Raw genomic sequence first — 57,671 nt, 5'->3', positions numbered from 1 at the left:
TGGCTGGCGTATCCGCCGTTGTCGGGGCTTGAATACAGTCCCACCGTGGGCGTGGACTACTACATCTGGGCGCTGCAGCTATCGGGCCTGGGCACCACGCTGAGCGGCATCAACTTCATCGTCACCATCATGAAGATGCGCACGCCCGGCATGACCCTGATGAAGATGCCGGTGTTCAGCTGGACCGCGCTGATCACCAACATCCTGATCGTGGCGGCGTTCCCGGTGCTGACGGTGACGCTGGCGCTGCTGACCGCCGACCGCTATCTGGACATGCACTTCTTCACCAACACCCTGGGCGGCAACCCCATGATGTACGTGAACCTGATCTGGATCTGGGGCCATCCCGAGGTCTACATCCTGGTGCTGCCGTGCTTCGGCGCGTACTCGGAAATCGTGGCCACGTTCTCGAAGAAGCCGCTGTTCGGCTACACCTCGATGGTCTATGCCACCGCGGCGATCGGCGTGCTGTCGTTCCTGGTGTGGCTGCACCACTTCTTCACCATGGGTTCGGGCGCGAACGTCAATGCCTTCTTCGGCATCATGACGATGATCATCTCGGTGCCCACCGGCGTGAAGCTGTTCAACTGGTTGTTCACCATGTATCGCGGCCGCGTGGAAATGAGCGTGCCGATGCTGTGGACGATCGGCTTCATGATCACCTTCGTGGTCGGCGGCGTCACCGGCGTGCTGATGGCGGTGCCGGCGGCGGACTTCGTGCTGCACAACAGCCTGTTCCTGATCGCGCACTTCCACAACGTCATCATCGGCGGCGTGGTGTTCGGCTGCATGGCGGCGATCAACTACTGGTTCCCCAAGGCGTTCGGCTTCCGCCTCAACGAGCGCTGGGGCAAGGCCTCGTTCTGGTGCTGGCTGGTCGGTTTCTACCTGGCCTTCATTCCGCTGTACATCCTTGGCCTCAAGGGCATGACGCGCCGCATGAACCACTACGCCAATCCGGAGTGGCAGCCGTACCTGGTGGTGGCCCTGGTGGGTGCGGTGGTCATTGCCATGGGCATCTTCTTCACCGTGCTGCAGTTCTACGTCAGCGTGCGTGACCGCAAGAAGCTCACCGATCCCAGCGGCGACCCATGGGGTGGCCGCACCCTGGAATGGTCCATCAGTTCCCCGGCACCGTTCTACAACTTCGCCCTGCTGCCGCAGGTGCGAGAACTCGATCAGTTCTGGGAAGACAAACAAAACGGAGTCGCCTACGTGCAGCCTGCCAAGTACGAAGACATTCACATGCCCCGCAACACCGGCGTCGGTGTGGTCATGGGCGCGTTCGGTGCGGCCCTGGGCTTCGCCCTGGTGTGGCATATCTGGTGGCTGGCGGGCGTTGGCCTGCTGGGCATGATCGGTGCGTTCATCGCCCGCGCCTACGACCGTGACGTCGATTACTGGGTGCCGGCGGCCGAGGTCGAGCGGATCGAGCGTTCGCGCCACGCGCAGTTGCAGCAGTTCCAGACCACGCAGGTGGCCCCGGTGGCGGCTCCCTCGCGCCAGAAGGTGGCTTAACCCATGAGCAGTACCGCACTAAGCGCCCATCACGGCGCGCTCGACGGCGTCTCCCACGGCGGGGACGCCCACCATCACGACGACGGATCCAAGACCCTGCTGGGGTTCTGGATCTACCTGATGAGCGACTGCCTGATCTTCTCGGGCCTGTTCGCCACCTTCGCCGTGCTGGCCAACGCCACCGCGGGCGGCCCGACCGGCAAAGAGCTGTTCGAGCTGCCCTACGTGCTGGGCGAGACCATGCTGCTGCTGGTCTCCTCGGTCACCTTCGGCATGGCCATGCTGAACATGCATGCCGGCCACAGGGGCAAAGTGATTGCCTGGCTGGCGGTGACGTTCCTGTTCGGCGCCGGCTTCATCGGCATGGAGGTCTACGAGTTCGCCCACCTGGTCCATGAGGGGGCGGGCCCCAGCCACAGCGCGTTCCTGTCGTCGTACTTCACCCTGGTCGGCACCCACGGCCTGCACGTGACCTGCGGCCTGATCTGGCTGGTGGTGATGATGGACCAGATGCGCCGCTTCGGGCTGACCGACGCCACCCGTCGCCGCCTGTCGTGCCTGAGCCTGTTCTGGCACTTCCTGGATATCGTCTGGATCTGCGTGTTCACCTTTGTCTACCTGCGGGGGGCCATCTGATGGCAGGCAGCAACCATTCCCATGACGTGGCCCATCACGAGGCCGCCCACGCCGACCACGGCAGCACCAAGTCCTACCTGATCGGCTTTGCCCTGTCGGTGGTGCTTACCCTGGCCTCGTTCGGCGTGGTCATGAGCGGCGCCGTGCCGCATGACCTGATGATGCCGGGCATCGTGGTGTTCGGCGTGGCCCAGCTGGTGGTGCAACTGGTGTGCTTCCTGCACATGGGCACCTCGCCGGCCCAGCGCGGCAACCTCGCCATCATGCTGTTCACCGTGCTGATCCTGGCCATCGTGGTGGTCGGCTCGCTGTGGGTATTGCACAACATGAACGAGAACATGATGCATCCGCTGCCGCGCATGATGCCGGTGGAGTAAGCCGGTTCTCGGGCTCTACGGCAAAGGCGCCTTCGGGCGCCTTTGTTTTGCGCGTGGTCTGCGAGGTTCGAGCTGTAGCCCCTGTCCCCCTATGGCCGTCATTCCGGCGAGGGAGAGGGATTGGGCGTGGCGGGGAGGCGCAGGCTCAATCTTGAACGAGTCAGTCATCTGGGCCACTCCAGCCCTCGCGGCCGGACCGTTCTTCCTCTAAAATGCCGATTTCCAGCACGGCTGCATCCCATGACCCCCCTGATTTTCGTCACCGGCGGTGTGGTGTCCTCGCTTGGCAAGGGCATCGCCGCGGCGTCGCTGGCTTCCATCCTGGAAGCGCGTGGCCTCTCGGTCACCATGATGAAGCTGGATCCCTATATCAACGTGGATCCCGGCACCATGAGTCCCTTCCAGCACGGCGAGGTCTATGTGACCGACGACGGCGCCGAGACCGATCTCGACCTCGGCCACTATGAGCGCTTCGTCAATACCCGCCTCACCGGCAAGAACTCCATCACCACCGGCAAGATCTACGAGTCGGTGATCCGCAAGGAGCGCCGCGGCGATTACCTCGGTGCCACCGTGCAGGTGATTCCGCACATCACCGACGAGATCAAGCACTGCATCCACGAGGCCACCCGCGGCTTCGACGTGGCGCTGGTGGAAATCGGCGGCACGGTGGGCGACATCGAGTCGCTGCCGTTCCTGGAGGCCATCCGCCAGCTGCGCATCGAGCATGGCCCGGAGAAGGTGCTGTTCATGCACCTGACCCTGGTGCCGTATATCAAGGCCGCCGGCGAGATCAAGACCAAGCCCACCCAGCATTCGGTGAAGGAGCTGCGCTCCATCGGTATCCAGCCGGACGTGCTGCTGTGCCGCTGCGAGCAGCCGCTGCCGGAAGGCGAGCGCCGCAAGATCGCGCTGTTCACCAACGTGCCCGAGAACGCGGTGATCAGCGCCGCCGACGTGGACATCATTTACAAGCAGCCGCTGTGGCTGCACAAGCAGGGCCTCGATGACATCGTGGTCCGCAAGCTGGGCCTGGACGCCGGCCCGGCCGACCTGTCCGGCTGGCAGCGCACCGTGGACGCGGTGGAGCATCCGAAGGACGAGATCACCGTCGCCATCGTCGGCAAGTACGTCGAGCACAAGGACGCCTACAAGTCCCTGGGCGAAGCGCTGCGCCATGGCGGCATCAAGCAGCTGACCCGGGTCAATCTCAACTGGGTCGATTCCGAGCAGGTGGAAGCCGAGGGCGCCGCCAAGGTGCTGGGCGGCGCCGACGCCATCCTGGTGCCGGGCGGCTTCGGCAAGCGCGGCTTCGAGGGCAAGGTGCTGGCCGCCAGGTACGCCCGCGAGCATGGCGTGCCGTACTTCGGCATCTGCTACGGCATGCACGCGGCGGTGGTGGATTTCGCCCGCAACGTGGCTGGTCTCACTGAGGCTGATTCCAGCGAGAACGACCGCAACACGCCCGATCCGGTGATCGCCCTGATCACCGAGTGGACCACCGCCACGGGCGAAGTGGAGCAGCGCAGCGAACGCTCGGACCTGGGCGGCACCATGCGCCTGGGTTCGCAGGAGTGCCGCCTCAAGGCTGGCACCCTGGCGCGCGAGATGTACGGCCAGGACGTGGTGCGCGAGCGCCATCGTCACCGCTACGAGTTCAACAACCGCTACCGTCAGCCGTTCGAGGACCTGGGCCTGGTGATCTCCGGCAAGTCGATGGACGACCTGCTGGTGGAGATCGTCGAGCTGCCGCAGCAGAAGCACCCGTGGTTCCTCGCCTGCCAGGCGCATCCGGAGTTCACCTCCACCCCGCGTGACGGCCACCCGCTGTTCATCGGTTTCGTCCGTGCCGCCCGCGAGTTCAAGGCGGTGCGCGAGGGTGAGCGCCTGGCCAAGGAGTCCGTGGCATGAACGTTTTCCACGTCCCTGTGACTGGGGCCCGGCCGATCCATGGCCGGGATCGCACCGCCTCGTCATTCCCGCGCAAGCGGGAATCCAGTGACTTTATCGTTCCGATGGTGCGCTCATGAGGCTGTGCGGTTTCGAGGTTGGCCTGGACCAGCCGCTGTTCCTGATCGCCGGCCCCTGCGTGGTCGAATCCGAACAGCTGCAGATGGATACCGCCGGCAAGCTCAAGGAAATCACCGGCAAGCTCGGCATCCACTTCATCTTCAAGTCCAGCTTCGACAAGGCCAACCGCTCCTCCGGCAACAGCTTCCGCGGTCCCGGCCTGGAAGCGGGGCTGAAGATCCTGGCCGAAGTGAAGCGCCAGCTCGGCGTGCCGGTGCTCACCGATGTGCACGAATACACGCCGATGAACGAAGTGGCTGCCGTGGTGGACGTGCTGCAGACGCCGGCGTTCCTGTGCCGCCAGACCGACTTCATCCAGAACGTGGCGCGCGCCGGCAAGCCGGTGAACATCAAGAAGGGCCAGTTCCTCGCGCCGTGGGACATGAAGAACGTGGTCGACAAGGCCAAGGCCGTCGGCAACGACGACATCCTGGTGTGCGAGCGCGGCGCCAGCTTCGGCTACAACAACCTCGTCTCGGACATGCGCTCGCTCAGCGTGATGCGCGACACCGGTTGCCCGGTGGTGTTCGACGCCACCCATTCGGTGCAGCTGCCGGGCGGGCAGGGCACCAGCTCGGGCGGCCAGCGCGAATTCGTGCCGGTGCTGGCGCGCGCGGCGGTGGCCGTGGGCGTGTCCGGCCTGTTCGCCGAGACGCATCCCGATCCGGCCAAGGCGCTCAGCGACGGCCCCAACGCCTGGCCGCTGGACAAGATGGAGGCGCTGCTGGAAACCTTGCTCGAACTGGACCAGGTCACCAAGCGTCATACTTTCCTGGAACACACGCTCTGAGCCGCCGTGGGGGAGGCGATTGAAGCGAATCCCCCGCGCGTCAGGCAGGATGTTCTTCCCCGCTTCAGTCACCTCATCAAGCTACGGAAACCATGAGCACCGACATCACCCGCATCCACGCCCGTGAAATCCTCGATTCCCGCGGTAACCCCACGCTCGAAGCAGAAGTGACCCTGGCCGGCGGCGGCTTCGGCCGCGCGGCGGTGCCGAGCGGCGCGTCCACCGGTTCGCGCGAGGCGGTGGAGCTGCGCGACGGCGACAAGTCGCGCTACCTGGGCAAGGGCGTGAAGAACGCGGTGGGCAACGTCAACGGTGCCATCGCTTCCGCGCTCAAGGGCTTCGATGCCGCCAACCAGGGCGGCCTGGACGCCAAGCTGATCAACCTCGACGGCACCCCTAACAAGGGCAAGCTGGGCGCCAACGCCATCCTCGGCGTGTCGCTGGCCGCCGCGCACGCGGTGGCCGCGCAGAACCGCCAGCCGCTGTGGCGGTACCTGGCTTCCATCAACGGCACCACCGGCAAGCCGGGCGCGCTGCCGGTGCCGATGATGAACATCATCAACGGCGGCGCCCATGCCGACAACAACGTCGACGTGCAGGAGTTCATGGTGCTGCCGGTCGGCCTGCCGACCTTCGCCGAAGCGCTGCGCGCCGGCACCGAGATCTTCCACGCGCTCAAGAGCGTGCTCAAGGGCAAGGGCCTCAACACCGCCGTGGGCGATGAAGGCGGCTTCGCGCCCGACCTGCGCTCCAACATCGAAGCGCTGGACACCATCCTGGAAGCGATCAATAAGACCGGCTACAAGGTCGGCGGCGAGATCCTGCTGGGCCTGGACGTGGCCAGTTCGGAGTTCTTCAAGGACGGCAAGTACGATTTGGAAGGCGAGGGCAAGGTCTATACCCCCGCCCAGTTCGTCGACCTGCTGGCCAGCTGGTCCAGGCAGTACCCCATCGTCACCATCGAAGACGGCATGGCCGAAGGCGACTGGGACGGCTGGAAGCTGCTCACCGACGCCATCGGCAAGAACGTGCAGCTGGTGGGCGACGACCTGTTCGTCACCAACCCGAGCATCTTCAAGGAAGGCATCGACAAGCACATCGCCAATGCCATCCTGATCAAGGTGAATCAGATTGGCACGCTGTCCGAGACGCTGGAAGCCATCGCCATGGCCGATGCGGCCAAGTACGCGGCGATCGTGTCGCATCGCTCGGGCGAAACGGAAGACACCACCATCGCCGATATCGCCGTGGCCACCACCGCCACCCAGATCAAGACCGGTTCGCTGTGCCGCACCGATCGCGTGGCCAAGTACAACCAGCTGCTGCGCATCGAAGAGGCGCTGGGCGCCGAGGCGCGCTACGCCGGTCGCCATGCGTTCCCCAACCTGGCCAGCCTGCCGGGCTGAGACGGAGCCGGTCGCGCATGTTGCGTTGGGTCGCCCTGATTCTGGTGCTGGTCTTGATCGCTCTGCAGATGAAACTGTGGAACGGCAATGGTGGCGTGCATGAGGTGGAAACCCTGCGCGCCGCTGTGAAGAAGCAGGGTGAGGACAACGACAAGCTGCTCCAGCGCAACCAGGCGCTGGGCGCCGACGTGGACGACCTCAAGCACGGTGAGCAGGCCGTGGAAGCGCGTGCGCGCGCCGAACTCGGCCTGATCAAGCCGGGCGAAACGTTCTACCAGGTGGTCGAAAAGCCGGGTGCCAGCCAGGCACCCGCGTCGGCCGCATCCACGGGCAGCCAATAACCATGGCGGCCTTGTGGTGTGTGGTGCCGGCGGCGGGGCGCGGCACCCGGGTCGGTGGTGATCTTCCCAAGCAATACCTGCCCCTGGCGGGGCGCCCGCTGATCCTGCATACGCTGGAGCGGCTGGCCGCGCATCCGCTGATCGCCGGCCTGATGGTCGTGCTGGGCGGCAAGGACGAGCACTGGCCCGGCATCGGGCAGCTCGCGGACAAGCCGGTGCTTACCACCCTTGGTGGCGCCGAGCGTTGCGATTCGGTGCTGGCGGGCCTGCGTGCCTTGCCGGCCGAGGTGGCGGACGAGGCTTTCGTGCTGGTGCATGACGCGGCGCGTCCCTGCGTGCGTCAGGCCGATATTGCCCGGCTGATCGAACGGGCCGTGCCAGCCGGTGGCGGTTTGCTCGGTGCGCCGTTGCGCGACACGCTCAAGCGCGCCGGCAGCGATGGCCGCAGCCACACTACCGAACCGCGCGACCATCGCTGGCGTGCCTTCACGCCGCAGATGTTCCGGCGCGGTGAGCTTTCCGCGGCCCTGCTGGCGGCTGCTGTCGCCGGCGTCACGGTAAGCGACGAAGCGATGGCGATGGAACATGCCGGATTTGCGCCATTGCTGGTCGAGGGCGCGGAAGACAATATCAAGGTGACCACGGCGGCCGATTTCGCGTTGGCCGAATTCCTGTTGCCAAGAACGACATAAGGAAAACCCCATGATGCGGATTGGCCAGGGCTTCGACGTCCACACCTTCGGTGAAGGCGACCACGTGATGCTCGGTGGCGTACGCGTGCCGCACAGCCGCGGCCTGGTGGCCCATTCCGATGGCGACGTGGTGATCCACGCCCTGTGCGATGCGATTTTCGGCGCGCTGGCGCTGGGCGATATCGGCCGGCATTTTCCGCCCACGCAAGAGCAGTGGCGCAATGCCAATAGCCGCATCTTCCTGCAGCATGCCGCCAAACTGATGCGCGAGCAGGGTTACGCGCTGGGCAACGCCGATGTCACGGTGATCTGCGAGGCGCCCAAGGTGGGGCCGCATGCGCAGGCCATGCGCGAGGCGGTCGCCGACGCACTGGGCTGTGAGATCGGCTGCATCAGCATCAAGGCCACCACCACCGAAAAGCTGGGTTTCACCGGCCGTGGCGAGGGCATTGCCGCGCAAGCCTGTGTCCTGCTCGTGCTTACCTGATCGAGGTCATCTTCGTTTTCTCGGCATCGCCACGGTGCCGCTGATGTAATGCATCGGGCAGGGCAAAACGCACTGCCGCTTTTCCGTTTTCTTCAAGCCGGTCGCGCCGGTGGAGTCCCATGTCCGATCTCGAACTGCCTTACGCCTATGGCAACCCGCCCCTCGCCGCCGTGCTGCGCAGCGCGCCGGAGGACTTCCAGGTAGAGGAAATCCTCGGTTACGACGCCGATGGCGAAGGCGAGCATGCGTTGCTGTGGGTGGAGAAGCGCGGCTCCAATACCGACTGGGTGGCCAAGGAGCTGGCGCGTTTCGCCGAAGTACCGCCGTTGAACGTGGGCTACGCGGGCCTGAAGGATCGCCACGCCGTGACCCGGCAGACCTTCTCCGTGCAGCTGGCCGGCAAGCCCGATCCGGATTGGTCGGCGTTTCCGCATGCCGAGGTGAAGGTGCTGGCGGCCACGCGGCACAAGCGCAAGCTCAAGCGCGGCGCGCTGCGTGGCAACCGCTTCGTGCTGGTGCTGCGCCAGGTGCAAGGCGATCGCGTGGTCGCCGAACAGGTGTTGCAGCAGATCGCCCAGCGCGGCGTGCCCAACTACTTCGGCGAGCAGCGCTTCGGCCGCGAGGGCGGCAACGTGGCGCAGGCGCGGGCGATGTTCGCGGGTCGCCGGGTGGATCGCGACAAGCGCCATTTCCTGCTCTCCGCCGCGCGCTCGCATATCTTCAACGCGGTGCTGGCCGCGCGCGTGGAGCAGGGCGTGTGGGACAGCCCGATGGAGGGCGAGATCTGGTCGCTGGCCGGTTCGCGTTCGTGGTTCGGCCCCGAGCCGTTCGACGCCACTTTGTCCGAACGCCTGGCGCGCGGCGACATCCATCCTTCCGGTCCGCTGTGGGGGCGCGGCGAAACGCCCGCCCAGGCCGATGCACGCGCTTTGGAAGATGCCATCGCCGCCGCCAATGCCGATCTGGCCGAGGGCCTGGTGGCGGCCAAGATGGATCAGGAGCGCCGCCCGCTGCGCATGATTCCGCAAAACCTCGCCTGGCGTTGGCTGGGCGACGATGCGCTGGAGTTGAGCTTCGAGCTGCAGGCGGGCGCGTACGCGACGACGGTGGTAAGGGAGCTGGCCACCACGGCCTAGCGGCCCAGCTTCCTCTCCCCTCCGGGGAGAGGATTGAGGTGAGGGGCGGGTGCTCGCGGAATGGCTTCTACAAAGCTTGTCGCAAGATTGTCCCCTCGCCCCCGCCCTCTCCCCGGAGGGGAGAGGGCGCTAAGAGCTAGGCCTTGAGCAACACCACGACCGCCCCCGTCCCACCCTGCATTGGCCGTGCCGACGCAAATGCCACCACATCATCGCGTCGACGCAGCATGCGATCGGTGAGTGCCTTGAGCACCGGCCCGGCCGCGCGCGAGCGCAGGCCCTTGCCGTGCACGATGCGTACGCAGCGAAAGCCACGTCGCCGCGCTTCGGCCAGGAAATCCACGATGGTGGCCTGCGCGGCGGCGGCATTCATCTGGTGCAGGTCGATATCGTCCTGGATGCTGAACTGGCCGCGCTTGAGCTGGCGCAGCAGCTTGGGCGGATAGCCGTCGCGCAGATAGCTCAGTTCTTCGCCCACCTCGATCAGGCCGGGGTCGAAGGCCATATCGAGCAGTTCGCCGGGCACGGCGGCCTCGTCGGCTTCGAACATGCGCGGCTCGGGTTCGGGCTTGGGCATGGCGGGTGCGGGTTCCACCGGTTCGAACGGTCGAACGTCGCCGATGGCTTCGCGAAACAGCCGGGCGTCGTCGTCGGTGATCTGGGCGGGAGGACGGTGTTTCATGGTTGCATCGTAATGCAGCCGCAGCGGGTTGGTGCCGTGCTGGCGCGAGCGTCGCACTGCTGCGTGCGCCGGCCCGGGCGGATGGGTTGGGCACTGCTCGCCGGATGTGAAACCGGTGCTCCGGTCCGGTAGACTTCAGGCTTCATACGATGCGCTTCGGCTCTTGCGGAGCCGTCGCCGCGATGGGCTTTGAACGGATCATCATGCGAGTTCTGGTAAGCAACGACGATGGCGTGGATGCACCGGGCATCCGCGTGCTCGCCGAGCGCCTTGGCGCGGTCGGCCAGGTGACAGTGGTGGCGCCCGATCGCGACCGTTCCGGCGCCAGCAATTCGCTGACCCTGGATGCGCCGATCCGCGCGTTGCGCATGGACAACGGCTATTACCGCGTCGCCGGCACGCCCACCGACTGCGTGCACCTGGCCTTGGCCGGCATGCTCGACCATGAGCCGGATATCGTGGTGTCGGGCATCAACAATTCCGCCAACCTGGGCGACGACGTGATCTATTCCGGCACGGTGTCGGCGGCGATGGAGGGGCGTTTCCTCGGCCTGCCCGCCATCGCGGTATCGCTGGTCAGCAAGGACCACAACGGCGTGCACTACCACGCGGCGGCCAATGCCGTGGTGTTGTTGATGCAGCGCCTGCTGGTCGATCCGCTGCCGGCCGATACTATTCTCAACGTCAACGTGCCCGATCTGCCATGGGAAGACATCCGCGGCTTCGAGGTCACCCGCCTGGGCAAGCGTCATCGCTCGGCGCCTTGCATCAAGCAGACCGACCCGCGCGGCAAGACCATCTGGTGGATCGGCCCCGCGGGCGACGTGGACGATGCCGGCCCGGGCACCGATTTCAACGCCGTGCGCCGTGGCTTTGTATCGGTGACGCCGATCCATGTGGACCTGACGCGCTTCCAGGCGCTGGAAAAGGTCAGCAGCTGGGTGGGCGCGCTGAACGAAGGCGTGTCGGGGCACAAGCCGGCCGACGAGGCCGCGTGAGGTGAACGTGCATCCATTGCCGCCATCCGCACTGAAAGGCGAGGGCATGACCTCGCAGCGCGCGCGCGATCGCCTGGCCACCAAGCTCAAGGAAGAGGGCATCCGCGACCAGCGCGTGATCGACGTGATCCGCAATACGCCGCGCCATCACTTCATCGACCAGGCGCTGCATTCGCGCGCCTACGAAAACACCGCGCTGCCCATCGGCCATGGCCAGACCATCTCGCAACCGTGGGTGGTGGCGCGCATGACCGAGGCGCTGCTGGAGTTCGGCGTACCGCAGAAGGTGCTGGAGATCGGCACCGGCTCGGGCTACCAGGCGGTGGTGCTGGCGCAACTGGTGCCGCAGGTCTACACGGTGGAGCGCATCGAGGAACTGCTGCGCCAGGCACGTCGCCGCTTCCGCCAGCTAGGTCTTTCCAACATCCGTTCGCGCCATGACGACGGCAAGCTGGGGTGGCCCGACGAGGCGCCGTTCGACGCCATCATTCTCACGGCGGCCGGCGATGCGATTCCGCATGCCGTGCTCGACCAGCTCAGCCCCACCGGCGTGCTGGTGGCGCCGGTCGGCTCGCCCAGCAACCAGATGCTGATCCGCATGCGTGGCGACGGGCAGGGCGACTTTATCCAGGAGGAGCTGGCCGCGGTCAGTTTCGTACCGCTGCTAGGTGGCATCGGTTGATGCCACAGGGAAACTGCTGAATGCGTCTTTTTGGATCGCTGTACGCGCGGGCACTCACGTGGGCGCGCGACCCCAGGGCGGTGTACTACCTGTGTGGGTTGAGCTTCGTCGAGGCGTTCATCTTCCCCATCATGCCGGAAGTGATGCTGGCGCCGATGATGCTCGGCAAGCGTCACAAGGCGTTCTTCTACGCCAACATCAGCCTGTTGTTCTCGCTGCTCGGCTCGCTGGTGGGCTACGCGCTGGGCCACTGGGCGTTCCATGCATTGTCGCCGCTGCTCGACACCCTGCACCTGCTGGCGCCGATCGAGACGGGCGTGGAAAACCTGCGTCAGCAGATGAACCAGCATTGGCTGGGCCTGATGGTGGTATTGGCGCTGGCGGCGTTGCAGCCGGTGGTGCCGATGAAGTTCGTCACCTGGGCGGCGGGCATCGTGGGCGTGCCGGTGATTCCGTTTCTGGTTTGCATGGCCGTGGGCCGCGGCAAGCGCGTGTGGCTGCTGGCCTTGCTGATCCGCCTGTTTGGCGAGCGCGCGGAGCGCCTACTGCACAAGCATATCGAGCGTATCGGCTGGGCGGCGCTGGTGATTCTGGCGGGGTTGCTGGTGTGGTGGATCTGGTTGCGCTGAACGCCGGCCGGCGTGCTGACGAACCGGCAGGGATGGATTGCATGAAAAACCCGCTACGCCTCGTTATGCTGGCACCCATGAATGGATATCTCCGGTCATTCGCGCTGACCTCCGCCATCCTGGTTCTGGCCGCCTGCGCCGGGAACCGTCGAACCGTTGTCGTCGAGCCGGCCAGTGGCAATGCCGGCTCGCATGGCGTGGCGCCGGCCCGGGTGCCGCCGGGCGGTACCTATAAGGTCAACAAGGGCGACACGCTGTACTCCATCGCGTTCCGCAACGGCGTGGATTTCCGCGACCTGGCCAGCTGGAACAATATCGCCGCGCCGTACACCATCTGGCCGGGCCAGGAACTGAAGCTGGCGCCCGCCAACGGCAAGGCGCCGGTCCCCGCACCCGTGCATATCACCGGCGCGGTGGTGTCGACCGCACCGAAGCCGGTCGCGCCAGCGCCGGCTCACGCAGCACCGCCCAGCCCGCTGGAGTCGGGCTTTGAGCCGGTTACCGCTACAAGTGCTACTGCTACGGCTGCGTCGACGCCTGCGCCCGCTGCCAGCACGACGCCGGTGGTGCCGGTAGCCGGTGCACCGGCGGCCACGGCCAGCAACACGCCGCCGCCGGCGCCGGTGGCTCCCGCCGCGCCGGGCGCCACCCGCAGCAACGGAGGGGTGACCTGGCGCTGGCCGGCCGATGGCAGCCTGATCAAGCGCTTCCAGTCGGGTGATGCCATCCCCGGTATCGAGATTGCCGGCAAGACCGGTGACCCGGTACGCGCGGCCGCCGATGGCGTGGTCGTTTACAGCGGCAATGGCCTGGTGGGCTATGGCGAGCTGGTCATCGTCAAGCACAACGACAGCTTCCTGTCGGCCTATGGCCACAACAGCAAGCGACTGGTGAAGGAAGGCCAGCGTGTCAGCGCTGGCCAGCAGATCGCCGAAATGGGTGCTACCGGCGCGTCGCGCGACGAGTTGCAGTTCCAGATCCGCAAGGACGGCAATCCGGTCGACCCGCTGGGCTATCTGCCGTCGCGTTGACGCTGCGTCTTTGGCAGGAGCGCACCCTGTGCGCGACAAGCCTACGGAGCGGTGACGTCGTAACGCCACGGTCGCGCACGAGGTGCGCCCCTACCGGGTTAGGCGGGGAGGATAAATGCCGCCACCACGCGTCGATTCTCGGCCGCCAGCAGGTCATAGGTACGGGCGGCGGCGGCGTTGTCCATCACCTCGATACCGATGCCCTTGCGCAGCAGGCCGGCCATGAAAGCGGGGTCGGGGAACACCTGGCGCTCGCCGGTGCCCAGGATGACCAGTTCCGGTTTCAGCTCAAGAATGGCGTCGACGTGGCTGGCATCCAGCTCGCCGGACGCGGTGACCGGCCAGTTTTCCACCGCGCGGTCCGGCGCCAGCAGGAAGCTGACGGTGAAGTCGCGATCCACCACGGTGACGCTGCGGGCACCCACGCGGCGCACGAACAGATAGTTATCCGGGCGGTCGAGCGAAAGGTCCATCAGCGTGTCCCTTAGCGGGGCAGGGCGAGCTTGGGCTCGTCCTCGTTGCGGCGGAACAGCACCACGATATGGCCGATTTCCTGCACGTTTTCCGACTGGGTGCCACCGGCGAGGAAATCGATCTGAGCCTGGCGCTCTTCCTTGTCGCCACCGGAAAGCTTCACTTTCACCAGTTCGTGGTGGGTCAGGGCGAGGTCGAGTTCCTTGAGCACGGCGTCGGTCGCACCCTTGGCGCCCAGCAGGATGACAGGGTGGAGATCGTGGGCGAGGCTGCGCAGATAACGGCGCTGCGAGGGGGAAAGAGCCATGCGTTCAGTCTCGGATTCGCGGCAATGAGACTGCTAAGGGTATCATGCAGGTCACTTCCCCCGTATCCATGGCTGTCGCCGATCATGTCCCGCAGCAAAAGTAGTTCCCGCTGGCTGCGGGAACACTTCGATGATGTTTATGTGAAGAAGGCCCAGGCCGAAGGGCTGCGGTCGCGTGCCGTGTTCAAGCTGGAGGAACTGGTGGACCGCGACCGCCTGCTCAAGCCGGGCATGCGGGTGGTCGACCTGGGCGCCGCGCCGGGCGGCTGGTCGCAGCTGGTCCGGCAGCGTTTGGGTGATACTGGCACCGTGGTGGCGCTGGATATCCTGCCCATGCAGGGTATCGGCGGGGTGGACTTCCTGCAGGGCGATTTCCGCGAGGAGTCGGTGTTACGCGAGCTGGAAGGCCGGCTGGACGGCAATAAGGTCGATCTTGTGCTGTCCGATATGGCCCCCAATATGAGTGGCGTAGCCCTGGCCGATCAGATCCGCGCGATGGATCTGGCCGATCTGGCGCTGGACTTCAGCCGCCAATGGCTTAAACCGGGCGGGTCATTCCTGATCAAGCTGTTTCAGGGGACCGGCTTTGACGAATACATTCGCAGGTTGCGCGCGGACTTCACCCGCGTGACCATGCGTAAACCTAAGGCCTCACGCGCACGTTCGCGTGAGGTGTATGCATTGGCCGTGGGTCGCAAGGCCAACGGCGGGCAATCGGGCGAGAACCGTGCATGAATGAAATGGCGAAAAACCTGCTGCTCTGGCTGATCATCGCAGTCGTACTGCTGACGGTGTTCCAGAGCTTCAATCCGCATGGCGCATCCTCCTCGGATCTGCCCTACAGCACCTTTGTGCAGAGCGTGGACAACGGCAATGTGGCCTCGGCCAACATCAGCGCCGACCAGCCCGCCAGCATCAGCGGCAAGCTGAAGGATGGCAGCACCTTCCGCACCGTCGCCCCCGTCCTGGGCTGGTCCACCAACTCGGTGGTCAAGCAGATGCAGGACAAGGGCGTGGAAGTGCGCCAGGAGCCCTCCAACAACGGCTTCTCGCTGCTGGGCCTGCTGCTCAACTGGTTGCCCATCATCCTGATCGTCGGCGTGTTCATCTGGTTCATGCGCCAGATGCAGGCCGGTGCCGGTGGCCGCGGCGCCATGAGCTTCGGCCGCTCGCGCGCCAAGCTGCAGGGCGAGGACCAGATCAAGGTCAACTTCACCGATGTCGCCGGCTGCGATGAGGCGAAGGAAGAAGTCGGCGAGCTGGTCGAGTTCCTGCGCGACCCGGGCAAGTTCCAGAAGCTGGGCGGCAAGATTCCCCGTGGCGTGCTGATGGTGGGCCCGCCGGGTACCGGCAAGACCCTGCTGGCCAAGGCCATCGCGGGCGAGGCCAAGGTGCCGTTCTTCTCGATCTCGGGCTCCGACTTCGTCGAAATGTTCGTGGGCGTCGGCGCCAGCCGCGTGCGCGACATGTTCGAACAGGCCAAGAAGCACGCGCCGTGCATCATCTTCATCGACGAAATCGACGCCGTCGGCCGCCATCGTGGCGCCGGCCTGGGCGGCGGTCATGATGAGCGCGAGCAGACCCTGAACCAGTTGCTGGTCGAGATGGACGGTTTCGAGGGCACCGAAGGTGTCATCGTCATCGCCGCGACCAACCGCCCCGACGTGCTCGATCCGGCGCTGCTGCGTCCGGGCCGCTTCGACCGCCAGGTGGTGGTGGGCCTGCCCGACGTGAAGGGCCGCGAACAGATCCTCAAGGTGCATCTGCGCAAGGTGCCGACCGCCGCTGACGTCGATCCCATGACCATTGCGCGCGGTACCCCGGGCTTCTCCGGCGCGGACCTGGCCAACCTGGTCAACGAGGCCGCGCTGTTCGCCGCGCGCGAGAACGCGCGTGACGTGCGCATGAGCCATCTCGACAAGGCGCGCGACAAGATCCTGATGGGCACCGAGCGCCGCTCGATGGCCATGAGCGAGGACGAGAAGAAGCTCACCGCATATCACGAGGCCGGTCACGCCATCGTGGGTCGCCTGGTGCCGGAACACGACCCGGTCTACAAGGTCACCATCATTCCGCGTGGTCGCGCCCTGGGCGTCACCATGTACCTGCCGGAAGGCGACAAGTACAGCATGAACCGCGTGGCCATCGAGTCGCAGCTATGCTCGTTGTACGGCGGCCGCGTGGCCGAGGCGCTGATCTTCGGCGAGGACAAGGTCACCACCGGTGCGTCCAACGACATCGAGCGCGCCACCAAGATGGCGCGCAACATGGCCACCAAGTGGGGCCTGTCCGACACGCTCGGCCCAGTGACCTACGGCGAGGAAGAGGATGAGGTATTCCTGGGCCGCGCGGTGACGCAGCACAAGAACGTCTCCAACGAGACCGCGCGCAAGATCGATGAGGAAGTGCGTGCCATCCTGGATCGCGCCTATGCGCGCACCAAGCAGCTGCTGACCGACAACATCGACAAGCTGCACGTGATGGCCGATGCGCTGCTGCAGTACGAGACCATCGACGCGCACCAGATCGACGACATCATGAACGGTCGCGTGCCGGGGCCGCCGGCAGATTGGTCCAAGACCGCCAGCACCGGCCCCACGCCACCGCCGCCGCCGCCGCGTGGCGATGCAGGCGCCAAGGTGGGCGATCCGGCGATTCAGAGTCGCATGTCCGATCGTTGATCGACCTCGATGCATGCAAGAAAGGGCGGCCACGTGCCGCCTTTTCTTTGGATACGTATGCGCGCGCTGTCGATCCACTCGCGGCGAAAAAGTTTGCGCGAAGGTATAGCCGAATGACGAACAGACGGCTAAAATGACCGGCCCAGGTGATGCGTTTTCATCGTCGAACGTGAAGATTCTTCAACGGCGATGAAAAAAAACTGAAAAAAAGAGTTGACGCATCGCTCTCGAATCTGAATAATTCCGCTTCTCGCTTCGGCGCTTTCCACTTCGGTGGTTAAGCGACAAGGCAAAAGTTAAAAACGCGCCCGTAGCTCAGTTGGATAGAGTACCAGGCTACGAACTTGGTGGTCGGGAGTTCGAATCTCTCCGGGCGCGCCATTTGAAGCAAGCTGTGATGTTCACATCATGACTTGTGCCGCAAGGCAGTGAATCGCCAAGCGGACCGGACGAAAGTTGAAGTTCGGTGTGCTTTGATACGGATTGACTAGGCTAGGCGTCACCCGTAGCATTTCTAAGCTTCAGCACGCTTCGGCGGTTGAGGGTTCGAAATCGGGGTATAGCTCAGCCTGGTAGAGCGCCAGCTTTGGGAGCTGGATGTCGGGGGTTCGAATCCCTCTGCCCCGACCATGCAGATGCTATGCACCGTGTGCACAAGCGCCTGTAGCTCAACCGGATAGAGCATCGGCCTTCTAAGCCGACGGTTGCAGGTTCGATTCCTGTCGGGCGCGCCAATTCAGGTTTTATGGTGGGCGTAGCTCAGTTGGTTAGAGTACCGGATTGTGATTCCGGTTGTCGTGGGTTCGAATCCCATCGTCCACCCCAATTTGTTGGTTGTTACAATTCGTTTTATGGGCCGTTAGCTCAGTTGGTAGAGCAGTTGACTCTTAATCAATTGGTCGAAAGTTCGAATCTTTCACGGCCCACCAATCGGAAAAGGCACTTAGGGAAACCTAGGTGCCTTTTCTTTTGGCCACTGGAAAATATTCGAAAAATTCGCCTGCTTTTCCGGCGCGAAAAAAAGCGCCCGCAGGCGCCTCTTACGTGGTATTGCGCGATTGATTTGTGCCTACTTCTTACGCCTCTGCATGGGCTGCACGATCCCTCCCTGGGCGGATGGATATCCTGAGCGGGTCATTGCATGTATCGGTAATCCCCCCATTTTTCATGGGGATCAGAAGTAGAAACTAGGCGGCCATGGCCAGCCGCTGTTTTGGCGTAAATCCGCCCAGGGCCATGTTTGGGCGGTCGTGATTGTAGGTCCACATCCAATCGGTCGCGAAACGCTGCATGTGATCCAAGTCTTCCCAGTGGTACTGCGACAGCCATTCGTATCGCACGGTCCGGTTAAATCGCTCGGCATAGGCATTTTGCTGGGGCTTGCCCGGCTGGATGTAATCGAGCCTGATCCCGTACTGCCGGGCCCACTCGGTGATGGCCGCACTCAGGTATTCAGGGCCGTTGTCGCACCGAATCGCTGTCGGCCGGCCACGCCAACCGATGATCTGCCGCAACGCACGGATCACCCGCTCCGACGGCAACGAGAAATCGATCTCGATGCCAAGCGCTTCGCGGTTGAAGTCGTCGATCACATTGAACAACCGAATGCTGCGCCCATCGGCCAGTGGGTCGTGCATGAAGTCCATTGACTAGACCTGGTTGACGCCAGACGGTACGGCCAGCGGCTCTGGAACCTGCCTGACCAACCGCTTGCGCGGCTTGATCCGCAGGTTCAACTCCAGCTCGCGATAGATTCGGTACACACGCTTGTGATTCCAGCCGAAGCCCTTCACGTTACGCAGGTACAAGAAGCACAGCCCGAATCCCCAGTTCCGGTGGTTGTCGGTCAGACGCAACAGTCAGTTCGCAACCTCATCGTTCTCGACCTTCCGTCGGCCAGCATACCGATAGCAAGCCTAGCTGATTCCGAACGCCTCGCACGCCAGCCGGATCGATGGGCACCGGCTAACCACCGCTCGCATGGCCATCTCACGTCGGCAAGATGGCCTCAGTCTTTTTTTGCGAGTGCCTCTGCAACGATCTCAGCCTTGATCTTCTCCTCGACGTACATCTTGCGCAGCCGTGCATTCTCGGCCTCCAGCTCCTTCATCCGCGCAATCAGCGACACGTCCATGCCGCCGTACTTCGAACGCCACTTGTAGAACGTCGCCGTGCTGATCCCCAGCTCTCGGCAAAGATCCGGTACCGCCAGCCCTGCCTCAACGCGCTTCAGTGCGTCCATGATCTGGCTGTCCGTGAATCTCGACTTCTTCATTCCGTAGAACTCCCTCAACGAGAAAATTCTACTTCTGATCCCACCGTTTTTTCGGGGGGATTACCGCCAGCTGCAACCGCCTCAGGTGAGGCCGCCGTTCCAGATACCAATCGTAAGGATCGCGGGATGTATTACGGCTGCGCGACATCCGGCGAAAAGCAAGGACCCCGGAGGGAGCCCTTGCTTTTTAGAACATCCAGCAGTCCTGAATCAGCCAGGCGGGTAATACCCATAAAAGACCAGCACGGTTCCGCCATCGGCAGCGAACTGTGCGACGAAATCCGAAATGCTAGGCCCGGCGGGCGGCGGGAACGCGTTGCCGCCATCGCTGTCGGTCTCTACGCCCTGGTCTACAAGATCGTTGAACGAAGTCACCGGAAGATGGGTGACCACAAAGTAATGGTCGGTGATGGACCAGGCGCCATTGGGCTTGGTATTCCGTCGTTCGATCTGGATTTCATCGCCCACGCTGACCTGATGACCGTTGCTGGCAGCCAGCGCAGAGCCGTTGTAAAGCGAAATTGCCGACTGCACGTAGCTGAGCAGCGCCGGAGTCTGTCCCGACACTGCACAGGTAGAACATTGCAGGAAGACACCAGTTGTCTGATCCGACTTCGGGGGGGGCGCAGCGTCGGCCTGGCTGAACAAGCAAGCCGCCATCATCGCCGAAAGTGCAAAAATTCCACGCTTAGCTTTCATGCTCTTTCCTTTGTCCATGAGTACGCGACAGCCTGTCGCGCTGATGTAAGTAGCGAAGGGAGTGTGAAGTGTTCGTCAACCTTCACTGCGTGGTCGCCCTGCATGATTCCCGGGGTGGCATGCTTCTATTGCAGTTGACCCTTGTCCTGGAATTTGTAGTGATTGAAGGTCATCGGGTCACCCAATGGCGCTTCCGGCTTGGATGGATTGTGCGGTCACGCTTCGGCCCCGTATTGTTCGCAGGCACCCTTCACCCTGCCATACGCGGTTACTGCCCCACAAAGCAGATCTTCGCGCGTCCTGAGATAGCGCATCACATGCGATTTGACTTTGTCGAAGTTCTGGCAGCGGTATGAGCCAAGATTCGACGGGTTGTGATAGAGCAGCACTTTCCAATAGTCACCGCAGCGCACCAGCTGACAGATATACTTCTTTTCTTAGGTGAGCCGGAAAGGTAGTAGGTTTCCGCAGGCGTTCAATCGTTGCGCCTCGTAGACGATGTCCGTGGCGGCAGGCGCACGCTGGACTTGTCTCACTCCAAGCGACAGCCCGGATTGGTTGAACCATCGACAAACAGCCGCCAATGCTTTATGCCAACAATTCGCTCAACGCGAATACCGACCCGAGTGATTTCGACCTGATGGGGCGTTATTTCTGGGCGCGTGTGACCGTCAAGTTCTAACGCCGACTGCTTGCGAAGCACGCCAGGCTGCGCAGGTTCTCGCGCAGCCTGGCTTTATCGCCGACGGATCCGGGTTTCGCCGAAGCTTCAAGTTTGATGAGGGGGCATCGGGCATTCAACCCAATCGGCAGGTGGTGCGTTGTTCCTGTGGCGTTGCTGATTTTTCGGCGTGAGCATTGCGAGGAGTCGGCAGCGGGCGCGTTGGATCCATGGCCAGGTGGCCATGGCGGGCTCCGATGTTGGCGCTGGCCGGCTCTTGTCTCGGCGAGTCTGGCGGGGCGTCGGATGGTTTTCCGCACGAGGTGCTGCGTGCATGGACAGGCATCCAACCTTGCACAGCTTGGCCGAACAGGCGTCGCATTGGCCTGTTGTTGGCAGCGTGCTGCGTGCAGGCTACGAACATCGGTTCTTCGCCCACGATTCGACGTTGCAGAACTTGTATCGCGGCGTCTTTTCCAGCTTTGCCGAAGCGCAGGCCAGCATTCCGCCGACGCTGGTGCAGGGCTATGACAATGCGGCCTCGGCCGCGTTCTATCGTGAGCGCACGCGGCGCGTCTTCCTCAACGACTATCCGATGATGTGGTGGCTCTCGCGCTTGTTCGCGGAGGGCTGCGTTTCCGTGTTCGATCTGGGCGGGCATATCGGTATCGCGTATTACGCATATCAGCGTTATTTCCATTTCCCCGATGCCATGCGTTGGCTGGTGATGGATGTGCCGGCCGTCAATGCGGCCGGTGAGGAATGGGCGGCGAGGAATGATCCCGCCAGGCATTTGCGCTTCACGCCGCGACGCGAGGATGCCAGTGGCATGGATGTGCTGTTTGCTGCCGGGGCGCTGCAGTACCTGGACTATACGTTGGCCGGGTTGCTTGCCTCGCTTGAGCGGCCGCCGGCCCATCTGCTGCTCAATTCGGTGCCGATCCATTTGAGCGCGTCGTACTTCACCGTACAGAACACCGGGGTGTCGTGCTGTCCCTATCGAGTGACTGCCGAGCGCGAATTCCTCGATGGGTTGCGGGCCTTGGGTTATACGATGCGCGATCGCTGGGAGAACACGGATCGCCAGTGCGATATCCCGTTCTATCCCTCGCACTCCCTCGATCGCTATTTCGGCTTTTACTTCAGTAGCCACGGCTGAGGTCGCATTGCCGGCCGGAGTCGGGGCGGTGGCCTATCGGCCAAATGGTCTAAAACCCTGGTAACAGCCAAGGCCGCACTTTTCACCCCGAAGCGTCGATGTGTCTTTCCATCGTCCTGGCTAGGCCCTTTGGCCGCTGGCGAGGGTTGTCCTGCATGGTGAATCGTGTGCGCCGGTTGGCGTCGACGCTGCGGATTTCACCGCGCATGTGCGGCAAGTTCTATTCCCTATGGCTTTGTCAAGCCAGTTTTTGGATTGGATATACTCAATCGTGACTTAGTTCACATTTTCAATCAGGGGAACCGCCATGAAGAACTTCCGTTTTCTTCTCGTGCTGTGCGTTGCTCTGCTGTTGGCGGCGTGCGCCACGGGGCGTGGTTCCACCGAAGCACCCAAGATTGATCCCGGCGCACAGGCGGTCACCAGCTATCGCATCGGTGTCGACGACCAGTTGCAGATTACGGTTTGGCATAACCCGGACTTGAGCGTAAGCGTGCCGGTGCGCCCGGACGGCAAGATCACGGTGCCGCTGATTGGCGACGTGATGGCCGGCGGCAAGACGCCGGAGGAAGTGGCCGGGGAGATCAAGGACAAGCTGCAGTCGTACGTGCGTGACCCGCAGGTGGCGGTGATCCTCACGGAGCTGCGCAGCCATGAGTACCTGTCGCGGGTGCGCGTGACCGGTGCGGTGCGTACACCGATATCCATTCCTTATCGCCAGGGCATGACCGTGCTGGACGCGGTGCTGGCGGCAGGCGGAACCACGGAATTTGCGGCGCCCGATCGCACCGAGCTGTATCGCAAGGGCAGCGATGGCACCACCACGCCGTACTCAGTGCGGCTGGACAAAGTGCTGCAGCAAGGGGACCTGGCGACCAACTATCCGGTGCAACCGGGCGATGTGGTCACCGTGCCACTGCGGGTTTTCTGATGTCCGGCATGGTCCAGGGAGAACGGACGAGGGGAAGGCTATGAATGGGGAACTCACACCTTTTGCCAGCCTGCTGCCCGCCTTGGTGAGCGAGGCTCGCCGTCGCCGGCTGACGATGGGGATCATCTTTGCGCTTATCGCGCTCGCCGCGCTGGTAACGGGGCTGTTGTGGCCGAAGAAGTACGAGGCATCCACCACCATCCTGGCGCAGGAGAGCAGCATCATCTCGCCCTTGATGGAGGGCGCGGCGGCGGCCACCGCCAACAAGAACCGCGCAAGCATCGCGCGCGACGTGATTTTCAGCCGCAAGGTGATGGGCGAGATCCTGGTCGCGGGCGGCTGGATGGCCACCCATCCCACGCCGGTGGAGCAGGACCGTCTCATCGAAGGCATCAAGTCACGTACCAAGGTGCTGACCGAGCACGACAACCTCATCACGATCAGCTATTTCGACACCGACCCGAAGCGCACCTATGAGGTGACGCGCCAGTTCGCCCAGCTATTCATCAGCGAGAGCCTGGCGTCCAAGCAGCGCGAGAGCCGCGAGGCCTACGAGTTCATCAACAGCCAGGTCGAGGCTTACCGGGCCAAGCTTACCGACGCGGAGGACAAGCTCAAGGCTTATCGCGATGCCAATGACGATGCGCGCCCCGGCAGCGAGGCCGATACCAACGCGCGCATCAGCCAGCTGCGCAGCCAGATCGAAACGGCGCGCATGGACCTGATGGAGCGGCGCTCGCAGGAGGGCTCACTGGCGTCGCAATTGACCGGTGAATCCGAAGTGAGCACCGTGCAGACCGCGGACGGCATCTACCAGAGCCAGCTGGCCGACCTGCAATCGCAACTGGACAAGCTGCTGCTCACCTATACCGACGAATACCCCGACGTGGTCCGCATCCGGCACCAGATGCAGGATGTGCGGCAGCAGATGGCGCAGGCGGACCAGCGCAAGGACGCGGCGCAGGCGGCCGGATCGCCGACGGCGCTCGATGGCGCGGTGCGTTTCAATCCCGCCTACGAGCAGATCAAGACCCAGCTTTCCTCGACGCGGGCGAGCACGGCGGCTGCCGCGGCGCGGCTGAGCGCGAGCGAAGCCATGCTGCAGACGGAACTGCAGCGCAGCGCCCGCATCGCCAACTCGGAAAACGTCACGGCCGAGCTGACGCGCGACTACAACGTCAATCGCGACGTCTACCAGGACCTGCTCAAGCGCCGCGAGAACGCCCGCGTTTCGATGAATCTGGACGCCGAGCAGCGCGGCCTTACCTTCCTGGTGCAAAACCCAGCAGTGATGCCGCTGGCGCCATCGGGGCTGCGTTTCATGCACTTCAGCGTGGCTGGCATCGCGCTGGCGCTGGCGGTTCCCGTGGGGCTGTTGTTCGGACTGGTGAAGCTTGATCCGCGCGTGCGTTCGGTGGAGCGGCTGGAACAGGCGACGGGCCTTGCCGTGTTGGCCGCCATACCGTTTTACCCGACGCCCGACGATCGCCGCCGTGAGCGGCTGCACAACATGTTCCTGTTGATCACGGTGGCGGGCATCGCCGCGGTCTACCTGGCCATGTTCTGGCTGAGGTTGAAGCAATGAACATGAAGGACGAGAACGACAGCGGACTGCAGGGCAGCATCGAGGACGTGCTCGAGGAGGCGGCCAAGAACCTGCAGCATCACGCCGTGACCGGCCACTCGATTGCCCGCATGAACGAAGGGGCGGGGGAGCTGGTGCCATTGCAGCTGGAGGAACGCCGGCTGATCCATCGCGAAGAGTCGGTGCGTCGGCAGTCCGATGCATTCCGCGAGATCCGCACGCGTCTGCTTGGCATTGCCGGGCAACAGAATTTCATCACGCTGGTGGTATCGGTAAGCCCGCGCTCCGGTGGCAGCTTCGTCACGCGCAATCTGGCGGCGGCGTTCGCCTTCGACGAGTCCAAGACCAGCCTACTGATCGACTGCAACCTGCGTTATCCGAGCCAGCACAAGGCATTGAGCGTCGAGCCGCTGGCGGGTGGATTGATCGACTTCCTCGAACAGCCGGCGCTCGGCATCGAACCGGTGCTTTATCGCACCGGCATACCGCGGTTGCGGCTGATTCCCGCGGGCAGGGCGCGCGAGAACAGCGGCGAGTATTTCTCCTCGTTCCGCATGAGCACGATGCTCGACTCGCTGCGCTGCCGTTACCCCGATCGCTACCTGTTCCTGGACGGCCCCGCGATCAAGGGCTCGCCGGATGCGCGCATCCTGTCCGATCTCGCTGATTTCGTGGTGGTGGTGGCGGGCTACGGGCGCGACACGCCGGCGGCGATCAACCAAGCGGTAACGAATTTCGATCCGGAGAAGATGGCCGGGGTGGTGTTCAATCATCTGCCCTGAGTGAGCGATTCCTGCTGCGACCAATCCATTGGGGGAAGGAACATGGCGGTACGCACTACACTCGCTCGCTCGATAGCCCTTGCGCTGGCCGCCGTTTCCGGGAGCGCATGGGCGGGGCAGTTCGACTACTCGCTTTACACCACGATCGAGCACAGCGACAACACGGCGCTTACCACCACCGATCCGATCAGCACGAACGTGCTGGAGCCGGGCGTGAACTTCGCCTATACCCAGCAGGGTTCCACGCTGCAGGCCAATGTCACCGGCAACATCGAATACCGGGATTACTCCGGCAGCACCTTCGACAACCAGACGCTGGCGGAGATAGCCGGCCAGATGAACTGGACGGTGATTCCGAAGCGGCTGGATTTCACCGTGCAGGACTACGCCGGCGTGGAACCGGTCAACTCCCTGGCCGCCAATGCGCCGAACAACCAGCAGCAGACCAACGTGATCGCCCTGGGGCCCACGCTGCACTTCCGGGTTGGCGACGGAATGACCGGCGAGGTGGACCTTCACTACATCAACAGCTATGCATCCAAGGTCACCGAGTTCAATTCATCGCGTGGCGATGCCGCCTTCCGGATATTCCGCGACCTTAGCCCCACCGACCAGTTGTCCGGGAACATCGACGTCGAGCATGTCGATTTCAACAACACCAGCGTGGCCGGCTCCAATTACACCAGCTATCAGGCCTACGCCCGCTACACCAGCCGGCTGGAACAGATCGATATCGATACCGCGCTGGGATGGTCGGACATCGATTTCACCCAGGGAGCGTCGCAGTCCTCTCCGCTGGCGCGGGTGACCATCGGCTGGCGCCTGTCGCCGCGCAACACTCTTACCTTGAACGGCGACTATCAATACGCGGACGCCACGCAGGACATGCTGCAGCCGACCAACGTGAACGTCGGCGGCGAGCTGGTGCCCTTGCAGCCGCTGACCGAGGCCATCGACACCACGCGTGGTGGCATCAGCGTCGGCAACGTCATCATCAGCTCGGACATCTACAAAGAGCGGCAGATGGAGCTGACCTATAGCTATCGCGACGAGCGCTTCAGTTTTTCGCTGGCGCCGTCCTACAGCAAGCTCGACTACGTCAACCAGACCACGTTCAACCAGACCGACAAGGGCGTGGGCACGACCGTCGACTACAAGCTGACCCCCACCATGACCGTGTCGGCGTTCGCGACGGGCGGGCGGCTGGATTACGAGACGATCAACCGCCACGACAAGGCCTATCGCTACGGCACCGCGTTCTCCCAGCAGCTGACGTCGCATTGGAGCTGGAGCGCGTCGTTCGTACGGCAGATCCAGGCCAGCGACGCGGTGGGACAGTCCTATCACGAGAACGAGGTCTTCCTGACCCTGGTGTACAAGCGATGACGCGGTTTGAGAGCGAACTGCCTTTCTTCTTCGGTCAAGACGGTGAGCTGTTTGGGATCTACCACGCGGCGGCCGGGGCGGCCGCCAAGGCCGTGCTGTTGTGCGCGCCGCTGGGGCAGGACCACATCCGTTGCCATCGGCTTTATCGACAGCTCGCCAGCGCCTTGGCCGCCGCAGGCATCCCGGTGTTGCGCTTCGACTACTACGGGTGCGGCGACTCGGCCGGCGCCAGTGATGAAGTGGATTGGGATCGTTGCCTGGACGACATCGCCACGGCGGCGGCCGAACTGCGCTCGCGCAGCAGCGTTGATCGCGTGTCCGCCTTCGGTGCGCGGCTGGGGGCGAACCTCGCCCTCGCTGCCGCGCCATCCGCCCAACTGACGGACCTGGTGGCGTGGGATCCGGTGATGGATGGCAGCGCCTACGTCGCCACGCTCGATGCCTTGCAGGACGCCTTGCGTCGCGACACGCATCGCTTCATCCGCCCCCGTGCGGCCTCGGCGGCGGAAGGGCAGTGGCTGGGTTTTGCCGTGAACCCCGGGTTGCGCCAGCGCATTGCCAGCCTGCGCGCGGAACGGCTGACGGCGCCTTCGTTGCTGATTGACTCGCTGGGCGAGGCGTCGCCGGACTGGCACGAGTGGGTGCCAGACCCGGCAAGGTTGCATCGCCTGCGGCCGGACACGCCTTGGGACGAACTGTCGCGGATCGAGACGGCCATTCTTTCCCACCCGCTGGTGCAGACGGTGGTCGCCCATCTGCGGGAGCGCGCATATGCGTGAGCAGGCCTTCCGTTTTGGGCGCGCGCGGCATCTGGTCGGCATTGCCGGCCTGCCGCCCACGGCGCCGGGGGCGGTCGGTGTGATCGTGCTCAACGCGGGGCTGGTGCATCGCATCGGGCCGTTTCGCCTGCATGTGGACATGACCCGCCGGCTCAATGAACTGGGCTATCCGACGCTGCGCTTCGATCAATCGACCATCGGCGACAGCGGTGCCAGTGGAGAATCGCAGACACGCGTGCAGCAGGTGTGCGCCGACGTGGACGATGCGATGGCGTTGTTGCACCAGCATGCCGCCTGTTCGCGCTTCGTGCTGGTGGGGTTGTGCTCGGGCGCGCAGAACGCGCACACCGTCGCATGCGGCGAGCATAGTCACGAAAAGCTCGATGGCGTGGTGTTCCTCGACGGCTATGCCTACCGCACCTTCGGCTTCAGGCTGCGTCATTACCTGCCGCGCCTGTTCAACGCAAAGCGTTGGTGGCGATGGTTGGTGCGCAAGTCGCGGGAGGTCGGTGGCGGAGGCAACGAACCGGTGTTCGGCGTCGCGCCGCTACCGCAGGACGTGGTTCGGGTGGACTTGAAGGGGATGCTCGATCGCGGCCTGAAGTTATGTCTTGTCTACAGCGGCGGCATCAACATGGACTTCAACCATGCGCGCCAGTTCCGCGAGTGTTTCGGCAGCCTCATGAATCGGCCCGCCGTAAGCACGCGCTATATCGAGGAAACCGACCACACCTATGTGCTTGTCGACGATCGTCGGCATCTGATCGAGCATATCGAGGCGTGGCTCCAGCGCAATTTCCCCATTGCCCACGCAGGTGCTTCGTCATGAACGGTGTCCTGGTCAGCGGCGGCGCCGGTTATATCGGCAGCCATGTCGTGCAACAGTTGGCGGCACGCGGCGAGCGCGTGGTGGTGATCGACAACCTTTCTTCCGGGTTTGCCGAGGCGGTGCATGATGCCGAGCTGGTGGTCGGCAATGTCGGTGACCGCGAGCTTGTCGCGCGTGTGATCGCCCATCATCGGGTGGATACGGTGCTGCATTTTGCGGCGCATACCGTAGTGCCCGAATCGGTGAGCGACCCGGTGAAGTACTACGGCAACAACACCTGCAACACCTGCAACCTGCTGGGGTGTTGCGCCGAGGCCGGGGTGGCGCACTTCATCTTTTCGTCCACGGCGGCGGTCTACGGCCTGACCGATAGCGGCATTGCCGACGAGGACACGCCTACGCGGCCATTCAACCCGTACGGCATGTCCAAGCTGATGTCCGAGAACATACTGCGCGATGTCAGCGCCGCCAGCGGGTTGCGGCATGTGATCCTGCGCTACTTCAACGTGGCCGGCTGCGATCCCGCCGGGCGCATCGGCCATTCGGCGCCGCATGCCACGCTGCTGATCAAGGCGGCCTGCGAGCACGCCGCGGGCAGGCGCGACAGCCTGTGCATCTACGGTACCGACTACGACACGCCGGACGGCACCGGCATTCGCGACTACATCCATGTGGAAGACCTGGCCGCGGCGCATCTGCGCGCGCTGGACCATCTGCGCCGCGGCGGCCCGTCGCTGACGCTCAATTGCGGGTACGGGCATGGTTACAGCGTGCGCGAGGTGATCGACGCGGTGACGCGCGTGAGCGGGCGGCCGCTCAACATCATCGAGCGGCCCCGGCGCGTCGGCGACCTGCCCATGCTGATCGCACGCAGCGCGAAGCTGCAGGACGTGCTCGACTGGCACCCGCGCTACGACGATCTCGACTTCATCGTGCGTACGGCCTTCCATTGGGAACAGAAGCTCGCGCGGCAGCTCGATCATGTCAGTTAGGCCCGGGCCCGTGTTGCGCGCCTGCTCGATCGGCATCCTCCTGCTGCTGGGTCTTGCGGGTGTTGCCGTCGCCGCCAGGCATCAGGCGGGGCAGGCGACCCCAGCGAGCAGCACGAGTGTCGCGGGCAAGCATGGCGCGGATATCGGGCCCATCGCATCGGACATCGTGCCGGACCAGCGCATCGTCCTGCATCGCAATGGCGGCAGCGGGTCGCCGGTGCTGGCATCGGTGGGCATCCCGTTTCCGCCGGGAATGCTGACGGATCCCCAGCGGTTGCGCATCCTCGACGCGAAGGGCAACGAAGTGGCCTCGGTGGCCAAGGTGACGTTGCGCTGGTACGCCAAGGACAACAGCATCCGCGCCGTGCGGGTGCAGTTTCACGCGCCGTTGGCGACGGATCAGGAGACGTACTACTTCGCCATCGGCAAGCCACGGCAGCAGGACATCGCCGGCTGGCCCTACGAGGCCGGCCTGGTCGACGGCCCGCAGGGCCTGCGTGTGCCGATGGTGCTGGGCACGCTGACACCGGCCTGGTTGTGCGCTTCGCTGATTGCCGGGCCGCAGCAGCCCGCGACGCCCAACGAGCCGTATGCGAAGTACGTGTCGCGCCAGTTCGAATGGGCCAGCAAGTTGCCGGTGGACGATTTCTCGGCCTGGCTGTTCGACCGCCCGAGCACGCTGTTCAAGGCGTACCTGCGTACGGGGCGTTTCGATTACCTGCAGGCGGCCGATCTCAGCTATCGCTTCTACATGAAGAACATCAAGCGCGAAGGCCTGCCGATGGATCCGTTCTGCGGTGGCGGCTGGGCCTTCAGTGGCAAGCCGTGCGACACCAAGTACGTCTATGTGGAACCGATCCTGCTTGCCGTGGCGCTTACCGGCAATGACGAAAGCCATGACCTCGCCACCGTCGGCAAGATGGTGACGCTGTGGGAGAACGGCGGCTGGAGCGGACGGCCGGGTCCGTATGCCCATCCGTCGGAGTTCTTCACCGAACGCCAGGCCGGCCTGGGCCTGCTGGAAACCGTAAGCGCGTATGAGCTCACCGGGCAGCCGCACTATCTCTCGTTGATCAACCAGCGCGTGGGCTGGCTCTACGATCACCAGCGCAAGAATCCCGATGGCCTGGGCGACGATGGCTCCTGGCGCAGCAGCTGGCAGAAGCACGAAGGGGACACCTGGGACCCCGCCACCGACGTGCGCGGCAATTCGCCGTGGATGAGCGAGAACATCGTCGATGGGCTGTGGCATGCCTGGCTGGTAACGGGCGACAAGCGCATCCCGCAGATGATCACGTCCTATGGTCGCTACCTGGAGAATTACGGCTGGATCGATCCCAAGGTGCTTGCCCAGTTTCACGATTGGCGTTTTCCGTGCTCGGGGCCCAATGGATTGATCGCCTGGTACTGGTCGTCCGCACACGTTCCCGTCAAGGCGCTTGCCGATATCGAGGATTCCGATGGCTGGTATAGCGATGCGCACAACGTGGAGCTGGGATTGCCAGTGGCCGCCGCCTATTACTTCGAGCAGGACCCGGCGCAGAGTGCCGCCCTCAAGCGTCGCATGGAGGCGCTGACTTCGTCCTACAACACCGATTGCGCCGCCGAGGGCGGAACATTGCGCCGATTCAACTGGAACAACCTGGGTAGTGGCGTGGTGCAGTGGCTGATCCGCCAGCCGCCGGGCAGCGGCGCCGCCGTGCCGGCCGACATGCAGGCCAAACAGTGACGCCCATGACACGAACGCGTCGCGCTGCCCCTCTGCCGCACGGTGTCCTGCGATGAACCAGCGGCTTGCCGTACTGCGCAGCGTCACCATCGTTTCGGTGGCCACCTATATCGAATATGCGCTGGGTCTGGTGCTCAGCGTGTGGATCGCGCGCGCGCTCGGTCCCGAGGATTTCGGCCGTTATGCCTTCACCGTGTGGCTGTGTCGCTGGCTGATCGTGTGCAGCAACCATGCCCTGACCACCTCGTCGATGAAGTTCATCGCCGAGGCCGACGGTGCGGGCAGGGAGGATATCGCCTCGCATATCTCCGCCCAGCTCAACCGGACCCAGCACATCAGCGTCGCCGTCGTGGTGGGCCTGTTCGGGCTCACGGCGCTGATCATGCAGCCCACCGAGTGGCGCCTGTTCCTCGGCCCGATCATCGTGCTGTCCATCCTGGCGGTGGCGGCCAGGGCGAACTACGCGATGCTGGTGGCCATTGCCAAGGGGCAGGAGCACTTCGAGCCCGAGGCCATCGCCACCGTGCTAACCGGTGTGCTCAGCGTCGGCCTGGTGATCGCCGCCACGCTCGCGCATGCGGACCTGCTGGCGTTCATCGGGATCTATACGATCTCCTCGCTGACGCTCAACCTGATCGGCCGCATTGCCTATCGTCGCTACTGTCGTCCTTTCGCGGTGGGTCCCATACCCGCGGACGTCAGCCAACGCCTGCGTCGTCACCTATGGCTGACGGCCGCACTCGTGCTGCTGCTCTCGCTCAAGAGCGGGACGGTGGAAATGTTCCTGCTCAACACCTTCTCCACCTCGACGGCCGTGGGTTTCTTCTCCATCGCCTCCACCCTGACGCGTGGCGCGGTCGAGCTGTTCTCGGTGGGGCTGACCGCCACGCTGCTGCCCTATATGGCCAAGGCCTATGGGCAGCGCGGCCAGGCGCACGCGGCGCGTTTTCTCGCCGAGGCCACGCGCTTCTACTGGGCGGCGGGCATCGCCATTGCCGGTATCGGCCTGGTGACCACGCCGGACATCGTCACCCTGATGTATGGTCACCGTTACACCGATGCCATTCCCGCCATCGAGGTTACCCTGGTGCTGGCCGGCCTGCTGTTGATCGGCAACGGCATCGTGGCTTTCCAGACCGTGGTCGACCGCCAGGATGACCGCATCCGCATCGGCGTCTACTCGTTGATGGCCAACGTGGTGGTGGGCATCTGCCTGATCCCGCACTACGGTTTGCTGGGTGCGGTGATCACGTATGGCTGCACGCGCATCTTCGAGTGGATGGTGGCCGTTTATTTGTTGCGCCGGGTCACCAAGGAAGGCATTCCGTGGTTGCCGATGTTGCGCTTGTTTGTCGTTGGCGTGATTGCCACGGCGGTTGCCTGGCTGGTGCTGGAGGTGGTGCCCGGGCGCTATGCGTTTATCCCGAGTGCGATTGCCTTCCTGTGTGTGTATGTGCCGGCGGGCGTGCTGGTGCGTTATTGGACGGATGATGACTTTGCGCTGTTGAACGCCATTGCGGGGAGGTTGGGGGCGCCGGGGCGGTTGTTCATCCGTTGGTTGAGGGTGTTGAGGGTGATGGCGGCGGTGTGAGTTTTCGAGTTTGGGTTGTCGTTCCGGCGGAAGCAGGATAAGCACGAAGCGCGCTTTTGCTCGTCATTCCCGCGAAAGCGGGGGGCCGGTGACTTTCGCCTTTGTTGGCGTGGTCGCCAGGGTGCCGCTTACGCAGCGGGCGTTTCGATCGTCTGCCGACGCTCGAGTCACTTTTCTTTTGCTGGCCCAAAAGAAAAGTAACCCAAAGAAAATGGCCTGAAGGGCTGGCAGCATAACGTTGGGAAAAGCCCGAGCGCTTGAGGTACTTCGCTGCGGGACAACCTCCGCCGCTACACAGCGGCTAGGCCATAACGCTGCGCAACGCGCCACCGCGCTGAGGACTTAAAGCGGCGCGCCTTATCTCCCTCTCCCCTGCGGGGAGAGGGTTGGGGTGAGGGGACAATCTAGCCTCAGTGGCGGTTATAACCATAGATACCGCCACCTTCAGGAGCTATAGCAACCCTCAACGTTGCCACACCAGCCTTAAGCCCTCTTCGCTATGGCGCGTTGCGCAGCGCTACGGTGTCACCGCTGTGTAGCGGCGAAGGCATCCCGCAACGAGGCCCCAGAGGCCGTTCCGGCTGGTATGCCTCGCAACGCTACGAGCCTTGGCCTTTCAGGCCATTTCTCCGGGTTACTTCTCTTGACTCCGGGCATCCTGCCCTTCGCATGCGCTCCTGCGCATGCGTGGGCCGGCAAAGAGAAATGACTCGGCCTCCGGCAGGAGGTCGAAACGCCCGCCGCGTAAGCGGCACCCTGGCGACCACGCCACACCCCTGAAACCAACCACCTCAATGCCGCTTCCTAACCGCCTCCCAGGCGTAGTGACACATATACCGCGAAGCCGCGATGCGTCCCAACTGCTCGATATCGCGATAGATCCGCCACTGCCAGCGCGCCGCCCGCAACTTGTCCGAAGACAGCGAGCCACTTCGCGTCAGGTACCAGGCCAGCGCGCCGTCATGGGGCACGCACGTGGCGCTGCCGGCACGGCGCAGCATCTCCAGCCAGAACACATAATCCTCGTGTCCCACGGCGCGAAAGCGGCCGTCACCCAGGCTCCGGTGGTAGATGCCGGTGAGGTTGCCGATGTGGTTGCTCTTGAGCAATTGATCGTGCGACACCCTTGCCGGAGGGCGTACGTGCGACAGCACGTGGCCTGCCTCGTCCACGCGATCGTAGGGGGCGTAGCCGATGCGGGCGCCGGTCTGCGCCATGTGGGCGAGCTGCAGTTCCAGTTTGCGCGGATGCCACCAGTCGTCGCTGTCGAGGAAGGCGATATGGCTGCCGCGGGCCGCTTCGATGCCGGTGTTGCGCGCGACGGCTACGCCGGCATTCGTCGTGAGGCGGATCACCCGCAGGCGCGCATCGACCCGCGCCAGCGAATCGAGCAGCAAGGGAGTGTCGTCGCTGGAGCCGTCGTCCACCACGATGAGTTCGAGGGTGGGATAACTCTGCGTGAGCACCGAGGCGATGGAGTGGCCCACGGTGGGCGCCGCGTTGTACGCGGGCATGATCACGCTGATCAGGGCGTCGCTCATCCTAGCGACCCCGCATCACGTTTGCGCGCAATGAAGTCGATCGAAGTGACGCACAGGCGTTCCGGCGGAATATGGGAAAACTGCGGGTGGACGCGCAAGGCGGCCAGCTGCCGCAGCCGGGTTTCGCGCGGGCATTCGGTGCTCATCACGATCTCGAAGCCGGCCGACTGGGCGCGTTCGGTGAATTCGAAGGCGCGCAGGCGGTTCTGGTAGAGGAAGGCGTTGTCCCAGCGGCGCCACTGCGTATCGGAATACTGCAGATAGTTGAGCTGGTTGATGCTGGGGTCGATGTAGGCGTAGTGATCGCCGCAGTTGACCGAGTGGAACATGATGCCGTCCGGGGCGAGGATGCGCATGGCCTCGTTGAAGATGCCGTCCACGGTGTCGGGATGCACGTGTTCAAGCACGCTGTTGGAGAACACGCAGTCGATCTGGCGCGGACCCAGCGGGGTCTGCGTGGCGTCGACCGGGGCATCGTAGGTGACCACGCCGTCGGTGGCGGCATGCACGTCGATATGTCCGACGAGGCGTTCCACCAGCTTCCGCTGCCGTTCGCGCACGTCGTCTTCGCTCACGCCGCAGGCGTTGGCGATCATGTGGATGAAACGGCCGAGGCTGGCGGCGCAGGCACGCGCCAACTCGGGCTTGAGGTGGCGATTGAGGTCCACCGTGATCACGCTGCGCGCCCCGCCCAGATAGCAGGCGAACGGAAAGGTGGGGTACCAGCCGCTGCCGATCTCGAACAGGCGCGCGCCGGCGATCGGCCGGCCGGCGTCGCGCAGATGTCCGGCCATCAGCCGCCAGTCGTCCATCTTGATGTCGAATTCGCGGTCGAACTGGCGCAGGCCGCCGAAGCGGCGCTGCAACAGGTAATGCGCGTGTTCGCCACCGGGCACCTGGCCCAGCACCTTTTGCAGCATGCCCTTGGCGCGCCAATGCATGGCCTACCCCTCCACGCCCGCGCGCTGCTCGGCGGATCGGGACGCGGATTCATGCGACGCGGAACGCCATGGTGCCCGCGCCAGTCCGGGCGGTGGCGGCAGCTCGTAGTCGCGGAAGCGCGATGGATCACCGCGGTGCCCGGCCTCGGCGGCCTTCACGATGTTGTACAGCTCGCGTGCCGTCACGTAGTGCAGGACATGGTGGGCGCCATCGTTGTAATGCTGTTCCAGGTATTCGTACATTTCATGGGCGGGAGCGCCGAGCAGGGTGTCCATGTCGCGCTCCTGCGTACCGTGGGTGTGGATCTTGATGAACACCCAATCCGGCCGGCCTTCGACATGGATGGCGGTACGCACCCAGGCATCGATGCGGTCGCGAGTGGGCGGGCAGGAGCGCCGCACGTCGGCGTTCTCGATGCGCGGGATCACGCCGTAGCGACGGCTGTGCCAGTTCAGCCCGAGCGGCCCCTGCACGATCATCAGGTCGCCACAGGCCTGGCCGCCCGCGCGAACCGGCACGCCGGTATCGTGCGACTTGGGCCGGAGCGGATCGTCGGTGGCGTAGTAGATGGCATTGATCATGCGCGTCTGCGTATCGCTGGGCGCCGAGGGCAGGGTGAAGTCGGCGTAGCAACCCAATTCGCGCAGCAGGATCAGTTCGTTGTTGAGCCCGCACCAGCGGCCATCGGCACGCGAGTTGTCCAGGCTCCAGTTGCCGTGGATGAAGCCGAAGCGGAGTTGGCCGCTGCGAGGATCGCGCGACAACGCGCCATGCCGCTCGTGCAGCAGCTCGTTGAAGCGGGTGATGGTGGCGCGGAAGTTCGCTTCGGTATCGTTGTCGTGGTGCAGGTGGATCTCGATCTCGCCGTAGCCTTCCGCACACAGCGCGGCCAGTTTTTCCAGGTGCTCCTCGAGGTATTCCTCCTCGGGGTAGAAGAAACTGTGTTGCGGCGGCCGTCCGTCCGCATCGCGATGGGCGTTGGCGAGGATGCGATAGTCGCGGCACCAGCGGTCGACGCGTCGTCGTTGCGTGTCCAGGTCCACGCGGCCCCAGGCAGGCTCGAAATGATCGACGAAGCAGAACATCACGTGCACGGGACCCGAACCCTGCACCGGGCGCTTGCGTCGCAGATAGCCGCCGATCCACGTTTGCATGTGGCGCGCGCGAATCGCCACGGCGATGGCGATGGCGGCCAGCATCACCAGCGAGGCCAGGGTCAGCAGGACAAGGGCGAGGGGGCTGGTCATGGGCGGGCTCGTGGCGTCCGTCAGTGGACGGGCAGGACGGGAAAGGTGAAGCCTTGCGCGCGCCACTCGGGCAGCAGCGCTTCGAGCATGCGGCGGGAGCAGTCGCTGTCGTCGTGCATCAGCAGCACTTCACCGGCGACCGGCGGCCGTTGGCGCAACTGCGCAGCGAGCTCGTCGGGCGTCCTGCCCTGGTAGTCCAGGCTGTCGTACGACCAGTAGGCGAGGTTGCGGTGACTCCACGCAAAACGCAGCGCCAGCGCGGGCGAGAAGACGCCGCGCGGCGGGCGGAAGCGATGGCGCGTGCGGCCATCGAACATCGCCAGCACGCGCTCGGTGCGCACGATCTCGGCCCATTGTTCGGCATGCGACAGTGCGTTGAACACCGGATGGTTGTAGGAGTGATTGCCGAGCTGGTGACCCTCCGCCACGATGCGCTCGACCAGTTGCGGATAACGCTCCGCCTGGCGGCCGATCAGGAAGAAGGTGGCGCGGGCATCCTGTTCGCGCAGGAGGTCGAGCAGCGCGGGCGTGTGCTCCGGGTGCGGGCCGTCGTCGAAGGTGAGATAGAGCGCATGGCCACGGCTCGGCCCATGAGTCAGCACGATGGTCTTCGGCAGCCATCGCAGCAGATCCATTTTCTTGGGTCGGAGAGTCATGGCGGTTCAAGTCCCGAAGAGATGGCGGCATCACCCGCACGCGATGCGCTTCGCTGTGGCTGGACGCAGCGATAGTCCCCGCTATCTGCATGCAAGTATGGGCCAAACCATCCGCGCCGACCCTTTGGCTGCAAGGCATGGGGGTAATCGCGGGCATGTCACCAATGGGCTATGACGAAAGGCTGGTGCGACGCGATAGGGTTGCTGGTGGCGATGCCATGTAGTGCACGCGGGCGACAATGGCGCGCCATGCCGTGGCGCGCATAGCCCATATGCCCCATGCAGCTAAGGCCCCTGTCTTATTCCAGGCCGTGGATCGATCGGATACCGTTTTTCCACAGCGTGCAGGGCCTTGGAAATCTGCATGCTTCCATCAGGGGAGGGTACGTGCTGGCACAGCATGGCGTGGTTTATTTCGGCAACGACTGGCATGCGGAAAACCGCACCAGCAGCCATCACGTGGCCGCGCGTCTGGCCGCGAGCCTGCCCGTGCTGTATGTCGATTCGCCCGGCATGCGTGCGCCGCAGGCCAGCGGGCGCGATATCCGGCGCGCCTGGCGCAAGCTTTGCGAAGCATGGCGCCGGCCACGCCCCATCGGTACCAACCTGTGGCATTGCACCGTGCCGCAGCTGCCGTTCCGTCGCGTGCCTGGCGTGAACGCGTTCAATTACGCGTTCAGTCGCTGGGCGGTGCGGCGCGCGATGCGCGTGTTGGGTACGTCGAGGTACATCTCGTGGTTCGTGGCACCGCACCCGGGCTTTCTTGCCCATCAACTGGGCGAGGCGTTCTGCGTGTATTACTGCATTGACGATTACGCGGCGCATCCAGGCGTGGATGCCAGCGTGATCGCGGCGCGCGACCTGGAATTGTCCCGTCGCGCCGACCTGCTGTTCGTGGCGCCGCCCGCGCTGCTCGCCGCCAAGCAGGCGATCAACGCGAACACGCGTTACTCGCCACACGGCGTCGATGCGGGCCTGTTCGCCCGCGCGATGGACCCGGCCACGGTGGTGCCAGCGCCCGCGCGTGACCTGACCGGTCCGGTGGTGGGCTATTTCGGCTCGATCCATGAGTGGATCGACGTGGAGCTGATCGAGTGGCTGGCCCGCGAGCGGCCGCAGTGGACCTTCCTGCTGGTCGGGCACGCGGCCATCAAGCTGCCCGGGCTGAGCGCATTGGCCAACGTGCGGCTGGTGGGCGCGCAGCCCTATGCCGAGTTGCCGGCCTGGGCCAAGGCGTTCGACGTGGCCATCATCCCCTACCGGCGCAACCGGCAGGTGGAGCATGCCAACCCGCTGAAGTTGCGCGAGTACCTGGCGACCGGCAAGCCGGTGGTGGCGGTGAGCAATCCGGAGATCGCCAAGTTCGCGCATTGGGTGCGCATTGCCGAAGGGCGCGAGGCTTTTCTCGCGGAAATCGAAAATGCCCTGAGCGAAGACTCGCCCGCCGCCGCAGCGGCCCGCATGGCGGCCGTGGCCGAGCAGACCTGGGATCGCCGGGTGGCCGAAGTGCTTGCCGAAGTGAGCTCGTCGATGGCTGTCGTCGACATGGAACACCTTGCCAGGGAAGCCCAGGAATGAGTGCGCAAATGCACGGCAGCTTGCGGATCGCCGTGATCGGCGCGGGTTATGTTGCGCGCTATCACCTCGCCGCGCTCAAACGCCTGGATTTCGTGGAGATCGTGGGCATCTGCGATCTGGACCTCGACGCGGCGCGACGCCTGGCGACGGATTTCGGCATCGACCTGGCCACCACGGATCTCGCCGAGCTGGGCGCGCGCAAGCCGCACGCCATCTATGTACTGACGCCGCCATCCAGCCATTGCGCACTGACGCTGCGCGCGCTGGACATGGGCTGCCATGTGTTTGTCGAAAAGCCGATGGCCGAATCGGTGGCGCAGTGCGATGCGATGATCGCGCATGCCCGCGACAAGGGGCTGGTGCTGTCGGTGGATCATTCCGACCTGTTCGACCCGGTGGTGATGCAGGCGCGGGAACTGGTGCGCTCGGGCGCCTGCGGCGAGCTGGTGGCGGTGGATGTGCTGCGCAGTTCGGACTACGCGCCCTACGCTGGCGGCCCGCTGCCTGATCAGGTCAGGCAGGGCTCTTATCCGTTCCGTGACCTTGGCGTGCATGGCCTGTACACGCTGGAAGCATTCCTCGGCCCGATCCATCAGGTCGATATCGACTACCGATCCAGCGGCCGCTCGGCGCAGCTGAAGTTCGACGAGTGGCGTGCCAGTGCCGAGTGCGAGCAAGGCAGCGGACGCTTGCTGCTGTCGTGGAATGTGCGGCCGATGCAGAGCCGCCTGATCGTGCAGGGCACGCGCGGCATCATCGAAGTGGACCGCTTCCTGCAGTTGTGCCGCGTGCGACGCCTGCTGCCGGGGCCGAAGTTCGTGGGCATGGTGCTTTCGGCGTTCTCCGGCGCGGTACGCGACAGCGTGCGTATCCCCTGGAACGTATGGCGCTTCGCCACCCGGCGGTTGCTGCCCTCGCCGGGCATCCAGGCCAGCGCGCAGGCATTTGCTCGCGCGCTGCATGAAGGCACGGCGCCGCCGATAAGCGCCGAGGACGGACGGCGCCCCATCGCCTTGATGGAGGCGGTGTGCCGGCAGGCCGATGCGGAGCGCGAGCGCGAACTCGAAAGCCGGGTGGTGGCGTTGCTTCCCGCCGACGTGCTGGTAACCGGCGCCGCCGGCCTGCTTGGCCGCGCCCTGGTGACGGCGCTGCGCAGGCATGGCCTCAGCGTGCGCGTGCTGGTCAGGCGCGCCGATACCGATCTGGCCCAGCTGGCCGGCGTGCAGATGGTGGTCGGCGATCTTGGCGATCCGCGTATCGTCGAGCATGCGGTCAAGGGCGTGCGCACCGTGTATCACGTGGGTGCCACCATGAGCGGTACGCCACGCGACTTCGAGGCGGGCACGGTGTGGGGCACGCGCAACGTGGTGCAGTCGTGCCTCAAGCACGATACCCAGCGGCTGGTTCACGTCAGCTCGTTGAGCGTGCTGGATCACGCCGGGCGCGATCCGCTGGTCGCCGTGACCGAAACCTCGCCGTTCGAGCCGTATCCGGAACGTCGCGGTGCGTACACGCAATCGAAGCTGGCGGCGGAACAACTGGTCGCCGACGCGATCGTCCAGCATGGCCTGCGCGCGGTGATCGTGCGGCCCGGGCAGATCGTGGGGCCGGGCACCGAACACGTCACGCCCAATGGCGCGCTGGCCATTGCGGGGCGCTGGATTGCGGTGGGGCCCGCCAGCCAGACGCTGCCGCTGGTTTACCTGGACGACGTCGTCGACGCGCTGTTGCTGGCGGCGGACTCGCCGGCCGCGCAGTGGCGCGTGGTGCACATAGTCGATCCGCAGCCGATCACCCAGGGCGAGTATCTGGCCCGGGTCAAGCGCAAGCGCGGCGCCGGCCTGAAATTGATGCGTTGGCCCACCCCTGTGCTGATGCTGCTTGCCAGCGGCGTGGAAGTGCTGGGCAAACTGCTTGGACGCAGCGTTCCGTTGACGCGCTACCGCGTGCGTTCGCTGCGGCCGCTGGCCAACCTCGATCCCGAGATCGCCCGCACCCTGCTGGGCTGGGTACCGCGCGTGGGCTTGCGTCGTGGGCTGGACATCATGTTTGCCGACGAGCCACGGGTGACGGTGAACGGCCTCGCCGGCGTGGTCGACAAGTAGCGAGGGCTCAGGTCGTCGAACAATCCGCGGCGGCTTCGCCGAAGGTGGCGGTTTGCAGGATCCGCCCCAGCCGGTCGATGTTGTCGCTCCAGCGAAAGCGGCTGGAGTATTCCACGATGGCGTGGCTGTCCCAGTCGCGCCCGCTGGCATCGATCAGTGCGGCGGCGAGTGCGGCGCCGTCGTGCGGCGGCACCAGGATGCCCGCGTGTGGCGGCAGTACCTCGGGTATGCCGCCCACCTGGGTGGCCACCACCGGGATGCCGCAGGCCATGGCTTCCAGCACCACGTTGGGCACGCCCTCGTTATGGCTGGGCAGGCACAACAGGTCGGCGGCGTGGAACCAATCCGCCAGCGCGTGGTGCGCCACCGCGCCGGCCAGCAGGACACGATCCTCGCAGCCCAGTGCCCTGGCGCGTTCCAGCAATGTGGCACGGCAGGCGCCTTCGCCGACGTAGGCCAGGCGGGCCTGCGGATGCACGGCGAGCAGCGCAGGAAAGGCCTCCAGCAGGTCGAGGCAACCCTTGCTGGCCTTGAGGTTGCCCACGTAGAGCAACAGCGGCGTGTCGGATGTCAGTTTCAGCTGCCAGCGTGCCTTGTCGCGCGCGTCCGGCGCGAACAGGCTCGGATCGACGCCGTTGTAGATCACGTGCACATGCGCGGGATCGGCGCCCAGCGTCACCGCCTTGTCGGCCAGCGCCTGGCTCACCGCCACCACCGCGCCGGCTTCGCGCAACGCGCCGCGTACTTGCGGGCGCACCAGCGTCTGCAAGGCGTGCACGTTGAGATCGCTGCCGTGCACCTTCACCACATAGGGAAGGCCCAGGCGACGAGCCAGCCAGCGCACCGCCGCCGCATCGGGATAGGCCCAGCTCACCAGCAGGCAGTCGTAGCCGGCGGCGCGCAGCTGGCGTCCGCGTTGCCACCATAGCGAAAGCAGCCAGCACAGCGCATGCAGCGGGCGGCCCAGCCGTGGTGGATAGAAGAACACGAAATGATCCGTGTGCAGATGGTTGACCCGCACATCGCCCTTCACGCCGCCCATGCGCTCGGTAAAGCTCACCGCGGTCAGCACGTCCACGTCGTGATGCTGGCCGAGCCGCTCGAACTGCTGGCGATTGAACGCGCCGCGCAGCGGGTCCCATGGCGTGGGGAAGAGGTTGGTGAGGATCAGGATGCGCAGTCGCATATCGGTCAATCCATGGCGCCACGGTAGAGCAGGGCGTAGCGCCGGGCCATCGTTTCCAGCGAGCCGTAGGCTTCCACCCATTCGCGCGCGGCGCGGCCACAGGCGCTGGCCTGCTGCGGTTCGCGCAACAGCGCGAGCATCGCTTCCGCCAGCGCCTGCGGGTCCCCCGGTGGTACCAGCCGCCCGGTGTGCCCGTCGTGCACGATCTCGGCGTTGCCGCCGACATCGGTGGCGACGATGGGCAAGGCCACCGCGCAGGCTTCCAGCAGGGCCATGGAGTAGCCCTCGCTGAGCGAGGACAGCACGAACAGGTCCAGTCCCTGCAGCAGTTCGTGGACATCGGTGCGGTCGCCCAGGAAGTACACGCTGTCGCGCACGCCCTCCTGCGCCGCGCACTGCTGCAACGGGGCGCGCAGCTCGCCATCGCCGATCAGCACCAGTGCGGTGTCGGCGCGCTGCGCATGCAGCTGGCGGAACGCGCGGATCAGTCCCACCTGGTCCTTGGCCCAGTTGAGCCGGCCGACGTTGCCGATCAGCGTGTGGTGCGGGTCGAGCCCGAGCAGCCCGTGCAGGCGCTGGCGCATCGCCGCCGAGGCGGGCGCAAAGCTATCCACCGCGATGCCGTTGGGCACCACGGCGGCCATCGGCAGCGGCACGATGCCCTGCGATACGGCATCGCGCCGCGCCGCCTCGCAGACGGCGACCACTGTGTCGGTGCGCGCCAGCGCGCGACGGTACAGCCATTCGCGCCGTCCCGTGCGTTGGGTCATGCCCATGCCATGGCGCGTGTTGATCACGCAACGCACGCCCAGCTGGATACTGGCCAGTACCGCCAGGTAGTGCGCCACGGCGTTATGCGTATGCAGCACCTCGGTATCGTGCCGCCGGATCAGCCGGCGTGCCTGCACCAGCGCACGCAGGTCCATGCCACGCCGCTTGTGGCAGCCCGTCACCGGTATCCCCAGCGCATCCAGTTCATGCGCCTGCGAGCCGGGCTCGAACAAACAGATCACCTGGCAACGGTGGCCTTGCCGGTGCTGCAGCTTCACCAGCTCCAGCACCATGCGTTCGAGCCCGCCGCGGTTGAGGTTCTCGACGACGTGGGTGATGTTCACGAAGACAGTTCCGAAATGGTGAGGCGCGTCTTGCCGCTGCGGGTGAGCGGAATGTCATCCACCAGCTGGCAATGCAGCTCGATGCCGTCGCCGAGCGCCTTGTGTATTTCGTGGCGGATGTGCGTGAGCGAGTCGTCGCTGAAGCCCTTGCCCCGCGCCACCGTGAGATCGAGCCGGTCGAGCCGGCGTTGCACCAGTTGGAAACCGGTGACGCCTTCGACATGGCACAACAGGTAGGGAAAGAATTCGCCGGGCAGGGCGCGGCCATCCGGCGTGCGGATGATGTCGAGCACGCGGCCGTCCACGTGGCTCAGCAACGGCAGGCCACGGCCGCATGGGCAACGGGACGTCCCCGCGGTGGCCATGTCGCCGTTGGCATAGCGCAGCAGGGGCATGCCGTAGTTGGACAGGTCGGTGATGACCACCTCGCCGGTACGCTCGTTGGCCAGGTGGTAGTCGGGCTTGGCCAGTTCGATCACCAGATGATCGATGTTCATGTGCAGGCCATGGTGATGCTCGCATTCGGAGGCGATCAGCATGACTTCGCGGCAGCCGTAGGTGTTGTACGCCACGCAGCCGAAGGCGCGCTCGATGAGCTCGCGCTGGAAGTCGTGCAGCACCTCGGCGCAGCACAGCACGGCCTGCGGCCGGAACACCCGCCGGCCATGGTCGACCAGCCATTCGGCGAGCCGCACCAGCGCCCCGACATAGCCCACCAGGATGGTGGGGCGATAGTCGTCCACCGCCTGCGCGTACTCGGCCATGTTCGCTTCGCTCATGTGGAAGCTGTTGACCATGCGGCGGGCGAAGGCGGCGTTGAACAACCGGTCCTTCCATCGTTGTTTCCATGGTGGCTGGCCGAGCGCGCCCCATAGGTACATGGTGCGCCGGCCCATGCGCGAGCCGGCCCAGCCGTAGCCGCGCCACATCACGGCCTGGCGGCGGTCGTTGCTTTCGCGGGTATAGCCCAGGCGCAACGGTTCGCCGGTGGTGCCGCCGGTGACCTTGTAGAGCAAGCGGTCGCGCCAGGAGTCGGCTTTCAGGGCCTCGTAGTGCTCGCGCATGTCGGCGCGCGTCAGCAGCGGCAGCCGCGCATAGTCGTCGAGGTTGCGGATATCGTCGGGCGTCACGCCCAATGCGCGCCACTGAGTGCGGTAGTAGGGCACTTCGCGATAGCAGTGCTCCAGCAACCGCTTCAGCTGCGCCCATTGCAGCGCGGCGAGCTGCTCGGGCGCCAGCCACTGGTTGCGCTCGTAGTCGGCCAGCCACGACAGTGTGCGCCGCCGGCGCAGCCCGCTTTCGTAGGCGGGATACAACACGCGGCGAAACGCTTGTTCGTACCAGTCATGCATGGTCTTGGCCTCCGTGGGCACGACGGCGTACCCGCACGAGATGATCGGCGCTGGCGCGTGCCGGGTTCATCCGACCGTCCTCAACAGCACGGCCACCAGCACGTACAGCCCGGCGATGCTGCCCATGGCCGCCGGCACCCAGCGCCAGCCGCCGTTGCCCAGGCTGAAGCCCGGCAGCCACGGCAGGCGTTGACGCAAGCCGATGTAGTAGCCCACCACCATGGCAAGGATCAGGTAGAGCACCACCATGTAGCTGCGGCTGAGGAAGAACGCGCAGGCGAACATGCCGCACATCGACAGCAGCAGGGTGAGCGTCAACGGACGTTCGGCCTGCCACAGCGCAAACTGCTCCGGCTCGGTGGCGGCATCGGGCTTGCGGCGCAGCACGACGATCATCATCCATAGGCTGTAGCCGACGAAGGCCAGCCACAGCACATAGCCGATGAAACCGGTTTCGGCCAGCACCAGCACCAGCGAGTTGTGCGCGGTGAGGTCGTTGTAATCGGTGAAATTGCCCGCGCCCACGCCGAACACCGGATGCGACTTGAACAGATCGAGGCCGGTATACCAGGCATCGACGCGGCCATTGGCCGACTCCTCCCCTGCGTCCAGTTCCTGCATGCGCGAGGACAGCAGCTTCATGCAGCCCAGCCCGATCGCGCCGAGCACGCCGGCGGTGACGATGCCCCGGCGATGCCATACATAGATGCCCGCAACGACCAGGATGGCGAGCAGGGAGCCGCGGGAATTGGTGAGGTAGATGCCGTACAGCAGGAGCAGTGCGCAGGCAGGCCAGAACAGGCGGCCGGGCACGCCGCCGTAACGACTGAGGAACAGCGCCATCGGCACCGTGGCCACGAACAGCATGCCCAGGTCGTTGGGGTCGTTGAAGATGCCGATGTACTGGATGCGTCCGTCCTCGCCCACCCGTATGCCGGTCCAGCCCACGCCGGTCCTGGCTTGCTGGATGCCATGCAAGGCCAGCACGGTGGCGCAGATCACCATGACCCCCATGGTGACGGTGACGCGACGGCGACGGGTGCATGCCGTGGCCAGGATGAAGAAGGCGGCCACCGTGGGGCCGAATTTCTCCAACTGCGCCAGCGCACCGCCGGACCAGCCGTTGACCACCTGGGAGACCATCACCACCAGCAGGAACACCGCCAGGATGAGGAACTGCGGCGCGGCGAACGTGCGGTCGCGGGAAAACAGCCAGCAGACGAAGGCGAGGCCAAGCGTGACCGGCAGCACCGGCACGCCCAGCAGCGCCGGCATGTATTCCTGCGGCCGGACGATGGTGAGCACCACGTAGAGCAGGATCAGTGGGAACATGCGGGCGATTCACCTTGTCCGTTCAAGTGCTCGGGCGTGGGGTAGCTCATCAGGTTCGGCATGGTGAGCATGGCGTCGAACCAGCCCTTGCCCATGTTGCGTTCCACCGCCAGGCGATACAGCGCGTAGCGATTCGATGCCGGTTGCGGGTTGGTGCCGCTGATGTAGCTGCATGCCAGTGCATAGCCCGCATCGCGGGTGACATCGATCACGCGCTGGTCGAATGCGCGACCGCTGCCGACCGGGTAGGACATCAGCAGCGGCGCCACGCCCAGTTCGCGCTCCAGCGCTTCCTTCGACTGGCGAATCTCGGCCTCCAGCTCGGCCTGCGGCAGCTTGGACAGCATCCAGTGATGCACGCCGTGCGAGCCGATCTCCAGGCCGGCCGCGTGCATCTCGCGCAACTGGTCCCAGGTCATCGGCCGGCAGTCGGGCGGCGCGACGTCCGAGGGCATGTCCCATTCGTGTTCCAGCCGCTCGATCATCGCGGCCTGGTCGAGCGCGCCCAGTTCCTTCATGCGGTACAGCACGTCCACCGCGATCGCGCGGCGGCCGTTGCGGTCGGCGGGCAGCGCCACGTCCAGGCCCAGCTCCGGCAGCGACAGGCGCGTGGCCGGGGACAGCAGGACCATGTGCACCAGCCAGTCATAGGCATACGGGCGGCCGCTGTCGATGTGCCCGGTGGACACGAAGAACGTGGCCGGCACGCCCAGTTCGCGCAGGATCGGAAACACCACGTGATAGTTGTCGTCGTAGCCGTCGTCGAAAGTCACCACCACCGCGTCGGCCGGTAGTTCGCGGCCTTCGTCGATCGCGGCGGCCACGTCGCTCAGGCGCATCGGGTGAAAGCGCTGCTTGAGCAGCAGCATCTGCTCGCGGAACTGCTCCGGCGGCGTGCTGATCAGTCCGAGGTCGAACTCGTAGCTGGCCGGATCGGGCAATGGCAGCACGCGGTGGTACGCCAGCACGCGCAGGTCCCGGCGCCACCACGAGCGCACGCGCTGCAGCGAATGCAGCAGGCCGCTGCTGTAGCACAGCTGGCCGAGTTGTCCACGCAGGCCGACGGCCCTGCCGCTGTCTTCCAGGTGCGTCACCATGGCGGCGTTCCCTGTTTACGGGCGTAGGCCACCAGGGCCTGCGCGGAAAAGAGGTTGAGGTAGTAGAACGTGAGCGCCAGGCGCACCGGCAGCCAGCGGGAGAACACCGGTTGCACCGAACCCACCGCGGCCAATGCCAGCACGCCCACCAGCAGCGCAAAGGTCAGCAGGCAATCCAGGTGGTGCCGCGCCAGCACCGAGGCGGTGAGCGCCAGCACCAGCAACAGCCAGGGCGCCGCCAGGCGCAGCAGCTTGTGGCTCACGAAGCGCAGCCACAGTGGATTGCCGCGCGGCGACAACAGCCACGGCGCCAGCTGGATCAGCTGGCAATGGCCGAGCAGGCTCTGCATGCGGCGTTCGCGATCCTGCTCGGGATGCTGCACCAGGCGATCCCACGCCAGCGCCCGCGGCTCGAAGACCACGCGCCGCCCGGCGGCGGCCACGCGCATGGGAATCAGCACATCCTCCAGCACCGTATCGGACGGCAGCGGCTCGAACAGTTCGCGGCGCATGGCGTACAGCGCGCTGCTCACGCTGACGGTCGAGCCCGACTGGCTCTCGGCCAGGCGCAGCGCCTTCTCGTAGCGCCAATAGGTATCGATGCCCTGGGCGAAACTCGTATGGTTGTCGGTGAACAACAGCTCGCCGCTGGCGATGCCGACGTGGGGGTCGGCCAGGTTGGCCACCAGTTCGCGCAGCGCGATGGGAGCCAGCGTCTGGCGCGCATCGGTGAACAGCAGCACGTCGCCACGCGCATCGGCCACGGCGCCATTGAGGCAGGCCGACTTGCCCCGCGGCACGGGGTATTCCAGCACGCGCACGCGCCGGTCATGAAAGCGGCGGGCCAGCCGGGGCGTGCCGTCGCGACAGCCATCGCAGGCAACGATGATCTCCATGCGCTCGCGCGGATAGTTGAGCGTGCTCAGGTTGGCCAGCTTGGCCTGGATATGCAGTGCGTTGTCGCGCGCCACCATGATCACGCTGACCGTCGGCACCGTGTTCTGCTTGTGGATGGCCTGCGGGCGCCAGCGCGCCAGCAGCCATACCCCGGCGGGGTAGCCTGCGAAGGTGTAGAGCAGCAGCCACCCCGACGCTAGGAACACGGCGTAGACCAGTGAAGTCATATCGGCTTCCCCCAAACCGATGCGTTCATGTCAGCGTCGTCCGAACAGATGGCGCAGGCGTTGCCCCAGCGGCGTCGGTCGCTCGGTCTGCGCGGGCGCTGCGCCGGGCAGCTCCGCCGCCAGCGTGCCGAGCGTGCCGTTGGCGATATCCAGCAGGTTCAGCCGCACGCCGGTATCGCGCTGCACGCGCGCCGCCATTTCCACGGCCAGCAGCGAATGGCCGCCGATGTCGAAGAAATTGTCGCTGGTGCGCACCTGGGTGAGATGCAGCAGCTCACACCACAGCGCGGCGAGCCGCTGCTCGCCCGGTGTCCTGGGTTGTACGGCAAGCGCGGCCAGATCGTCGGTGTGCGCACCCGGCAGCGGCAGCGCGGCAACATCCACATGGCCATCGGCCAGCAGGGGCAGCGATTCCAGCAGGACCAGATGCCGCGGCATTTCATGCGCGGCCAGGGTGCGCCCCAGTGCCGTGCGCAGTGCATCGCGATCGAGCGCGGCGCCTGGCGCCGCCACCACATAGGCATCCACCTGCATGTCGCCGGCGGCATCCGCGCGCGACATCGTAATGGCCTGGGCAACGCCGGGCTGGTTGCGCAGTAGCGCTTCCACCGAAGCGGGCGTGACCTCGTGGCCGTTCACGCGCACGCGGCGGTCGAGGCGGCCCAGCGCCTGCACCTGGCCATCGGCAAGCCAGCGGCCACGGTAGCCCGTGGCGCGAAGGGCCGGCGCACCGGTGACGGACACGCTGCGGACCGGCGTCGCCGTCGCGCGCTGGCCGAAAGGCGTGCTCAGCGTTTGGCCATCCAGATGGATCTCGCCGATGGCACCGATCGGGCACGGGCGCTGCTGGGCATCGAGTATCCACGCCGTGGTGGCGGCGAGCGGACGGCCGTGATGCAGGCCATCGGCGGGACGATCGATGCGGCCGAAGGTAGCGACGAAGGCGCTGTCGTCCGCGCCGAACAGGCTCCACAGCCCGGCGCAGCGCGATGCCAGCCGGGCCGCGAGTTCCGGCGTCGGTGCGTCGCCGGCGCAGATCGCCTTGAGCTGTGGGTCGCCGCTCCAGCTGGCGGCCAGCAGCGCGCGCCACGCGGCAGGCGGGGCGAACATCACGTTGGTACGGGTGGCCTGCATCAGGCTGGCGAGCAACTCGCCATCGCTGGCGTGATGCAGGCTGGCGAGCACGAAGGTGGCGCCCGTGCACAAGGGCAACAGGTGTTCGACGATGGCCAGGCCGGTGTCGGCCGGCGCCATGCCCAATACGCGATCGCTGGCCGTGAGGTCGAGTGCGCCGCGCAGATCATCCAGCAGCCGCGCCAGTGCGCCATGGCTGATGGCGGCGCCTTGCGGCCGGCCGTCGCCCCCGGGCACGTATACCACCAGCGCGGCGCTGTCGGGCGGGCGTGATTCCGCCGTGCCGCGCTGGCTGGAGGCGGCGATGATCTCGCTGGTATCCGCATCGAGCCACAGGGCCTTCGCGCGCGGCCAGCCCAGCGAAGCCTCCAGCGCGGCATCGCCGACCAGGAGACCGATGCCGGCGTCGGCGATCAGGTCCTGCAATCGTGCCGGCGGATCATCGGGATCGAGCAGCACCACCGTGCTACCGGTCTTGAGCGCGCCCAGCATGGCGGCGAGGCGGCCGATGCCGGGGGCGGTGCAAAGTCCCAGCACGCTGCCATGGCCTACACCGCGTTGGCGCAGGCAGGCCGCCATGCGGTTGCTGCGGGCGTCCAGGTCGGCATAGGTGGTATTCCAGCCGCCGACGGCGAGTGCCGCCTGCGTGGGTGCGCGATCGGCCTGCGCCTCGAATTGCGTCACGACATCGCCTGGCGCGGCGGCGGCCGAAGGCTCCGCGGTGTTCCAGCGGGCGATCTGCGCCAGCTCGTCGGCGCTGGCCGAGTTCAGCGTCTGGATCGATTGCGTGGGGTCGGCGCAGACGCGCGCCATCAGTGCGAGATAGCGGTCGCGCTGCAGGCGCGCGGTGTCGGCATGCAGGATGTCGGCGTTGTAGGTGACGCCGCCGAGCATGCCCTTGGTGTTCTCCAGGAACCACAGGCCCAGGTCTTCCGTGGCGCCGCTCTGGAACAGCAGGATCTGCTCGTGGCTGAGGCCACCCCAGTCGACCACGCGCTGGCGCGCATCCTGGAACGAGAACAGCGCCTGGTACAGCACCGCACCGTTGCCGTGGCCGGTGCGCAGTTCGCGCAGCAGGTATTCCAGTGGCACATCGGGATGGCCGAAGCTTTCGATGGCCGCATCTTTCACCTGGCGCACGAAGTCGATGAAGCGCAGCGAGGGATCGACCGTCACATGCAGCGGCAGCAGGTTGTTGAAATAACCCATCACCGATTCGACCTCGGTCTGGTTGCGCGCACGCACCGGCGTGCCGACTACCAGATGGCGTTGGCCCGACATGCCGCTGAGCAGGACGTAATAGAGCGCCAGCAAGGCCATGTTGAGCGTGGCGTCGGCCTGGCGCGCCACCTCGTGCATGGCGTCGGTGGTTTCCCTGGACACATGGATCCATTCGGTACGGCCCACGCCCGACATGCCCGGACGACGCGGCGCGTCGGTGGGCAGGGCATCCGTTTCCTGCGCGCGGGCCAGCCGTTCGCGCCAGTAGCCAAGCTGGGCCTGGAACGGTTCGCTCTCCAGCCATTGCGCGTGCCACGCGGCAAAATCGCCATAGCTCACCGGCAACGGTGCCAGCGGCGAGGGCTTGCCCTCGGCGAACGCCTTGTAGAGCTGCGACAGCTCGGCATACAGGATGTCGAACGACCAGCCGTCCCAGATGATGTGGTGCGGCATGAAGAAGAACACATGCTCGTCATCGGCCAGGCGGAACATGCGCGCGCTGAACAGCGGCGCGCGGGTCAGCTCGAACGGCGTGTCGGTCAGCGCCTGCAGGCGTTGCATCAACACCTGCTCGCGCTGGTCGGCCGGCAGCGCGGACAGGTCCTCGGCGGGGAACAGGGTCAGCGCGACATCCTCCACCACCTGCTCGACATCGGTGCCGTTGTGGCGGAACGCGGTGCGCAGGATCGGCTGCCGCCGCATCAGTTCCTGCATGGCCTGCTCGAACGCGGCTTCGTGCAGCGGGCCGCGCAGGCGATGCGCGGATGGCGCGTTGTAGGTGACGCGCCCGGGTTGCAGTTCGTCCAGCGCCCACAGCCGGCGCTGCATCAGCGATAGCGGCGCGCGGCCTTGTTCCGGGCGCGGCAGGATCGGGGGCGCCGCCACCGCCTTGCCGCTGGCCCGCAGCTCGTCGACGGTAGCGGCGAGGCTGGCGATGGTGGGGGCATCGAACAGCGTGCGGAACGACAAGGTGATGTCGAACTCGCGATTGAGGCGCGCGGTGAGCTGGGCCGCCAGCAGCGAATGACCGCCCAGCGCGAAGAAATTGTCGCGCACGTCCAGTTCGGGCAGCGCCAGCACGGTTTCCATCGCGGCCGCCACGCGGCGCTCGGTGTCGGTTTGCGGCGCCTGTCGTTCGCGGTTCGCCGTCACCGAATGCACCGGCGGCGGTGGCAGCGACTTGCGGTCGATCTTGCCGTTGGGCAGCAGCGGAATGGCCTCCAGCGCCATCATGTGCTGCGGCAGCATGTAGTCGGGCAAGCGCTGGCGCAGCCGCGGGCACAGTTCCGTCTCTTCGATCGCGGCGCCTTCACTGGGCACCACATAGGCCACCAGGCGCACGTCGCCGGGACGATCCTCGCGCGCCACCACCACCGCGCGCGCCACTTCGGGCAGCTCGGCCAGCGCGGTTTCTATTTCGCCCAGCTCGATGCGATAGCCGCGGATCTTCACCTGGAAATCCAGCCGGCCGCGATGTTCCAGCAGGCCATTGGCCAGCCAGCGGCCGCGATCGCCGGTGCGATACATGCGAGCCTGCGCATGGCCGGCGAAGGGATCGGCCAGGAAACGCTCGGCGTTGAGTTCGGGCCGGTTGAGGTAGCCCAGCGTGACGCCGTCGCCACCGATGTAGATCTCGCCGGGCATGCCCAGCGGGCAGGGCGCGCCGAGTTCGTCGAGGATGTGCACCGTGGTATTGGCGATGGGGCGACCGATCGAGATGCCCGCGCGCGGATGGCTCACCCGCCACAGCGTCGACCACACGGTGGTCTCGGTGGGGCCATAGGCATTCCACAGTTCGCCGCAGCGTTCGAGCAACGTCTCGGCCAGGTCCAGCGGCAGCGGCTCGCCGCCGGCGATGGCCTTGAAACCGGCGTGGCCGGGCCAGCCCGATTCCAGCAGGATGCGCCAGCCGGCCGGCGTGGCCTGCATCATGGTGGCGCCGCTGTGTTCCACCAGGCGGCGCATGGCCGCGCCGTCGCGCACATCGTCGTAGCTGGCGATGGCGATGGCGGCGCCCACGCTGAGCGGCAGCATCAGTTCCAGGAAGGCGATGTCGAAGGACAGCGTGGTCACCGCGACCAGCCGATCGTCCTCGCCGATGCCCGGCTCGCGCTGCATGCTGCTGAGGAAATTGGCGGTGGCGCGATGCGGCACGCGCACGCCCTTGGGCTTGCCGGTCGAGCCGGAGGTATAGATAAGGTAGGCCACGGATTCCGGCGTGGCCGCCTTCTCGTCGCGTGGCAGTCGCGCGGGGCTGGCCGCTTCAATGGCCTGGGCGTCGCGCGCAAGCGACAGGATCTGCGCAGCGGGAAACGCGAAGGCGGTGGATGCCGCATCGTCCACGATCAACGCGGCGAGCGAGGCATCCTCCGCCATGAAGGCGAGCCGTTCGGACGGGAAACCGGGATCGAGCGGGACATAGCCGGCGCCGGTCTTCAGCACCGCCAGCAGCGCGGCCACCATGTCTGCGCTACGCGCGAGCGATAGTCCCACCAGGCTGCCACGTGCCACGCCGCGCTCACGCAATACGTGCGCGATGCGATTGGCGCGCGCCTCCAGCTGGGCGTAGCTCCATGGCGTGGGGCCGGTGCTGATGGCGGTGCGCGAAGGCGCGCGATCCACCTGCTGCTCGAAATATTCGTGCGCGAGTTGCTGCGCCGGATAGCCCGTGCGTGGCGGCTGCAGGGCCTGCAGGGCTTGCAGCGCGGCATCGGAAACCAGGCCCAGCGCGCCACCGGCCAGCTCGGGCGTGGCCGCGGCGTGGCGCAGCAGCGTGGCATAGGCATCGAGCCACGCGGCGATGGTGGCCTGATCGAACAGGTCGCTGTTGTACTGGCATTCCAGGCGCACGCCGCCGTTGACCTGCACGGCATTGACGAACAGCTCGAAATTCTCGAACGCGCGCGGGTTGCCCGCGAATTCGAAGGCGAGCCCGGGGAAACTCACGCTGCGCTCGTCCAGTGCCTGATCCAGATTGAACAGCACGCTGACCAGCGGCAGCCGGCCCGGATCGCGCGGCAACGCGAGGCGCGCCAGCAGGCTGCCCAAGGTGTACTGCTGGTAGTCGAAGGCATCGAGCAGGTCGGCGCGCACCTGCTTGAGGCTGTCCGAGAACGTTGCGGCAGGATCGATCGCCACGCGCAGCGGCAATACGTTGACGCAATGACCCACCAGGGTGTCGAGCCCGCCGGCGGCCTGTCCCGCGGAAGGGATGCCGATCACCACGTCGTCCTGTCCGCTGAGCCGTTGCAGCAGCAGGCCGAACGCGCTGAGCAAGGTGGCGTACAGGCTGGCGCCTCGCTGGGCGCCCATGCGCTTGATGTCGGCGATCAGCGCGGCGTCGAGCGCAAGGTCCTCGCGGCGCGAGGTGAAAGTGCGCTGGCGCGGGCGCGGGTGATCCGTGGGCAGGTCGAGCGATGGCGTGGCGTCGCTGAAGCGCTTGAGCCAATAGGCTTCCGCCTCGCGACCCTCGCCGCTCTGCGCATGCGCGGCCTCGGCCAGCGCATAGTCGCCAAACAGGCTGGCGGGTGCCGGTTCACTGCCGATGCCGAGCTGGCTGGCATAAAGCGCGGCCAGGTCGCGCACGATCACGCCGAACGACCAGCCATCGCACACGATGTGGTGCGCGGTGAACACCAGCAGGTGATCCTGCGCGCCCAGGCGCAACAGCTCGGCGCGCACCAGCGGGCCGTTTTCCAGGTCGAACGGGATGGTGACGGCGCGCTGCAGCGTGGCGGCGATCCCGGCGTCCCGCGTCGCCGCGTCGAGCGCCGAAAGATCGCGCAGCGGGCAGGGCAGTTCCTGCTGCGCGGCGATGTATAGCTCTTCGCCCTCGTTGCCCAGCGTGGCGCGCAACGCTTCATGGCGCTCCAGCAGCTGTTGCAGGGCAGCCTGCAGCGCCGGCACGTCCAGCGTGCCCTTGAGGCGCAACGAGACCGACTCGTTGTAGGCGAGCGAGGCGGCAGGCTCCAGCGTGGAGGCCAGCCACACTTCCCGCTGGGGCGCGGTGGCGGGCACCACGCGCGCCAGTGCCGCACCGGCGAATGGATCGTAGTCGACCGCGACCGGGGCGATGTTCGGTGCGGGCGTGGTGTTGTTGGGGCTCATGCGTTGACCCTCATGAACTTGCCGGGCGCGTCGGGATTGGGCACGAACCACGCCGGGTTGCCGTCCTGGTCCTTGCCCAGGCGCGCGCCCATCACCGGCGGTCGGCTGGCGTCGAGCACCAGTGCCTCGACATTCTTGTGGCGCGGCAGGAATTCGGCCTCCTGCATTTCCAGCACGGATTCCTTGAAGGCCTTGGCGATGGCCACGAAATCCTGCTCGCTATGCGCGGTGGTGAAGAAGCAGGGGAAGTTGTCCAGCACATGGATGCCGCGGCTGCGCATCATGGCGAACAGCAGATCCTGCAACGGGTGATCCTCGGTGAAGTTGGTCTTCCACACCGAGGCGAAGTGCACCAGCTTGATCGGCGCGCCCACGCCGGCGCAGAACGCATTGAGTTCGTCCATCAGCAGGCCGGTGCGCGCGTTGAGGCGTTCCTGCAGCGCGGCGCCGTTGCTCTTGAGGTGGTCGAGCACCGCGTGCGCCGCCGCCAGGGCCAGCGGATGGCGTACGAAGGTGCCGGCGAAATAGGTGACGCCCACGGTCGGTATCGAGGCATCGCCGTACTGCCAGCCGCCACCGTCGAGCGCATCCATGTAGCGGCGCTTGCCGGCGATCACGCCGATCGGGAAGCCGCCGCCGACCACCTTGCCGTAGGAGGCGAGGTCCGCATCGATGCCGAGCACGGCCTGCGCGCCACGCGGATGCGAGCGGAAGCCGGTCACCACTTCATCGAAGATCAATAAGGCACCGGCATCGGCGGTGATGGCGCGCAGCTCCTTGAGGAAGTCGCGTGGCTGGAAGTCCGGCCGGCGGCTCTGCACCGGCTCCACCAGCACTGCCGCGATGCTGGACGCGCGCTCGCGGATGATCGCCAGCGACTCGGGCGTGCCGTAGTCCAGCACCAGCACGTTCTCGGCGGTATTGCGCAGGATGCCCGGCGCGGCGGGCACCGAGCGCAGCTTCTTGGTGCCGCGCACGATCACCTCGTCGAAGATGCCGTGGTACGAGCCGGTGAAGATCACCAGCGTGTCGCGCCCGGTGACCGTGCGCGCGATGCGCACCGTTCCCATCACCGCCTCGGAGCCGGTGTTGCACAGCGCCGCGCGGTCGAAGCCGGTGAGCTCGCAGATCTGCTCGGCCACTTCGCCGGCCAGCGGATGCTGGGGGCCGATCTCGTAACCGGCGTCGAGCTGGCGGCGCACCGCGTCGAGCACGAAGTCCGGCTGCCAGCCGAACAGGTTCATGCCGAAGCCATTGAGCGCATCGACGTATTCGTTGCCGTCCAGGTCCCACACCTTGGAGCCCTTGGAGCGGTTCACCACGATCTGGTAGATCATTTCCTTCAGCAGCGGGCGGAAGCCGTTGACCACGCGCGGATCGGCCAGGTGGTCGCGATGGCGCTGCGTGTACTCCTTGGAGGCACGCGTGCGATCGATGTAGCGGCGCATGAATGCTTCCAGGCGCGCGCGCTGGCGCTCGGTCAGCTCGGTCTGGGTGGAGTGGATGCGGGCGATCGCGCCAAAGGCTTTCTTGACGTCGTAGGTGGTGTGCGCCAGCGAGGACTCTTCATCCTGGGCGGGCGGCTGGCTGGCGGCGACCGGTGCCGCAGGTAACGGGGCAGCGACGGTGGCCGCGGGCTGGATGGTCGCGGCGGCCGCCACCGGCGCGGCGCTCGCGGCACCGGCCAGCAAGGCCAGTTGCTGCTGCATGATCAACATCTGCTGTTGGATGACGTCCTGCACCAGGTTGCCGCTGGCGCTGGCCTGGATGCCGGAGGCAACCGGCGCGGCGATGGCGGGAGCGGCCGCGACGGCGGACGCCGTGGCGGGCGTGGCCGGTGCCGTGGCATCCGGCGGCAGAAGCTGGTCGATGTGCATGGCGAGGCGCTCGAACGAGGAAAACGACTCCATCAGTTCGCGGAAAGTGATCTTCAGCGCGAAGGTTTTCTGCAGTTGCAGCGCGACCTGGGTCAGGGCGAGCGAGTCGAGGCCGAGCTCGACGAAACCCGCAGTCGGGTCGGCGCCTTGCAGCTCGGTGCCGGCCACGTCCTCGAACAGCTCGGTGAGCTGGGCCAGCAGGCGGGGGTAGCGCGCCGAGCCGGCATTCGCGCCGGGGAGATTGGCATCCATGGAACTCTCCACAAGAGGGGCAGACGGTGGGGTGAAAGGCGGGACGACAAGGGTCGGCGCGGGCGCCGCGACGGGCGATGCAACGGCCGCGGCCTGGGGCAGGGCGGCGTCGATCCAGTGGCGCTTGCGTTCGAACGGATAGGTCGGCAGCCGCACGCGCTGGCGGCGCTGGCGATGATCAAGCGCGTCGACGGCAATGGCGACGCCGGCACACCACAGCTGGCCTGCCGCATCCAGCCACGCCGCGCGCTCGTTGTGCGGGGCATCGGCGAGCGAGGGCACCACGATCCGGCCACGGCACTGCGGGTGCTGGCGCGCAAGCGTGGTGAGCGCGCTGCGCGGCCCCACTTCCAGCAGCACGGAGGATGCGTTTTCCAGCTGGCTCAACAAGGCCGTGGAGAAGCGCACCGTGCCACGCAGATGGCGTGTCCAGTAATCCACCGACCTGGCCTGGTCATGGGCAAGCAGCGCGCCGGTGAGCGTCGATACGATGGGGATGACCGGGGTCGACAGCGTGATGCGCGCGACCTCTGCGCGGAACGGTTCCAACGCGGGATCCATCATGGCCGAGTGGAAGGCGTGCGAGGTCTGCAGCAGGCGACAGGCTACGCCATCGCGTTCAAGCGCAACGCGGAACGCTTCGACATCGGCGCTGGCTCCGCTCACCACGCTGGCGTTGGGCGAGTTCTCGGCAGCCAGTTGCAGCGTCTCGGGCAGGCGCGCGGCGAGCGAAGCGGCATCCAGGCGAACCGACAGCATCGCGCCCGGCGGCAAGGCCTGCATCAGGCGGCCACGACGCGCCACCAGCCGTGCGCCATCGGCAAGGCTCATGACGCCGGCCAGCACCGCCGCGACGAACTCGCCCACGCTGTGGCCGATCATCGCCTGCGGCTGGAGGCCCATGGCCATCCACAGTTTCGCCAAGGCGTACTCGATGGCGAAGGTGGCGGGCTGGGTCAGCGAGGTTTCGCGCAGCGCATCCGCATCATCGGCAAACAGGCGTTCGCGCAGGTCGAAGCCGAGTTCGCTATGCAATAGCTTGGCGCATTCGTCGATGGCGTGGCGGAACGCCGGCTCGCCGGCATGCAACTCGCGTCCCATGCCGGCGTATTGCGAGCCCTGGCCCGGAAACAGGAACACCACGCCCGGCGCCGGGTTCGCGGCACTGCGTGCGTTGGCCGCACCGACGGCGCGCAACCGTTCGACGGCGTCCTCGGTATTGGCCGCCACCACGCACAGGCGTTGGGCGAACGCCTTGCGTCCGATTGCCAGCGTGTGCGCCACGTCGGCCAGGTTCTGCTGCGGATGCGCGGCGAGGTGCGCAGCCAGTCGCGAGGCGGCCTCACCGACGGCGTTCGCCGAGCGCGCGGAGAGCAGCAGCAGCTGCGGGCCGCTGGCCTGCCCGGAAGGCTCGCACGCCGGGGCTTCTTCCAGGATCACGTGCGCATTGGTGCCGCCCACGCCGAACGA

The 57,671-nt window shown here is 65.7% G+C and carries 44 protein-coding genes, 5 tRNA genes and 1 pseudogene (2 of these 50 running past the window's edge); 33 read left to right on the top strand and 17 right to left on the bottom strand.

Going from position 1 to position 57,671, the window contains the following annotated elements:
• The 10 genes from cyoB to truD all read left to right on the top strand — a co-directional run.
• Positions 1–1,518: the 3' portion of a cytochrome o ubiquinol oxidase subunit I gene (gene cyoB, locus MJ606_RS08840; protein ID WP_243049153.1), read on the top strand. Its footprint begins 507 nt before the window's first position; the window shows 1,518 of its 2,025 coding nt (coding positions 508–2,025); its start codon lies beyond the left edge, outside the window; the stop codon is at positions 1,516–1,518.
• A 3-nt stretch (positions 1,519–1,521) separates the two neighbouring features.
• Positions 1,522–2,154 (top strand): cytochrome o ubiquinol oxidase subunit III, encoded by a 633-nt coding sequence (gene cyoC / locus MJ606_RS08835; protein WP_243049152.1) that lies wholly within the window; start codon positions 1,522–1,524, stop codon positions 2,152–2,154.
• Entirely contained in the window at positions 2,154–2,531 is a 378-nt protein-coding gene (gene cyoD, locus MJ606_RS08830) for a cytochrome o ubiquinol oxidase subunit IV (protein WP_243049151.1), read from the top strand. The genes cyoC and cyoD overlap by 1 nt, the downstream gene beginning before the upstream one ends.
• Positions 2,532–2,771: 240 nt before the next feature.
• On the top strand, positions 2,772–4,442 hold the full coding sequence (locus MJ606_RS08825; RefSeq protein WP_243049150.1) for a CTP synthase: 1,671 nt from the start codon (positions 2,772–2,774) through the stop codon (positions 4,440–4,442).
• A 115-nt stretch (positions 4,443–4,557) separates the two neighbouring features.
• A complete protein-coding gene (gene kdsA / locus MJ606_RS08820) occupies positions 4,558–5,391 on the top strand; it encodes a 3-deoxy-8-phosphooctulonate synthase (RefSeq protein WP_243049149.1) in 834 nt (277 codons plus the stop codon).
• Between the two features lie 92 nt (positions 5,392–5,483).
• Positions 5,484–6,797 carry a phosphopyruvate hydratase gene (eno, locus tag MJ606_RS08815; RefSeq protein WP_243049148.1) on the top strand — a complete coding sequence of 438 codons (1,314 nt, stop codon included), beginning with the start codon at positions 5,484–5,486 and terminating at the stop codon, positions 6,795–6,797.
• 17 nt (positions 6,798–6,814) lie between these two features.
• The gene (ftsB, locus tag MJ606_RS08810; RefSeq protein WP_243049147.1) at positions 6,815–7,138 is read left to right on the top strand and encodes a cell division protein FtsB; all 324 of its coding nucleotides are present in this window, start codon (positions 6,815–6,817) and stop codon (positions 7,136–7,138) included.
• Positions 7,139–7,140: 2 nt separating this feature from the next.
• Positions 7,141–7,830 carry a 2-C-methyl-D-erythritol 4-phosphate cytidylyltransferase gene (gene ispD / locus MJ606_RS08805; protein WP_243049146.1) on the top strand — a complete coding sequence of 230 codons (690 nt, stop codon included), beginning with the start codon at positions 7,141–7,143 and terminating at the stop codon, positions 7,828–7,830.
• 13 nt (positions 7,831–7,843) lie between these two features.
• Positions 7,844–8,317, top strand: coding sequence for a 2-C-methyl-D-erythritol 2,4-cyclodiphosphate synthase (gene ispF, locus MJ606_RS08800; protein WP_279236756.1), 474 nt, complete (start codon positions 7,844–7,846; stop codon positions 8,315–8,317).
• Between the two features lie 119 nt (positions 8,318–8,436).
• Positions 8,437–9,453, top strand: a complete 1,017-nt coding sequence (gene truD, locus MJ606_RS08795) for a tRNA pseudouridine(13) synthase TruD (RefSeq protein WP_243049144.1) — start codon at positions 8,437–8,439, stop codon at positions 9,451–9,453.
• Positions 9,454–9,589: 136 nt separating this feature from the next.
• Here truD and MJ606_RS08790 read toward each other — a convergent pair whose 3' ends face one another.
• Positions 9,590–10,135 carry a Smr/MutS family protein gene (locus MJ606_RS08790; RefSeq protein ID WP_243049143.1) on the bottom strand — a complete coding sequence of 182 codons (546 nt, stop codon included), beginning with the start codon at positions 10,133–10,135 and terminating at the stop codon, positions 9,590–9,592.
• A gap of 203 nt (positions 10,136–10,338) precedes the next feature.
• On the opposite strand from MJ606_RS08790, the gene surE reads away from it, so the two are divergent.
• The 4 genes from surE to MJ606_RS08770 all read left to right on the top strand — a co-directional run bounded on the left by surE (position 10,339) and on the right by MJ606_RS08770 (position 13,475).
• Positions 10,339–11,133: a 5'/3'-nucleotidase SurE gene (gene surE, locus MJ606_RS08785; protein WP_243049142.1), complete on the top strand. Its 795-nt coding sequence runs from the start codon at positions 10,339–10,341 to the stop codon at positions 11,131–11,133.
• 1 nt (position 11,134) lies between these two features.
• Positions 11,135–11,815 (top strand): protein-L-isoaspartate(D-aspartate) O-methyltransferase, encoded by a 681-nt coding sequence (locus MJ606_RS08780; protein WP_243049141.1) that lies wholly within the window; start codon positions 11,135–11,137, stop codon positions 11,813–11,815.
• 20 nt (positions 11,816–11,835) lie between these two features.
• Entirely contained in the window at positions 11,836–12,444 is a 609-nt protein-coding gene (locus MJ606_RS08775; RefSeq protein ID WP_243049140.1) for a VTT domain-containing protein, read from the top strand.
• Positions 12,445–12,521: 77 nt separating this feature from the next.
• Positions 12,522–13,475, top strand: coding sequence for a peptidoglycan DD-metalloendopeptidase family protein (locus MJ606_RS08770; protein WP_243049139.1), 954 nt, complete (start codon positions 12,522–12,524; stop codon positions 13,473–13,475).
• 98 nt (positions 13,476–13,573) lie between these two features.
• Here the strand turns inward: MJ606_RS08770 and MJ606_RS08765 are convergent, their stop codons facing one another.
• Complete coding sequence (locus MJ606_RS08765; RefSeq protein WP_243049138.1) at positions 13,574–13,948, bottom strand: Mth938-like domain-containing protein; 375 nt, start codon at positions 13,946–13,948, stop codon at positions 13,574–13,576.
• Between the two features lie 11 nt (positions 13,949–13,959).
• Complete coding sequence (gene yhbY / locus MJ606_RS08760) at positions 13,960–14,256, bottom strand: ribosome assembly RNA-binding protein YhbY (protein WP_243049137.1); 297 nt, start codon at positions 14,254–14,256, stop codon at positions 13,960–13,962.
• Between the two features lie 84 nt (positions 14,257–14,340).
• Here yhbY and rlmE point away from each other — a divergent pair, with 84 nt between their 5' ends.
• The 7 genes from rlmE (at position 14,341) to MJ606_RS08725 (ending at position 17,866) form a co-directional block, all read left to right on the top strand.
• Positions 14,341–14,991 (top strand): 23S rRNA (uridine(2552)-2'-O)-methyltransferase RlmE, encoded by a 651-nt coding sequence (rlmE, locus tag MJ606_RS08755; RefSeq protein ID WP_243049136.1) that lies wholly within the window; start codon positions 14,341–14,343, stop codon positions 14,989–14,991.
• The gene (gene ftsH / locus MJ606_RS08750; RefSeq protein WP_243049135.1) at positions 14,988–16,937 is read left to right on the top strand and encodes an ATP-dependent zinc metalloprotease FtsH; all 1,950 of its coding nucleotides are present in this window, start codon (positions 14,988–14,990) and stop codon (positions 16,935–16,937) included. The genes rlmE and ftsH overlap by 4 nt, the downstream gene beginning before the upstream one ends.
• 304 nt (positions 16,938–17,241) lie before the next feature.
• A tRNA-Arg gene (locus tag MJ606_RS08745) sits at positions 17,242–17,318 on the top strand.
• Between the two features lie 172 nt (positions 17,319–17,490).
• Positions 17,491–17,567, top strand: a tRNA-Pro gene (locus MJ606_RS08740).
• Positions 17,568–17,594: 27 nt separating this feature from the next.
• Positions 17,595–17,671 (top strand) — tRNA-Arg (locus MJ606_RS08735).
• Positions 17,672–17,685: 14 nt separating this feature from the next.
• Positions 17,686–17,762: transfer RNA gene (locus MJ606_RS08730), tRNA-His, on the top strand.
• Between the two features lie 28 nt (positions 17,763–17,790).
• Positions 17,791–17,866 (top strand) — tRNA-Lys (locus tag MJ606_RS08725).
• Positions 17,867–18,124: 258 nt separating this feature from the next.
• On the opposite strand, the pseudogene MJ606_RS08720 reads toward MJ606_RS08725, so the two are convergent.
• Positions 18,125–19,212, bottom strand: a pseudogene (locus tag MJ606_RS08720) (IS3 family transposase).
• A 210-nt stretch (positions 19,213–19,422) separates the two neighbouring features.
• On the bottom strand, positions 19,423–19,911 hold the full coding sequence (locus MJ606_RS08715) for a hypothetical protein (protein WP_243049134.1): 489 nt from the start codon (positions 19,909–19,911) through the stop codon (positions 19,423–19,425).
• A gap of 995 nt (positions 19,912–20,906) precedes the next feature.
• Between MJ606_RS08715 and MJ606_RS08710 the strand changes: the two genes are divergently transcribed.
• The 10 genes from MJ606_RS08710 (at position 20,907) to MJ606_RS08665 (ending at position 32,335) form a co-directional block, all read left to right on the top strand.
• Entirely contained in the window at positions 20,907–21,731 is an 825-nt protein-coding gene (locus tag MJ606_RS08710; protein WP_243049133.1) for a methyltransferase, TIGR04325 family, read from the top strand.
• Positions 21,732–22,038: 307 nt separating this feature from the next.
• A complete protein-coding gene (locus MJ606_RS08705; RefSeq protein ID WP_243049132.1) occupies positions 22,039–22,662 on the top strand; it encodes an XrtA/PEP-CTERM system exopolysaccharide export protein in 624 nt (207 codons plus the stop codon).
• A 40-nt stretch (positions 22,663–22,702) separates the two neighbouring features.
• Positions 22,703–24,247 (top strand): XrtA system polysaccharide chain length determinant, encoded by a 1,545-nt coding sequence (locus MJ606_RS08700; RefSeq protein ID WP_243049131.1) that lies wholly within the window; start codon positions 22,703–22,705, stop codon positions 24,245–24,247.
• Positions 24,244–25,029 (top strand): polysaccharide biosynthesis protein, encoded by a 786-nt coding sequence (locus MJ606_RS08695; RefSeq protein WP_243049130.1) that lies wholly within the window; start codon positions 24,244–24,246, stop codon positions 25,027–25,029. Before MJ606_RS08700 ends, MJ606_RS08695 begins: the two co-directional genes overlap by 4 nt.
• Positions 25,030–25,071: 42 nt before the next feature.
• Complete coding sequence (locus MJ606_RS08690; RefSeq protein WP_243049129.1) at positions 25,072–26,415, top strand: outer membrane beta-barrel protein; 1,344 nt, start codon at positions 25,072–25,074, stop codon at positions 26,413–26,415.
• Complete coding sequence (locus MJ606_RS08685) at positions 26,412–27,194, top strand: alpha/beta hydrolase (RefSeq protein ID WP_243049128.1); 783 nt, start codon at positions 26,412–26,414, stop codon at positions 27,192–27,194. The genes MJ606_RS08690 and MJ606_RS08685 overlap by 4 nt, the downstream gene beginning before the upstream one ends.
• On the top strand, positions 27,187–28,023 hold the full coding sequence (locus tag MJ606_RS08680; protein ID WP_243049127.1) for an alpha/beta hydrolase: 837 nt from the start codon (positions 27,187–27,189) through the stop codon (positions 28,021–28,023). The genes MJ606_RS08685 and MJ606_RS08680 overlap by 8 nt, the downstream gene beginning before the upstream one ends.
• Positions 28,020–29,015, top strand: coding sequence for a UDP-glucose 4-epimerase GalE (gene galE, locus MJ606_RS08675; protein WP_243049126.1), 996 nt, complete (start codon positions 28,020–28,022; stop codon positions 29,013–29,015). Before MJ606_RS08680 ends, galE begins: the two co-directional genes overlap by 4 nt.
• Positions 29,005–30,744 (top strand): hypothetical protein, encoded by a 1,740-nt coding sequence (locus MJ606_RS08670; RefSeq protein WP_243049125.1) that lies wholly within the window; start codon positions 29,005–29,007, stop codon positions 30,742–30,744. Before galE ends, MJ606_RS08670 begins: the two co-directional genes overlap by 11 nt.
• Before the next feature lie 52 nt (positions 30,745–30,796).
• Positions 30,797–32,335 (top strand): oligosaccharide flippase family protein, encoded by a 1,539-nt coding sequence (locus MJ606_RS08665; protein WP_243049124.1) that lies wholly within the window; start codon positions 30,797–30,799, stop codon positions 32,333–32,335.
• 791 nt (positions 32,336–33,126) lie between these two features.
• On the opposite strand, the gene MJ606_RS08660 is transcribed toward MJ606_RS08665, so the two are convergent.
• Genes MJ606_RS08660 through MJ606_RS08645 form a run of 4 tightly spaced genes read right to left on the bottom strand, consistent with a single transcriptional unit; the run spans position 33,127 to position 36,721 of the window.
• Positions 33,127–33,876, bottom strand: coding sequence for a glycosyltransferase family 2 protein (locus tag MJ606_RS08660; RefSeq protein ID WP_243049123.1), 750 nt, complete (start codon positions 33,874–33,876; stop codon positions 33,127–33,129).
• Entirely contained in the window at positions 33,873–34,817 is a 945-nt protein-coding gene (locus tag MJ606_RS08655) for a class I SAM-dependent methyltransferase (protein ID WP_243049122.1), read from the bottom strand. The genes MJ606_RS08660 and MJ606_RS08655 overlap by 4 nt, the downstream gene beginning before the upstream one ends.
• 3 nt (positions 34,818–34,820) lie before the next feature.
• Positions 34,821–36,065, bottom strand: a complete 1,245-nt coding sequence (locus MJ606_RS08650; protein WP_243049121.1) for a hypothetical protein — start codon at positions 36,063–36,065, stop codon at positions 34,821–34,823.
• A gap of 20 nt (positions 36,066–36,085) precedes the next feature.
• Positions 36,086–36,721 carry a polysaccharide deacetylase family protein gene (locus MJ606_RS08645; protein WP_243049120.1) on the bottom strand — a complete coding sequence of 212 codons (636 nt, stop codon included), beginning with the start codon at positions 36,719–36,721 and terminating at the stop codon, positions 36,086–36,088.
• Positions 36,722–37,108: 387 nt separating this feature from the next.
• Between MJ606_RS08645 and MJ606_RS08640 the strand changes: the two genes are divergently transcribed.
• Together MJ606_RS08640 and MJ606_RS08635 are read left to right on the top strand one after the other, a co-directional pair.
• A complete protein-coding gene (locus tag MJ606_RS08640; protein ID WP_243049119.1) occupies positions 37,109–38,299 on the top strand; it encodes a glycosyltransferase in 1,191 nt (396 codons plus the stop codon).
• The gene (locus MJ606_RS08635) at positions 38,296–40,404 is read left to right on the top strand and encodes an NAD-dependent epimerase/dehydratase family protein (protein ID WP_243049118.1); all 2,109 of its coding nucleotides are present in this window, start codon (positions 38,296–38,298) and stop codon (positions 40,402–40,404) included. Before MJ606_RS08640 ends, MJ606_RS08635 begins: the two co-directional genes overlap by 4 nt.
• Before the next feature lie 7 nt (positions 40,405–40,411).
• Here MJ606_RS08635 and MJ606_RS08630 read toward each other — a convergent pair whose 3' ends face one another.
• The 8 genes from MJ606_RS08630 to MJ606_RS08595 all read right to left on the bottom strand — a co-directional run.
• Positions 40,412–41,590 carry a glycosyltransferase family 4 protein gene (locus MJ606_RS08630; RefSeq protein WP_243049117.1) on the bottom strand — a complete coding sequence of 393 codons (1,179 nt, stop codon included), beginning with the start codon at positions 41,588–41,590 and terminating at the stop codon, positions 40,412–40,414.
• 5 nt (positions 41,591–41,595) lie between these two features.
• Positions 41,596–42,705 (bottom strand): glycosyltransferase, encoded by a 1,110-nt coding sequence (locus MJ606_RS18400; protein WP_243049116.1) that lies wholly within the window; start codon positions 42,703–42,705, stop codon positions 41,596–41,598.
• Positions 42,702–44,057: a phenylacetate--CoA ligase family protein gene (locus MJ606_RS08620; RefSeq protein WP_243049115.1), complete on the bottom strand. Its 1,356-nt coding sequence runs from the start codon at positions 44,055–44,057 to the stop codon at positions 42,702–42,704. The genes MJ606_RS18400 and MJ606_RS08620 overlap by 4 nt, the downstream gene beginning before the upstream one ends.
• 66 nt (positions 44,058–44,123) lie before the next feature.
• A complete protein-coding gene (locus tag MJ606_RS08615; RefSeq protein ID WP_243049114.1) occupies positions 44,124–45,389 on the bottom strand; it encodes an O-antigen ligase family protein in 1,266 nt (421 codons plus the stop codon).
• Positions 45,377–46,486 carry a polysaccharide deacetylase family protein gene (locus tag MJ606_RS08610; RefSeq protein WP_243049113.1) on the bottom strand — a complete coding sequence of 370 codons (1,110 nt, stop codon included), beginning with the start codon at positions 46,484–46,486 and terminating at the stop codon, positions 45,377–45,379. Before MJ606_RS08610 ends, MJ606_RS08615 begins: the two co-directional genes overlap by 13 nt.
• The gene (locus MJ606_RS08605) at positions 46,480–47,610 is read right to left on the bottom strand and encodes a glycosyltransferase family 2 protein (protein ID WP_243049112.1); all 1,131 of its coding nucleotides are present in this window, start codon (positions 47,608–47,610) and stop codon (positions 46,480–46,482) included. Before MJ606_RS08605 ends, MJ606_RS08610 begins: the two co-directional genes overlap by 7 nt.
• Before the next feature lie 30 nt (positions 47,611–47,640).
• Positions 47,641–54,072, bottom strand: a complete 6,432-nt coding sequence (locus tag MJ606_RS08600) for a non-ribosomal peptide synthetase (protein WP_243049111.1) — start codon at positions 54,070–54,072, stop codon at positions 47,641–47,643.
• Positions 54,069–57,671, bottom strand: the 3' end of a protein-coding gene (locus MJ606_RS08595) for a polyketide synthase (protein ID WP_243049110.1). 3,648 nt of this gene lie beyond the right edge of the window; 3,603 of the gene's 7,251 nt are visible here — the last part of the coding sequence; its start codon lies off the right edge, out of view; its stop codon occupies positions 54,069–54,071. Before MJ606_RS08595 ends, MJ606_RS08600 begins: the two co-directional genes overlap by 4 nt.

This window comes from Dyella sp. RRB7 (genome assembly GCF_022761115.1).
Taxonomy (GTDB): domain Bacteria; phylum Pseudomonadota; class Gammaproteobacteria; order Xanthomonadales; family Rhodanobacteraceae; genus Dyella.
This window is presented reverse-complemented; position numbering and strand designations above follow the sequence as displayed.

Excerpts from the sequence above, each read along its gene's own strand:
- surE (WP_243049142.1), top strand. The coding sequence starts at position 10,339 with ATGCGAGTTCTGGTAAGCAACGACGATGGCGTGGATGCACCGGGCATC.
- MJ606_RS08705 (WP_243049132.1), top strand. The coding sequence starts at position 22,039 with ATGAAGAACTTCCGTTTTCTTCTCGTGCTGTGCGTTGCTCTGCTGTTG.
- MJ606_RS08695 (WP_243049130.1), top strand. The coding sequence starts at position 24,244 with ATGAACATGAAGGACGAGAACGACAGCGGACTGCAGGGCAGCATCGAG.
- yhbY (WP_243049137.1), bottom strand. The coding sequence starts at position 14,256 with ATGGCTCTTTCCCCCTCGCAGCGCCGTTATCTGCGCAGCCTCGCCCAC.
- MJ606_RS08775 (WP_243049140.1), top strand. The coding sequence starts at position 11,836 with ATGCGTCTTTTTGGATCGCTGTACGCGCGGGCACTCACGTGGGCGCGC.
- MJ606_RS08825 (WP_243049150.1), top strand. The coding sequence starts at position 2,772 with ATGACCCCCCTGATTTTCGTCACCGGCGGTGTGGTGTCCTCGCTTGGC.
- MJ606_RS08700 (WP_243049131.1), top strand. The coding sequence starts at position 22,703 with ATGAATGGGGAACTCACACCTTTTGCCAGCCTGCTGCCCGCCTTGGTG.
- MJ606_RS08670 (WP_243049125.1), top strand. The coding sequence starts at position 29,005 with ATGTCAGTTAGGCCCGGGCCCGTGTTGCGCGCCTGCTCGATCGGCATC.
- MJ606_RS08655 (WP_243049122.1), bottom strand. The coding sequence starts at position 34,817 with ATGCATTGGCGCGCCAAGGGCATGCTGCAAAAGGTGCTGGGCCAGGTG.
- cyoC (WP_243049152.1), top strand. The coding sequence starts at position 1,522 with ATGAGCAGTACCGCACTAAGCGCCCATCACGGCGCGCTCGACGGCGTC.
- galE (WP_243049126.1), top strand. The coding sequence starts at position 28,020 with ATGAACGGTGTCCTGGTCAGCGGCGGCGCCGGTTATATCGGCAGCCAT.
- MJ606_RS08685 (WP_243049128.1), top strand. The coding sequence starts at position 26,412 with ATGACGCGGTTTGAGAGCGAACTGCCTTTCTTCTTCGGTCAAGACGGT.
- MJ606_RS08605 (WP_243049112.1), bottom strand. The coding sequence starts at position 47,610 with ATGACTTCACTGGTCTACGCCGTGTTCCTAGCGTCGGGGTGGCTGCTG.
- rlmE (WP_243049136.1), top strand. The coding sequence starts at position 14,341 with ATGTCCCGCAGCAAAAGTAGTTCCCGCTGGCTGCGGGAACACTTCGAT.
- ftsB (WP_243049147.1), top strand. The coding sequence starts at position 6,815 with ATGTTGCGTTGGGTCGCCCTGATTCTGGTGCTGGTCTTGATCGCTCTG.
- cyoD (WP_243049151.1), top strand. The coding sequence starts at position 2,154 with ATGGCAGGCAGCAACCATTCCCATGACGTGGCCCATCACGAGGCCGCC.
- eno (WP_243049148.1), top strand. The coding sequence starts at position 5,484 with ATGAGCACCGACATCACCCGCATCCACGCCCGTGAAATCCTCGATTCC.
- ispF (WP_279236756.1), top strand. The coding sequence starts at position 7,844 with ATGCGGATTGGCCAGGGCTTCGACGTCCACACCTTCGGTGAAGGCGAC.
- MJ606_RS08690 (WP_243049129.1), top strand. The coding sequence starts at position 25,072 with ATGGCGGTACGCACTACACTCGCTCGCTCGATAGCCCTTGCGCTGGCC.
- MJ606_RS08765 (WP_243049138.1), bottom strand. The coding sequence starts at position 13,948 with ATGGACCTTTCGCTCGACCGCCCGGATAACTATCTGTTCGTGCGCCGC.
- truD (WP_243049144.1), top strand. The coding sequence starts at position 8,437 with ATGTCCGATCTCGAACTGCCTTACGCCTATGGCAACCCGCCCCTCGCC.
- MJ606_RS08680 (WP_243049127.1), top strand. The coding sequence starts at position 27,187 with ATGCGTGAGCAGGCCTTCCGTTTTGGGCGCGCGCGGCATCTGGTCGGC.
- MJ606_RS08645 (WP_243049120.1), bottom strand. The coding sequence starts at position 36,721 with ATGACTCTCCGACCCAAGAAAATGGATCTGCTGCGATGGCTGCCGAAG.
- MJ606_RS08770 (WP_243049139.1), top strand. The coding sequence starts at position 12,522 with ATGAATGGATATCTCCGGTCATTCGCGCTGACCTCCGCCATCCTGGTT.
- MJ606_RS08635 (WP_243049118.1), top strand. The coding sequence starts at position 38,296 with ATGAGTGCGCAAATGCACGGCAGCTTGCGGATCGCCGTGATCGGCGCG.
- ftsH (WP_243049135.1), top strand. The coding sequence starts at position 14,988 with ATGAATGAAATGGCGAAAAACCTGCTGCTCTGGCTGATCATCGCAGTC.
- MJ606_RS08630 (WP_243049117.1), bottom strand. The coding sequence starts at position 41,590 with ATGCGACTGCGCATCCTGATCCTCACCAACCTCTTCCCCACGCCATGG.
- MJ606_RS08620 (WP_243049115.1), bottom strand. The coding sequence starts at position 44,057 with ATGCATGACTGGTACGAACAAGCGTTTCGCCGCGTGTTGTATCCCGCC.
- MJ606_RS08710 (WP_243049133.1), top strand. The coding sequence starts at position 20,907 with ATGGACAGGCATCCAACCTTGCACAGCTTGGCCGAACAGGCGTCGCAT.
- MJ606_RS08610 (WP_243049113.1), bottom strand. The coding sequence starts at position 46,486 with ATGGTGACGCACCTGGAAGACAGCGGCAGGGCCGTCGGCCTGCGTGGA.
- kdsA (WP_243049149.1), top strand. The coding sequence starts at position 4,558 with ATGAGGCTGTGCGGTTTCGAGGTTGGCCTGGACCAGCCGCTGTTCCTG.
- MJ606_RS08660 (WP_243049123.1), bottom strand. The coding sequence starts at position 33,876 with ATGAGCGACGCCCTGATCAGCGTGATCATGCCCGCGTACAACGCGGCG.
- MJ606_RS08615 (WP_243049114.1), bottom strand. The coding sequence starts at position 45,389 with ATGTTCCCACTGATCCTGCTCTACGTGGTGCTCACCATCGTCCGGCCG.
- ispD (WP_243049146.1), top strand. The coding sequence starts at position 7,141 with ATGGCGGCCTTGTGGTGTGTGGTGCCGGCGGCGGGGCGCGGCACCCGG.
- MJ606_RS08650 (WP_243049121.1), bottom strand. The coding sequence starts at position 36,065 with ATGACCAGCCCCCTCGCCCTTGTCCTGCTGACCCTGGCCTCGCTGGTG.
- MJ606_RS08790 (WP_243049143.1), bottom strand. The coding sequence starts at position 10,135 with ATGAAACACCGTCCTCCCGCCCAGATCACCGACGACGACGCCCGGCTG.
- MJ606_RS08715 (WP_243049134.1), bottom strand. The coding sequence starts at position 19,911 with ATGAAAGCTAAGCGTGGAATTTTTGCACTTTCGGCGATGATGGCGGCT.
- MJ606_RS08665 (WP_243049124.1), top strand. The coding sequence starts at position 30,797 with ATGAACCAGCGGCTTGCCGTACTGCGCAGCGTCACCATCGTTTCGGTG.
- MJ606_RS08600 (WP_243049111.1), bottom strand. The coding sequence starts at position 54,072 with ATGAGCCCCAACAACACCACGCCCGCACCGAACATCGCCCCGGTCGCG.